The 57,671-nt window shown below is 28.8% G+C and carries 47 protein-coding genes and 1 pseudogene (1 of these 48 running past the window's edge); 43 read left to right on the top strand and 5 right to left on the bottom strand.

Going from position 1 to position 57,671, the window contains the following annotated elements:
* Window positions 1–983 carry the 3' portion of an MATE family efflux transporter gene (locus H8S20_RS11505; protein ID WP_186860200.1) on the top strand. It extends 346 nt beyond the left edge of the window, so only the last 983 of its 1,329 coding nucleotides appear in the window; the start codon falls outside the window, past its left edge; it ends in the stop codon at window positions 981–983.
* An 81-nt stretch (window positions 984–1,064) separates the two neighbouring features.
* Here H8S20_RS11505 and H8S20_RS11500 read toward each other — a convergent pair whose 3' ends face one another.
* Window positions 1,065–2,273, bottom strand: coding sequence for an FAD-dependent oxidoreductase (locus H8S20_RS11500; RefSeq protein WP_186860199.1), 1,209 nt, complete (start codon window positions 2,271–2,273; stop codon window positions 1,065–1,067).
* Window positions 2,274–2,285: 12 nt separating this feature from the next.
* Complete coding sequence (locus H8S20_RS11495) at window positions 2,286–3,275, bottom strand: helix-turn-helix domain-containing protein (protein ID WP_186860198.1); 990 nt, start codon at window positions 3,273–3,275, stop codon at window positions 2,286–2,288.
* A 272-nt stretch (window positions 3,276–3,547) separates the two neighbouring features.
* Here H8S20_RS11495 and hypB point away from each other — a divergent pair, with 272 nt between their 5' ends.
* The 22 genes from hypB (at window position 3,548) to H8S20_RS11385 (ending at window position 27,268) form a co-directional block, all read left to right on the top strand.
* Window positions 3,548–4,213, top strand: a complete 666-nt coding sequence (hypB, locus tag H8S20_RS11490) for a hydrogenase nickel incorporation protein HypB (RefSeq protein ID WP_032118359.1) — start codon at window positions 3,548–3,550, stop codon at window positions 4,211–4,213.
* A gap of 3 nt (window positions 4,214–4,216) precedes the next feature.
* Complete coding sequence (locus tag H8S20_RS11485) at window positions 4,217–6,991, top strand: FAD-dependent oxidoreductase (RefSeq protein WP_186860197.1); 2,775 nt, start codon at window positions 4,217–4,219, stop codon at window positions 6,989–6,991.
* Between the two features lie 31 nt (window positions 6,992–7,022).
* A complete protein-coding gene (locus tag H8S20_RS11480; RefSeq protein WP_032118360.1) occupies window positions 7,023–7,364 on the top strand; it encodes a hydrogenase maturation nickel metallochaperone HypA in 342 nt (113 codons plus the stop codon).
* A 21-nt stretch (window positions 7,365–7,385) separates the two neighbouring features.
* Window positions 7,386–8,327 carry a DUF5692 family protein gene (locus H8S20_RS11475; protein ID WP_186860196.1) on the top strand — a complete coding sequence of 314 codons (942 nt, stop codon included), beginning with the start codon at window positions 7,386–7,388 and terminating at the stop codon, window positions 8,325–8,327.
* Window positions 8,328–8,647: 320 nt separating this feature from the next.
* Complete coding sequence (locus H8S20_RS11470; RefSeq protein ID WP_051986863.1) at window positions 8,648–9,349, top strand: GntR family transcriptional regulator; 702 nt, start codon at window positions 8,648–8,650, stop codon at window positions 9,347–9,349.
* 306 nt (window positions 9,350–9,655) lie between these two features.
* Complete coding sequence (locus H8S20_RS11465) at window positions 9,656–10,432, top strand: acyl-CoA dehydratase activase (protein WP_186860195.1); 777 nt, start codon at window positions 9,656–9,658, stop codon at window positions 10,430–10,432.
* 12 nt (window positions 10,433–10,444) lie between these two features.
* Window positions 10,445–11,680, top strand: coding sequence for a 2-hydroxyacyl-CoA dehydratase subunit D (locus tag H8S20_RS11460; RefSeq protein ID WP_032118364.1), 1,236 nt, complete (start codon window positions 10,445–10,447; stop codon window positions 11,678–11,680).
* A 2-nt stretch (window positions 11,681–11,682) separates the two neighbouring features.
* Window positions 11,683–12,813, top strand: coding sequence for a 2-hydroxyacyl-CoA dehydratase subunit D (locus tag H8S20_RS11455; protein WP_186860194.1), 1,131 nt, complete (start codon window positions 11,683–11,685; stop codon window positions 12,811–12,813).
* 18 nt (window positions 12,814–12,831) lie between these two features.
* Window positions 12,832–13,995: a YkvI family membrane protein gene (locus tag H8S20_RS11450; protein ID WP_032118365.1), complete on the top strand. Its 1,164-nt coding sequence runs from the start codon at window positions 12,832–12,834 to the stop codon at window positions 13,993–13,995.
* A gap of 124 nt (window positions 13,996–14,119) precedes the next feature.
* On the top strand, window positions 14,120–15,754 hold the full coding sequence (locus tag H8S20_RS11445) for an AMP-binding protein (RefSeq protein ID WP_186860193.1): 1,635 nt from the start codon (window positions 14,120–14,122) through the stop codon (window positions 15,752–15,754).
* Entirely contained in the window at window positions 15,727–16,866 is a 1,140-nt protein-coding gene (locus tag H8S20_RS11440; protein ID WP_032118366.1) for an acyl-CoA dehydrogenase family protein, read from the top strand. Before H8S20_RS11445 ends, H8S20_RS11440 begins: the two co-directional genes overlap by 28 nt.
* Before the next feature lie 15 nt (window positions 16,867–16,881).
* The gene (gene etfB / locus H8S20_RS11435) at window positions 16,882–17,667 is read left to right on the top strand and encodes an electron transfer flavoprotein subunit beta (RefSeq protein ID WP_032118367.1); all 786 of its coding nucleotides are present in this window, start codon (window positions 16,882–16,884) and stop codon (window positions 17,665–17,667) included.
* A 22-nt stretch (window positions 17,668–17,689) separates the two neighbouring features.
* Entirely contained in the window at window positions 17,690–18,904 is a 1,215-nt protein-coding gene (locus H8S20_RS11430) for an electron transfer flavoprotein subunit alpha (protein WP_186860192.1), read from the top strand.
* Window positions 18,898–19,611, top strand: coding sequence for a YczE/YyaS/YitT family protein (locus tag H8S20_RS11425; protein WP_366456118.1), 714 nt, complete (start codon window positions 18,898–18,900; stop codon window positions 19,609–19,611). Before H8S20_RS11430 ends, H8S20_RS11425 begins: the two co-directional genes overlap by 7 nt.
* Window positions 19,604–20,845: a CaiB/BaiF CoA transferase family protein gene (locus H8S20_RS11420; protein ID WP_186860190.1), complete on the top strand. Its 1,242-nt coding sequence runs from the start codon at window positions 19,604–19,606 to the stop codon at window positions 20,843–20,845. The genes H8S20_RS11425 and H8S20_RS11420 overlap by 8 nt, the downstream gene beginning before the upstream one ends.
* An 84-nt stretch (window positions 20,846–20,929) precedes the next feature.
* Window positions 20,930–21,118, top strand: a complete 189-nt coding sequence (locus H8S20_RS11415) for a hypothetical protein (protein ID WP_032118370.1) — start codon at window positions 20,930–20,932, stop codon at window positions 21,116–21,118.
* Between the two features lie 100 nt (window positions 21,119–21,218).
* Entirely contained in the window at window positions 21,219–21,833 is a 615-nt protein-coding gene (locus tag H8S20_RS11410; RefSeq protein ID WP_032118371.1) for a sugar O-acetyltransferase, read from the top strand.
* A gap of 107 nt (window positions 21,834–21,940) precedes the next feature.
* Entirely contained in the window at window positions 21,941–22,744 is an 804-nt protein-coding gene (locus tag H8S20_RS11405) for an alpha/beta hydrolase (protein WP_186860189.1), read from the top strand.
* 284 nt (window positions 22,745–23,028) lie between these two features.
* Entirely contained in the window at window positions 23,029–23,571 is a 543-nt protein-coding gene (locus H8S20_RS11400; protein WP_186860188.1) for a DUF2800 domain-containing protein, read from the top strand.
* A gap of 99 nt (window positions 23,572–23,670) precedes the next feature.
* Entirely contained in the window at window positions 23,671–24,675 is a 1,005-nt protein-coding gene (locus tag H8S20_RS11395) for a helix-turn-helix transcriptional regulator (RefSeq protein WP_186860187.1), read from the top strand.
* Window positions 24,676–24,732: 57 nt separating this feature from the next.
* Entirely contained in the window at window positions 24,733–26,058 is a 1,326-nt protein-coding gene (locus tag H8S20_RS11390; RefSeq protein WP_186860186.1) for a replicative DNA helicase, read from the top strand.
* Between the two features lie 178 nt (window positions 26,059–26,236).
* Window positions 26,237–27,268 (top strand): winged helix-turn-helix domain-containing protein, encoded by a 1,032-nt coding sequence (locus H8S20_RS11385; RefSeq protein ID WP_186860185.1) that lies wholly within the window; start codon window positions 26,237–26,239, stop codon window positions 27,266–27,268.
* Between the two features lie 170 nt (window positions 27,269–27,438).
* On the opposite strand, the gene H8S20_RS11380 is transcribed toward H8S20_RS11385, so the two are convergent.
* The 3 genes from H8S20_RS11380 to H8S20_RS11370 form a co-directional block, all read right to left on the bottom strand.
* Complete coding sequence (locus H8S20_RS11380) at window positions 27,439–27,654, bottom strand: DUF2922 domain-containing protein (RefSeq protein ID WP_032118376.1); 216 nt, start codon at window positions 27,652–27,654, stop codon at window positions 27,439–27,441.
* Between the two features lie 189 nt (window positions 27,655–27,843).
* Window positions 27,844–28,068, bottom strand: a complete 225-nt coding sequence (locus tag H8S20_RS11375) for a DUF1659 domain-containing protein (RefSeq protein WP_032118377.1) — start codon at window positions 28,066–28,068, stop codon at window positions 27,844–27,846.
* A gap of 86 nt (window positions 28,069–28,154) precedes the next feature.
* Entirely contained in the window at window positions 28,155–28,346 is a 192-nt protein-coding gene (locus H8S20_RS11370) for a YvrJ family protein (RefSeq protein ID WP_186860184.1), read from the bottom strand.
* A 304-nt stretch (window positions 28,347–28,650) separates the two neighbouring features.
* Between H8S20_RS11370 and H8S20_RS11365 the strand changes: the two genes are divergently transcribed.
* The 20 genes and pseudogenes from H8S20_RS11365 to dptH all read left to right on the top strand — a co-directional run bounded on the left by H8S20_RS11365 (window position 28,651) and on the right by dptH (window position 57,532).
* A complete protein-coding gene (locus H8S20_RS11365) occupies window positions 28,651–32,169 on the top strand; it encodes a GH92 family glycosyl hydrolase (RefSeq protein ID WP_186860183.1) in 3,519 nt (1,172 codons plus the stop codon).
* Window positions 32,170–32,271: 102 nt separating this feature from the next.
* A complete protein-coding gene (locus H8S20_RS11360; protein ID WP_186860182.1) occupies window positions 32,272–32,718 on the top strand; it encodes a hypothetical protein in 447 nt (148 codons plus the stop codon).
* A gap of 99 nt (window positions 32,719–32,817) precedes the next feature.
* The gene (locus H8S20_RS11355) at window positions 32,818–33,021 is read left to right on the top strand and encodes a hypothetical protein (RefSeq protein ID WP_186860181.1); all 204 of its coding nucleotides are present in this window, start codon (window positions 32,818–32,820) and stop codon (window positions 33,019–33,021) included.
* Window positions 33,022–33,394: 373 nt separating this feature from the next.
* Complete coding sequence (locus tag H8S20_RS11350; protein WP_186860180.1) at window positions 33,395–35,083, top strand: hypothetical protein; 1,689 nt, start codon at window positions 33,395–33,397, stop codon at window positions 35,081–35,083.
* A 33-nt stretch (window positions 35,084–35,116) separates the two neighbouring features.
* Window positions 35,117–36,673, top strand: coding sequence for a hypothetical protein (locus H8S20_RS11345; RefSeq protein ID WP_186860179.1), 1,557 nt, complete (start codon window positions 35,117–35,119; stop codon window positions 36,671–36,673).
* Window positions 36,674–36,968: 295 nt separating this feature from the next.
* A pseudogene (locus H8S20_RS20480) lies at window positions 36,969–37,358 on the top strand (nuclease-related domain-containing protein); the annotation flags it as partial.
* A 168-nt stretch (window positions 37,359–37,526) separates the two neighbouring features.
* Complete coding sequence (locus H8S20_RS20335; RefSeq protein ID WP_207725316.1) at window positions 37,527–37,736, top strand: topoisomerase DNA-binding C4 zinc finger domain-containing protein; 210 nt, start codon at window positions 37,527–37,529, stop codon at window positions 37,734–37,736.
* Window positions 37,737–37,941: 205 nt separating this feature from the next.
* Window positions 37,942–39,042, top strand: coding sequence for a DGQHR domain-containing protein (locus tag H8S20_RS11335; RefSeq protein ID WP_186860178.1), 1,101 nt, complete (start codon window positions 37,942–37,944; stop codon window positions 39,040–39,042).
* Window positions 39,043–39,044: 2 nt separating this feature from the next.
* Window positions 39,045–39,575, top strand: coding sequence for an HNH endonuclease (locus H8S20_RS11330; RefSeq protein WP_186860177.1), 531 nt, complete (start codon window positions 39,045–39,047; stop codon window positions 39,573–39,575).
* Window positions 39,576–39,896: 321 nt separating this feature from the next.
* The gene (locus H8S20_RS11325) at window positions 39,897–40,286 is read left to right on the top strand and encodes a hypothetical protein (protein WP_186860176.1); all 390 of its coding nucleotides are present in this window, start codon (window positions 39,897–39,899) and stop codon (window positions 40,284–40,286) included.
* Window positions 40,287–40,310: 24 nt separating this feature from the next.
* A complete protein-coding gene (locus H8S20_RS11320) occupies window positions 40,311–41,042 on the top strand; it encodes a hypothetical protein (protein WP_207725315.1) in 732 nt (243 codons plus the stop codon).
* Between the two features lie 6 nt (window positions 41,043–41,048).
* Entirely contained in the window at window positions 41,049–41,216 is a 168-nt protein-coding gene (locus H8S20_RS20330; RefSeq protein ID WP_207725314.1) for a type I restriction enzyme endonuclease domain-containing protein, read from the top strand.
* 353 nt (window positions 41,217–41,569) lie between these two features.
* A complete protein-coding gene (locus tag H8S20_RS11315) occupies window positions 41,570–41,797 on the top strand; it encodes a hypothetical protein (protein WP_186860175.1) in 228 nt (75 codons plus the stop codon).
* A 148-nt stretch (window positions 41,798–41,945) separates the two neighbouring features.
* The gene (locus H8S20_RS11310) at window positions 41,946–43,310 is read left to right on the top strand and encodes a hypothetical protein (RefSeq protein WP_186860174.1); all 1,365 of its coding nucleotides are present in this window, start codon (window positions 41,946–41,948) and stop codon (window positions 43,308–43,310) included.
* Complete coding sequence (locus H8S20_RS11305; RefSeq protein WP_186860173.1) at window positions 43,310–44,470, top strand: phage lytic cycle repressor MrpR family protein; 1,161 nt, start codon at window positions 43,310–43,312, stop codon at window positions 44,468–44,470. The genes H8S20_RS11310 and H8S20_RS11305 overlap by 1 nt, the downstream gene beginning before the upstream one ends.
* 196 nt (window positions 44,471–44,666) lie before the next feature.
* Complete coding sequence (locus H8S20_RS20870) at window positions 44,667–44,879, top strand: phospholipase D-like domain-containing protein (RefSeq protein ID WP_436231598.1); 213 nt, start codon at window positions 44,667–44,669, stop codon at window positions 44,877–44,879.
* A gap of 271 nt (window positions 44,880–45,150) precedes the next feature.
* Complete coding sequence (locus H8S20_RS11295; protein ID WP_186860172.1) at window positions 45,151–48,381, top strand: sigma factor-like helix-turn-helix DNA-binding protein; 3,231 nt, start codon at window positions 45,151–45,153, stop codon at window positions 48,379–48,381.
* Between the two features lie 215 nt (window positions 48,382–48,596).
* Window positions 48,597–51,020 carry a DNA phosphorothioation-dependent restriction protein DptF gene (gene dptF / locus H8S20_RS11290; RefSeq protein WP_186860171.1) on the top strand — a complete coding sequence of 808 codons (2,424 nt, stop codon included), beginning with the start codon at window positions 48,597–48,599 and terminating at the stop codon, window positions 51,018–51,020.
* 4 nt (window positions 51,021–51,024) lie between these two features.
* Window positions 51,025–52,413 (top strand): DNA phosphorothioation-dependent restriction protein DptG, encoded by a 1,389-nt coding sequence (gene dptG, locus H8S20_RS11285; RefSeq protein ID WP_186860170.1) that lies wholly within the window; start codon window positions 51,025–51,027, stop codon window positions 52,411–52,413.
* Window positions 52,394–57,532: a DNA phosphorothioation-dependent restriction protein DptH gene (gene dptH / locus H8S20_RS11280; RefSeq protein WP_186860169.1), complete on the top strand. Its 5,139-nt coding sequence runs from the start codon at window positions 52,394–52,396 to the stop codon at window positions 57,530–57,532. Before dptG ends, dptH begins: the two co-directional genes overlap by 20 nt.
* Window positions 57,533–57,671: the final 139 nt, after the last annotated feature.

The raw sequence follows: 57,671 nt of genomic DNA, 5'->3' as shown, positions 1-57,671 counted from the left end.
GAAAGGTTGAAAATTCAGTTATGGAATCTTGCATAACATATCTAAGGATATCTGCATATTCTTATCCAGCACTAGCTATATATAATGCGGGAGCAGCTTTGTATAGAAGTATAGGAAAAACAAGTGTTACAATGTATGTTTCTATTATAGCTAATGTTATTAATGCTGTTGGAAATGTTATAGGGGTATTTGTTTTAAAAGCAGGAGTTGCAGGGGTTGCGTATCCTTCATTGATAGCAAGAGCTTTTTCAGCAGTTGCAATTACTATATTGTGCTTTAATAAAAAATATAGTACTCATTTTGAGATGAAATGGATTTTTAACTGGAGCAATAGTATGCTAAAGAAAATTCTAAGAATTGCGATACCAAATGGTGTTGAAAATGGAATTTTCCAATTGGTTAAAGTTGCACTAAGCAGTATTGTAGCATTATTTGGAACATATCAAATTGCGGCAAATGGTATTGCACAAAGTATTTGGTCATTAGCTGCTTTGATAGGGGTAACTATGGGGCCAGTTTATATAACAGTGATAGGACAATGTATGGGGGCCAATGATAAAGAAGCAGCAAGTTATTATTTTAAGAAAATAACGAAATTGACATTAGTTTTATCAATTATATGGAATGTATTTATTTTTGCAATTACGCCGTTTATTATGAACTTTTACTCAATATCGACGCAGACAAGAAACTTAGTTATTATCTTAGTACTAATTCATAATATTTTTAATACGGTAGCATTTCCATTTTCAGGGCCCTTAAGTAATGGGCTGAGAGCTGCTGGAGATATTAAATTTACAATGATAGTTTCTATTGCATCAACAGTACTTGGAAGATTAATATTCTCTATTATATTTGCTGTATACTTGAATATGGGTGTTATAGGAATAGCATTTGCTATGTGTCTAGATTGGAGTATTAGAGGAGTTATTTTCTATATAAGATTTAAATCTGAAAAATGGAAAGAATTTAAGGTTATTTAATATAAGATATATAATTTTAATAAATTCTATCATTTAAGACGTCATGAGAATAAACATGACGTCTTTTTATAATAAACTAGGTTAGGAATTTTTAAGTATACTGTTTACAGCACTTCTAACAGATAAATATAAAGTATCTATTGATGGTTTAGAAACTAGTGATCCAATTAGAGTAATATTACTTAAGCTATTAGGTCTATTTATCTCTTGGTAAAAACTTTGATTTAAATTGTTAGATTTTACGTGAGGGAAAATATCCCATTGCTTTACAGTTAGAAGAGTTTTGATTTTAATTCCTAATTTATTAATATCAGCTGTGATATCATTTACAATATCTTTAGTGATTTTTCCATAGGAGTAAGCTAAAAGGATATTTCTATTGTTTTGCTTATAAATGTAGAAGAATTGTAGTTTGTCTTTTTTACCTAAGTGAGATTTATAATAAGTTGTTATTAAATCTGTATTAAATATTTCGTAAGCACAAAGGATAAATGGATTTGTATTGATGTTTTTCATAAATTCATTATAAACAGTATCTTTAATAATATTTTCAGGTATTTTAGTGCTAATCAATACTTTATCAAAGGATTCTGTATCGTAAAGAGTATCTATCTTAACTTTATTTTGAATAGTTTCAATACTTTTAACTTCAATTGAATATCTAATATTTGAAATATTTTCACAAAGCTTATTTATAAGCTCTTTAGTGCCATTTTTTATAAATAATGATTTTTTACCTATAACAAATGCATATATTGTATTTAAATCAAAGATTTTAAATACATAGTAGGCTTGTACTTTATCCATTGATCCAAAGCCAAAGGATGATAGATAGGGAGAAATTAATTGGCATATAAGATTTAAACCGTTACTTTTAAGAAAATCTTTGAGTGAAACATTTAAATCGTCAGGAATATATCCGTAGTTTATATCATCAAGATAAGAGGCATATTTTGATAAGATCTTACTTAGGTTAGATAATTCATCCATAAGTAATAGAACATCATCTCTTAACATATGTTCAACAGAATTATAATTTTCATCAACAAAGTTTCTGTAAAGAAATCGCTCTACGTAATCAACTTGTAATTGAATTAGTAATTCCTTTATATTGCCTGTAAATGAACAAACAGTACCAATATCAATATTAATGTTTTTACTAACTAAAGTTTTACAATGGCCACCAGCTTGTTCTTCTTTTTCATATACAGTTACATCAATACCTTCTTTCTCCAGTAGATATGCAGCAAGAAGCCCAGAAAAGCCGCCACCGATTACAGCTACTCTCATATGTATACCCCCTTAATATTCCCTTTTAATATATGCCCATATAGGTAAAATAAGTTTAGTGTTACTTAGCTTATTATGATATTCAACAGGTGTATATTCTCCTATATCAAAAATATGCTTATCAGCAATATTATAATTTCTTATATAATCTTGAAACTTAAGTTTAAGTTCTAAAAAAGTTATATCTTTATTAAGCAATGGAACTAAAAATGAGGAAGTTTTTTCTGTAAAGTGTTTTTTTAATATGTTTACTCTATTTAAATCTTCATTTTTATCCATAAAAGTATGTATTTTAAAATCAAATCCATTATCATCTAATATTTTATTTATTCTATAGTTAAAAGTTTTAGTAGATATATTCATTATTTTACAAGATTGAAAAAAGCATAAATAACTTATTTTTAAATTAAGTGTTTTTGCAACTGGCATAGCAGTAGAAGTCAAAATATCTTCAAAATTACTAAAGGTAATATTGTTATATAGCCTAGAACAGGCAATTCTACTTTTATAATCAAATAATGTGTATTCATATATGTGACCAAGGTGATTATAATAACCGTAGTCTGTTATCCAGAAAAGCCAACATTCACCACTAAGGATCTCATTTAAATTAGGTAAAGCTGTAGTTACTTTAGTTTGTTGTTTTCTACTAAACTTTAACCTTTCTTCTTTTTTAGATAGATTATTTCTCTTCATGATGTTGTATATAGCTGATTCACTTATTTTATAACCAAGATCATCAAATAAGTATTTAATAGCTTTAGGGCCATAGGTTGGATATTGTTTTATAAGATTAAGTAATGCAGTCTCAATTTCGTTACTAATTTTATTATTAGGTATAAAATCCTTTTTAGCAGAACTTAGACCATCAATTCCCTTAGCTTTATACCTATTTAACCAACGATAATATAAAGTCCTTGAAATGCCATATTTTTCACAAGTTTTACTTACTCCATTACTAGATGCTTCGGTAATAACTTTAAACTTAAAATCTTTATCCATATTAAATCACACCTTATTAGAAGATAATTACAATAATAGTTTATAATGTAAAGCTAGCCTTTGCAATAAAAAAGTTTACTTTAGGGAAATGTTAACATATTGCTATTAAAAATATTTAGATAAAATGCTAAAGAGCAAATAGAGTATACCTTTTCATAATGTAAACACTTTGCAAAAGTAAATTATAAAAAAACTAAGCTGTAAAAGATTGGTTGTTAAAAAATAAACAAGTTGCTATAATCAAGTTAAATAGTGGGTTAAGGAGGAATAATATGAATCAATTTAAGGTATTCACAATAAAAAAAGGATTACAAGAGGAAAATACAAAAATAGCTGAAACTACAAGAGATGAGCTTAAAAAACAAGGTGTATTTTTAGTTAACATTATGTCATCTCCAGGTAGCGGGAAAACGACTACATTGGTAAGTACAATTAATTCATTAAAAGATGAAATGAAAATAGGAGTGCTAGAAGCGGATATTGATTCTGATGTAGATGCAAAAACTGTAGAAGATGCAGGGGCAAAAGCTATTCAATTACATACAGGTGGATTGTGTCATTTAGATGCAACTATGACAAAGCAAGGAATAGATGAACTTGGCGTTGAAGGTCTAGATTTATTGTTTTTAGAAAATATAGGAAATCTCATTTGTCCAGTAGGATACGATACAGGAGCAATGAAAAATGTTGCTATACTAAGTGTTCCAGAAGGAGATGACAAGCCATTAAAGTACCCTAAAATATTTGGAAAAGTAGATGTATTAATAGTAAATAAAATTGATGTTATGGAACATTTTGATTTTAATATGGATTTACTTGAAGAAAGAGTTAGAAAGCTTAATAAGGATATCATTATAATTCCGATTTCTGCTAAAACCGGTGAAGGAGTAGAACTTTGGGTTAAATGGCTTAGAGAACAAATAAAGGGGGAGAATTAATTTATGTCAAAGAAACAAGAAAAAACAAATTTTAATAAGTCAAAAAGATTTGACTTTGCTTTAACATGGGGAGATGTTGGTAACAGAGAATATAGACAAATAATAGTAGATTTAGCTAACAAGATCGGAAGAACAAAGGCTGGAAGCTCACGTGAAGCAATTCCTTTTGGACCAGAGTATTATGCTTTAGCTCCAGTACTTGATGATTATCAAGCTAAAATAGCTATGCACTTAAAATTTAGAGAAAAGGTTAGTGCAGAAGATGTTGCAAAAGCTAGTGGAGAACCTTATGAAAAGGTAAAGGAAGCGTTAGATTATATTGCTTGGGCTGGTGTTGCCTTTGTTAATACAATAGATGGAGTTGATATGTATTGGCAAGATATATTTGTTCCGGGACACTTAGAAATGATAAATAATAATAAGGAGTTAGTACAAAAATATCCTGAGGTAGCAGAAGCATTTTATTATTTCGGTAGCAAAAAGGGTCCTATGGCTGCAGGTGTAATGCCAATAGGTGGAGGACCAATGCGTGTTATACCAATTGAAAGAGCTATTGATAGTAATTCGAGAAGAGCTTCTTATGAAGAGATTTCAAAATATTTAGAAGAAGCTACAGTATTTTCAGTATCAAACTGTTCATGTAGAACATCTAGAGAAGAAATGGGTGAAGGCTGTGGTCATCTAAAGGAAGATATGTGTATCCAATTAGATCATGCAGCTGAGTACTATATCAAAACAGGGCGTGGGCGTGAGATTACAAGAGAAGAAGCCTTTGACATAATTAAAAGAGCTGAAGATAACGGATTAATGCACTCTATACCAAACCTAGATGGAGTAGGTAATACTCATGCAATATGTAATTGTTGTGGATGTGGATGTTATGCCATGAGACTTGCAAATGAGTTTATAAATAATGATATTGTAAGGTCAAATTATAAATCAGTGGTAGATGAAAGTAAGTGTGTTGCTTGTGGAGAATGTGTAGATGTATGCCCAACAAATGCATTAAGATTAGGACAAAAGTTATGTTCAATTAAACCAATAGATGAACAAATAACTAAAATTATACCAAAAAATACAGAGTGGAATGAAGATAAGTGGAATTCAGATTATAGAACAAATAGAAAAAATGCTTTAGATTCAGGTACAGCACCTTGTATTACAAAATGTCCTGCACATATTCCAGTACAGGGTTATGTCAAGCTTGCATCACAAGGGAGATATACAGAAGCTTTAGAGCTTATAAAGAAGCATAACCCATTACCAGCAGTATGTGGACGTATTTGTCCTAGGTTGTGTGAAGAAGATTGTACTAGAGGAAATATCGATGAAGCGGTAGCAGTTGATGATATAAAGAAGTTTATAGCTGAAAAAGATTTACATCAACACAGCAGATATATACCAAGAAAAAGACATGATTATAGTGATAAAAAGATTGCGATAATAGGAGGAGGGCCTTCTGGTTTAACTTGTGCTTATGATTTAGCTATAGATGGTTATGATATAACTGTTTTTGAAAAGCAAAAGAGATTGGGTGGTATGTTAACTTTAGGTATTCCATCATACAGATTAGAAAAAGATGTAATAGATGCGGAAATAGATGTTTTAAGAGAAATGGGAGTTAAATTTGAAACCGGTGTTGAAATTGGTAAAGATATTACAATAAAGGACCTTAGAGATGAAGGATTTAACGCTTTCTATATAGCAATTGGAGCACAATCAGGAAGAGAGCTAGGTATAGATGGAGAAAATTCAGAGGAAGTAGTAAGTGGAGTAGATTTCTTAAGAGATGTTAACCTTGGAGAGAAAACTGAGGTAAGTGGAAAGGTTGTAGTTATCGGAGGAGGAAATGTTGCTATTGATGTAGCTAGAACTGCAGTAAGATTAGATAAAGTAAATGCTGTAGATATTTTCTGCTTAGAATCAAGAGAAACTATGCCAGCTCATATTGAAGAGGTAGAGGAAGCTTTAGAAGAAGAAATAAACGTTAATAATTCATGGGGGCCAACAAGAGTAGTAAGAGAGAATAACAAGGTTGTAGCTGTAGAGTTTAAACGTTGTTTATCTACAATAGACGAAAATGGAAGATTTAATCCTAAATTTGATGAAAAGGAAACAAAAGTTATTAAATGTGATTATGTGTTATTATCAGTAGGACAAACTTATAACTATGGAAATCTTTTAGAAGGTGAAGATGTAGAATTATCTCCAAGAGGTACTATAAAGGTAGATAATATTACATTACAAACTACTAAGAGTGATATTTTTGCAGGAGGAGACGTAGCTAGTGGACCAAGGTTTGCAATAGATGCTATTGCAGCAGGTAAAGAAGCTGCTGTATCTATCCATAGGTTTGTTCAAAGAGGACAATCACTAGTATTAGGTAGAGATAACCATTATTACAAGGCTTTAGACAAAGAAAATTTAGCTTTAATAAAAGGATATGATGAAACACCAAGACAAAAAATTAAACATGTTGATGGTAAGGAAGCAAAAAGAACATTTAAAGATTTGAGAGGTACATTAACAGAAGAGCAAATTAAAAAGGAAACAGCTAGATGCTTAAGCTGTGGTGCTACTAAAACTGATGAGTATTTATGTGTTGGATGTGGAGCTTGTACTTTAAGATGTAAATTTGATGCAATTAAGTTAGTAAAAGTTCATGATGCTGAAGGTTATGATATTGATGAACTACCAAAGACAGTAATAAAAAATACAATAACTAGAAAGCTTAAGATTACTGCAAATAAAATTAATCCATTTACTAAAACAAGATAATAGATGAAGTAGAAAAATTAGGAGTAGTAATATGCATGAATTAGGAATTGTATATGAGGTAATAAAGGTTGTAGATAATTTTTCAAAGGAAAACAATCTAACAAAGGTACAGAAGATTGTATTAGAAATAGGTGAATTGTCACAATCTATACCAAGATTTATAGAAGAATGTTACCCAGCAGCTGTAAATGAAACACCATACGAAGATACTGAACTAGAAATAATAGTACTACCAGCAAATGCAAAATGTAAAAGATGTAATGAGATATATAACGTTATAAAGTATAAAAGAATATGTCCTAGCTGTAGTGGAGAAGAATATGACTTAATATCAGGTCAAGAGTTTAATATAAAAGAGGTTGTTGCTTACTAAAAAATATTAGGGGGTATCCGTATGGGATTATTTTATGAGAATTATTCATTAGGGTCAATAATTGCACTTATACTGTTTATTGCAGTATGGATAGTAATAAATGAGGTTACAAGAAAATCAAAAATGTTATCTATATTAGCATACTGTATATTACCGGTAGTACTAGCTATATTAGTATTTACAAATGTACTAAGTTCACCAACAGGAAAAACTTGGTTTGCATGGGTTAAGGTTGTATCAGCATTAACAGGTGTATTAGGATTTATGCTAATAAGATTTACAAAGCTTGGTAAATCAAAATTTGCAGTTATATTTCCAGTTTCAATCCTTTCAATAAATATTGCAGAAGCTGTGTATAGAGAACTTGAAATATTCGTTAAATTTAAATCTATGCAAGTAGATCCAGGTGGAATAGTAGTACTTGGAGGTGTTTGGAATATACTAAATGCAATTGCAGGTATCTTATGTATAGTTACATTAACAGGTTTTGCAGGAATTAAAGTATCTAAAGATAAATCAAAGGATATGATATGGGCTGATATGACATGGATATATATTGTAGGTTATACATTATGGAACTTTGCCTATGTATATAACTGTATATCAACAAGATCAATGTATGCAGGATTAGGTATTTTACTAGCTGCAGTGTTAGCTGAATTAATATTTAAAAGAGGAGCATGGCTTCAGCATAGAGCTCAAATATTAGCTTTATATGCAATGTTCTCATTATCATTTGATTATCAGCAAAGTCAATATTTTCAAATAGTTCCTGTATATAAAGAAAGTATGTGGATGATTATTAGCGTAATTTCCTTTGTGTTTAATGTAGGAATGTTCTTATACATGATATACACAATAAAGAAATATAAAAAGAATCCATTAAAAGAGGATATATATACTGAAACTAATTATTATAAAAAAACACTAAAAGATAATAATTTAGAAAAGTGTAAAGTATAAAATAAGGGCCATATCGAGAGTAATTTTCGATATGGCTTTTTAGGTTAACAGTAAGTGAAGATGCTAAGAACATACCTCTAAATAAAACTGTGCTATACATAAAATGGAACTAATTATGTAAATATGATAGAATAGTTTAAAATAATGAAAATCGTATTTTAACTGATATAAGGGCAAAATAATAGAGGTGATAATTGAAATTAAAAGATATAAATTATTTATTAAATATTTGTAGTATATTATAATAGTTAAATATAAATTAAATGACTATAAGAAAAATATAAATAAACAAATTAAGAGTATGGAAGTGGGGAAATAAAGTGGGTTATTTTGCTAATAATAGTAATTTGATGGGAACAGATGAAATTTACGAAAGTATAAAAAATAGAATTTTAACTTTAGAATTAGTACCAGGTCAGAAAATAAGTGAAAATCACATGTGTCAAGAGTATAATATATCAAGATCAGTTATAAGAATAGTCTTCACTAGATTAAATAAAGAAAATCTTATAGATATTCTACCGCAAAGGGGTACATATGTAAGTCTTTTTGATTTGGATCATATTAGAAATCTTGAAATTTTAAGAACAGCAGTAGAAAAGGAAATAATATTTCAGATAATTACTACATTAAAAGATGAAGAGATAGATAATATAGTGAAGAAGTTAAAGGAAAATCTAGAAAAACAATTAGAATATAATGAATGTGATCATTATGATAAAGAGTTTGAAAAGGTCGATTATGAGTTTCATCAAATCTTATATAATAGTTTAGGAAGAGAGTCTTTGTTAAGTTTAGTAAGTGAGTCAATGTTACATTTAGTTAGATGGAGAGCATTTAATGTAGCCTTTGATCATAGAATTAAAGAGCTCATAATAGAACATAGCATTATTATTGAATGGATAGCAGAAAGAAATATTATTGAAGCACAAAATGCTATTGCAAGACATTTAAAGACTGTTGCTAGCATGGATAAAAGAGCAAGGGAGCAATATCCAGAATATTTTAAAGGTGATAAATAAAAAATAAATAAAAAATTAACAGAAGACTATTTACAGAATTTATAAAATTTGGTATATTTAAATTGTAAAACTTGTATACAAGAGAAAATGCATTCTGTAAAGTAAGTAGTTTAATAAAATATTTGTTGCATCATAGATTATATGCAACAAATATATTTTCAAGCAACTTGTATACTAGAATGCAAATAAAATTTTTTTGATCAAAATTGTTAAATTAATATCAATTACAAAGAGGGATTTTTTTTTGAAATTTATTGTTAAAATTATGTCAAGAAAGAGTTGAAAAACTTTAAAATGAGGAGATTTATGTATAGCTTAGGAATTGATATTGGATCAACTACTTCTAAGGTAGTGATATTGAAAGATGGTAAAAGTATTGTTGGAACTGCTATAGTAACTGCTGGAATTGGAACAAATGGGCCAATAAAAGCATTAGAAGTAGCATTTGAAAATGCTGGTATTTCAATGGAAGATATTTGTTACATAGTGGCAACTGGATATGGTAGAAGAAGCTTTACAAAAGCTAATTATGAAATAAGTGAATTAAGTTGTCATGCAAGAGGTGTAAAGTTTATTTTCCCTGAAGCTGGAACAATTATTGATATCGGGGGACAGGATGCAAAAGTATTAACAGTTAACTCTAAGGGCCAAATGAGCAATTTTTTAATGAATGATAAATGTGCTGCTGGTACTGGAAGATTTTTAGATGTAATGGCTAATATTTTACAATTAGATATAAGTGAACTAGAAAGCGAAGCAAAAAAAGCAGACAACCCTGTGAAAATTTCAAATACTTGTACAGTATTTGCAGAATCAGAGGTAATTTCACAATTAGCAATGGGAGCTACTATTCCTAATGTAGTTGCTGGAATTTGTCAATCGGTAGCAGTAAGAGTTGCTGCATTGGTAAAAAGAGTAGGTATAAAAGAAACAGTGTGTATGAGTGGCGGTGTTGCACAGAATGGAGGTGTTCGTAAGGCTTTAGAGGTAGAGCTAGGGGTTCCGATACTTTACTCTGATAAGGCTCAATTAATGGGGGCTTTAGGAGCAGCATTGTACGCATATGATAGATCAAAAAATTAAGGGGGATTTAGAATGGGAGAAGGAAGTCAAAAACAAAAATACAAACCAGATCCAAATTCAGCTAAGTACAAACTTAATGAAATTATAGTAAAGCATTACAAGGAAGTTCAAGAAGCAAAAGACAGAGGTGAAAAGATAGGCTGGTGTGCAAGTAACTTTCCACAAGAAATATTCCAAACACTTGGAATAAAGGTTTGTTATCCAGAAAATCAAGCTGCTGCAATAGCTGCAAGAGGAGCTGGAGAAAGATTGTGTAATGTAGCAGAAGGTGACGGATATTCAAATGATATCTGTGCTTATGCAAGAATTAGCCTTGCATATATGAAGGTAAAGGATGCTCCAGAGCAAAATATGCCTCAACCTGATTTTGTATTATGCTGTAATAATATTTGTAATTGCATGATTAAGTGGTATGAAAATATTGCAAAAGAACTTAATATTCCAATGATTTTAATAGATATACCTTTTAATCCAGATTATGAAGTTACTGACGAGGAAGTTGCTTACGTTAAGGGGCAATTCTTAGCAGCAATAAAACAATTAGAAGAAATTACAGGTAAGAAATGGTCAGATGAAAAGTTTAAAGAAGTAATGGCTATAACCAATCGTACATCAAAAGCTTGGTTAGAAGCTACATCATATACTAAGTATACTCCATCTCCATTAAATGGTTTTGATTTATTAAACCATATGGCAGTTGCAGTATGTGCGAGAGGTACAGTAGAAGCAGCCGAAGCTTTTGAAACATTATTAGAAGAATATAAAAAAGCTGTTAAAGAAGGGACAAGTACCTTTAGAGCAGAAGAAAAGTATAGGATAATGTTTGAAGGTATTGCATGTTGGCCACATCTTAGAGCAACAGCCACTGGACTAAAGTCTAGAGGAATAAACATGGTTGCTACTATTTATGCAGATGCTTTCGGATTTATATATGATGATTTCGATGGATTAATAAAAGCATACTGTAGAGTTCCAAATGCAATGAATCTTGAATTAGCTAGAGACAAGAGAGTTGAAATAGTTAATAAGACAAAAGCTGAAGGATTATTAGTTCACACTAACCGTTCTTGTAAACTTTGGAGTGGATTTATGTATGAAATGAGCCGTCAAATAGGTGAAAGATGTAATGTTCCAGTTACTTCATTTGATGGAGATCAGGCAGATCCACGTAACTTCTCAGAAGCTCAATATGAAACTAGAGTTCAAGGTTTAGCTGAAATTATGGAAGTAAACAAGGGAGGTAGATAATTATGGCAGTAAATGAATTACTAAATAAATTTCATGATATTGCTACGTCTCCAAAGAAGCAATTAGATAGCTTCCTTGCAGAAGGAAAGAAAGTCGTAGCATGTGTTCCAGTTTATACTCCAGAAGAAATTATTCACTCTATGGGACTAGTACCATTTGGTACATGGGGAGCAGATGTAGAAGTTAAAGAAGCAAAGAGATATTTCCCAGCTTTTATATGTAGCATAATGCAATCTGTATTAGAGCTTGGAATGAATGGAGACTATGAAGGGGTTTCTGCAATAGTCATCCCATCTTTATGTGATTCTTTAAAGTGTTTAGGACAAAACTGGAAATATGCAGTTGAAAATATTCCATTTGTTCCAATGACATATCCTCAAAATCGTAATAATGAAGTTGGAAAGACTTTTACAAAGGTTGGTTATGAGAGAGTAATAAAAGATTTAGAAAACATAACAGGTGCTAAGTTCTCAGAGGAGGAGTTAAGCAAGTCTGTAAAGGTTTATAATAAGCATAATAAGGCAATGAGAGAGATAAGTAAAGTTTTAGTGGATTATCCTTCTATAACTGCATCTCAAAGAAGTGATATCTTTAAGAGTGCCTATTTCATGTTAAAAGAAGATCACACTAAGCTAGTTAATGAATTAATAGAAGAATTGGGCAAGATGCCAAAAGAAACAACTAGTAAGATCAAAGTAGTTACATCAGGAATATTAGTTGATAATAAAAATTTATTAGAAATATTCGATGCTAACGATATTCAAATAGTTGCAGATGATGTAGCACATGAATCAAGACAATATAGAGTGGATGCCCTTGAAGAAGGAAATGCTTTAGAGTCATTAGCTGAAAAGTTTGCTAATATGGGCAATTGTTCAGTATTGTATGATGTTGATAAAAAGCGTGCTGATTATGTTGTTGATTTAGTAAAAGAATATAATGCTGAAGGGGTAATCTTTGTAATGACAAAATTCTGTGACCCTGAAGAGTTTGATTACGTAATAATTAAGAAAGCATGTGATTCTGAAGATATAATGACATTACAGATAGAAGTAGATCGCCAAATGGTTAACTATGGACAAGCAAACACTGCTATTCAAACATTTAGAGAAATGTTAGAAGTTAAAATTTAATGAGAGAAGGTAATTACAATGGGAGAAAAGGGTAAAGGTTCAGTAGGTTTAATAGATAAAAGTAAGATGCCAGTTGCAGTAGGTGTTGCATTTGTTTGGTTCACTACTCAATTTGGCGGTGGTTTTGCATCAGGAGCACAATTAATTCAATACTTTGTAGCTTTTGGTATATGGGCGTTAATAACACCAATTCTAGCACAAGCAATTGGTGCTGTCTTCCAATGGTATGCGTTACGTCATGCAAAGAAACATAATACTTATGATTATAGAAGTTTTAACGATAGTTTTTATGGTAAGTTTGCACCAATATTTTCAAATTTATATGAAATAGTTTATATAATTCTTTTATGCTTAGCGCCATCAGTTGCATTCGCTACAGGTGGATCTACAATGGAAGAATTAACTGGGCTTCCATATATGCTATGTACATTAATAATAGGGGCATTTATATTTTTAATAACTATATACGGAACTAATATAGTAAGAAAGGCTGCTTCTACATTATCAGTAATTATAATAGTTGGTTTATTAATAGTATATATTCCTAATATAATAGCTAACTGGGGAAATATATCTTCAAATATAGGTGCAATGGCAGCTAATCCAGCACCAGCAGGACCAGCATTATGGCAATGTTTTATCTATGGAGCATTCCAATTAGCATCAATAGGCTTATTAGTACAACATGCTGAGCCATTCTCATCAACAAAAGAAGCTAAAACTAGTATGATTTATGGATTTTTTGTTAATGCTGGAATTATAATGTTATCTACATTAGGAATGATAGCTATAGTAAATAATCCAGATTTAACAACTTCTAGTGTTCCAATATTACTTTTAGTTAGAGGTGGAGTAGGATCATCATTCATGACACCAATTATATCAATACTTATAATTTTAGGAGCTATATCTACTGCTGTTAATATGATAGCTGGTGTTATTCAACGTGTAACAAATGCTTACGAAAAGCCAGAAGTTAGGGAAAAGGCAAATGGTAAACCAACAAAATTAACAATAATAACTGGTATTGGATTTACTCTTTTAGCATTTGGTATAGCTCAATTTGGATTACTTCCTCTTGTTCAAAAAGGATATGGATATCTAGGATATGTAACTATTGCTGTTATAGTAATTCCTTATATAATTAGAATGATTTTAGAAGCAATGGGAAAAGTAGATTAATTTTAAAAAGCTAAAGTTGGGGTAACCGATAGATGTTTTAATGGCATAAATAATAAGGTTACTCTCAACTATGCTATTTTAACTTGTATACAAGTATACTAAGATATTCAAGGAGTGTATTACCATGGATAAACTTATCTCAAAGACAATTGGATATTGTTTAAAAGAAAGAGCTGAAAAGACTCCGGGTATCATTGGATTAAGTTATCGTGATTATAGTTATAGCTGGAGGGAAATAGATGAAATTTCTGACTTTTTAGCAGTTAAGTATTTAAAGTATGGAATAAAGAAAGGAACTCATGTAGGTATATGGAGTGTTAATACTCCAAATTGGGTATTTGCATATTTTGCTTTAGTTAAGCTAGGGGCTATAGCTATATTAATTAATACCTGTTATAAGGAGACAGAACTTGAAAAAATATTAAAGTATTCAGATGTAGAATACATTTTCTATGGAAATGGGATTAAGGATTTAAATTATAAAGATATTTTAGACAAGATTAATATATCAAACTTGCCTAAGTTAAAAAATACATTTCCCTTAGAAAAAAATGATGATATCAAATGGTATAGGAGATCAGATTATCCAAGTGATATGCCTGTAGATGATTGTAAAAAACTTATACAAGCTATAAACCAAGTAAATGCCAAGGATACTGCAAGCATTATGTTTACATCAGGTACTACTAAGAGTCAAAAAGGAGTTTTGCTTTCTCATTATAATCTGGTAAATAATTCTTTATCAATTTCAAGACAAATGGGATGGAATGAACAAGATAAAATATGTGTTGCTGTAAGATTATTTCATTGCTTTGGAATAACAGCTGGAATTTTATCAGCAGTACATTCAGGATCATGTATTCACTTGATTAAGTATTATAAAACATGTGAAGTATTAAATCAGATTGAAAAGTATAAATGCACTGTACTAAATGGAGTTCCCACTATGTTCATGGCAATTGTACGAAATAGTAAGTTAAAAGATTATGATATTTCTTCTGTTAAAAGTGGGATTATTGCTGGTTCAGCTATACATTCAGAAGAGTATATCAATATATGCAAAATATTAAATTTGAAATATTTACAACCATCATATGGACAAACAGAAACCTCACCTTGTATTACTATATCAGCACTTAATGATTCTATTGAAAAGAAGGCAGTTAGTGTTGGTAAATCTATAGATAATGTTGAAGTTAAGATATGGAATTGCAAAGAAAACAGAGAATCAAAAGAAGGTGAATTAGGAGAAATTCTTACAAGAGGATATCATGTGATGAAAGGTTATTATAAGATGCCATTGGAGACAGACGAGGTAATAGATTCAACTGGATGGTTACATACGGGAGATTTGGGATTTATAGATAAAGAGGGTTACCTTTATGTAAAAGGTAGGATAAAAGAAATAATAATTCGAGGTGGAGAAAATATTTCACCTGTAGAGATTGAATATTATATAAAAAAATTGCCTTCTATAAAAGAAGTTAAAGTGATTGGAGTTGAAGCAGAGGTGCTTCAAGAAGAGATTGTAGCTTGTGTTGTTCCTAAAGAAAATTGTGAAGTATCTAAGGAAGAAGTTCAGGCTATAGTATCTAAATATTTAACAGCGTATAAAGTACCTAAATATGTATTGGTATTTGATAAACTTCCTACTACATCCAGTGGGAAGATAAAATTAGGAAAGCTAAAAAAAATTGTAGAAGAGAGAATTAATAACAAGGAGGAGTATATATGTATTTTACAGAACAACATGACTTAATAAGGAAATTAGCTAGAGATTTTGCAGAAAAAGAATTAACAAATGAAATTCTTGATAAAGTTGAAGAAACAGGTGAATTTCCAGAAGAAATATTAGAAAAGATGGCTAAGGCAGGCTTTTTTGGTATAAAGGCTCCAGTAGAATTAGGTGGTCAAGGAGCTGACGCTAGAGCTTATGTAATTGTTATGGAAGAAATAGCTAGAGTTAGTGGAGTAGCTAGCATTTACGTATCATCTCCAAACTCACTATCAGGAGGACCATTACAATTATCAGGAACTGATGAGCAAAAGGAAAAGTATTTAAGACCTGTTATAACTGGTAAAAAGAAATTAGCTTTTGCTTTAACAGAACCAGGAGCAGGTTCAGATGCTGCAAGCATGACAACTACTGCAGTAAAAGATGGAGACTATTATGTATTAAATGGACGTAAGTGTTTTATAACAATGGCACCACTTGCAGATTACTCAATAGTTTATGCTAAAACAGATGCTACTAAAGGAGCTAAAGGAATAAGTGCTTTCGTAGTTGATATGACACTTCCAGGAGTATCATGTGGTAAACCAGAGCACAAAATGGGTGTAGTAGGATGTGCCACTAGTGATATTATTTTAGAAAATGTAAGAGTTCATAAAAGTGATTTATTAGGAGAAGAAGGAAAAGGATTCATAAATGCAATGAAGACTTTAGATACAGGTCGTATGGGTGTTGCAGCACAATCAATAGGTGTAGCTCAAGGTGCATTAGATGAAGCTATCAAATATGCAAAAGAAAGAAAGCAATTTGGAAGAAGAATTGCAGATTTTCAAGCTATAAGCTTTATGATTGCAGACATGGCAACAAAGTTAGAGGCTGCAAAACAATTAGTATATAAGACAGCATACTTAATGGACAACCATAAAGATGCATCTAAAGCAGCATCAATGGCAAAATATTTCTCATCAGAAGTTTGTAATGAAATTGCTGGTAAAGCAGTACAAATCCATGGTGGTTATGGATTTATAAAAGATTATAAAGTTGAACGTATGTATAGAGATTGTCGTGTATTTACAATTTACGAAGGAACATCTCAAGTTCAACAAATGGTTATAGCAGGAAAACTTTTAAAGAAGTAAGGGGAGGACAATAATATGAAGATTTTAGTTTGTGTAAAACAAGTACCTGATACTAACGAAGTAAAAATAGATCCAGTAAAAGGAACATTAATACGTGATGGAGTTCCAAGTATATTAAATCCAGATGACGCTAACGCTTTAGAAGCTGCATTAACTTATAAAGATGAAAATCCCGATACAAAAGTTGCAGTTATAACAATGGGACCACCACAAGCAACATATATGTTAAGAGAATGTCTAGCTATGGGAGCAGATGAAGCATATCTTCTAAGTGACCGTGCCTTTGGAGGAGCTGATACATGTGCTACTTCCACAACAATAGCAGCAGGTATTAGAAAAGTAGAAAATGTTGATGTGATTTTTGCAGGACGTCAAGCAATAGATGGAGATACAGCTCAAGTAGGTCCACAAGTCGCACAAAGATTAGGTTTGCCAGTTGTAACATATGTTCAAGATATAAAACTAGAAGAAGGTAAAGCTATAGTTCATAGACAAATGGAAGATGGATATGAAGTAATAGAGGTACAAACACCTTGTCTTTTAACTGCTGTTAAGGAGTTAAACGAACCAAGATATATGTCTATAGGTGGAATAGTTAATGCTTATAAGAAAGAAATAACAGTATGGAATCATGAAGATGTAGAGTTAGATCCAAAGGATTGTGGATTAAATGCATCTCCAACTCAAGTATTCCGTTCATTTACACCAGCACCAAAGGGAAAAGGTGAAATGTTAGAAGGAACAGTTAGTGAAATGGCTGTTAATGTTTTAAATAAATTAAGAGAAAAACACTATATTTAAGTAGGAAAGGACTGAGGATAATATGGCTATAAATGTAATTAATGAAAAATGTAAGGGTTGTGCAATTTGCGCTAAAAACTGTCCATTTAATGCTATTACTATGGAAGGAAAATTAGCTGTTATAGGATCAGCTTGTACTGGATGTGGTGTATGTGTAGACAAGTGTCCATTTAAAGCAATAGAAAAAGTTAAAGAAGAAAAATCTGGAGTAGATTTAAGTGAGTACAGTGGAGTATGGGTATTTGCTGAACAAAGAGAAAATAAAATAATGCCAGTTGTTGTTGAATTATTAGGAGAAGGAAAGAAGTTAGCTAAAGAAGTAGGCTGCGAATTATCTGCTGTTCTTTGTGGATATAATGTAGAAGGATTAGCTGATGAATTATTTGAGTATGGTGCAGATAAAGTATATGTTGCTGACTCAAAAGAATTAGAAAATTATACTACAGATGGTTATACTAAAGTAATTTTTGAAGCTATAAGTAAATATAAACCAGAAATAGTTCTACTAGGAGCAACTCATATAGGAAGAGATTTAGGTCCATGTTTAGCAGTAAAAGCAAATACAGGTTTAACTGCTGACTGTACAAAGTTAGAAATAGACCCAGTAGATAAGAAAATAAAACAAACTCGTCCTGCATTTGGTGGAAACTTAATGGCTACAATAGTATGTCCAAATCACAGACCACAAATGTCTACAGTAAGACCAGGGGTAATGGCTAAAGCTGAACATACACCAGGTAGATCAGGAGATGTAATTAATTTAGAAGTTGCATTTAATGAAGGAGATATAAGAACTAAAGTATTAGAAATAGTTAAGAGTGTTAAAGAAACAGTTTCATTAACTGATGCTGAAGTAATAGTAGCAGGTGGAATGGGACTTGGAAAACCAGAAGGCTTTGATTTATTAAAGGAATTAGCTAAAAAATTAAATGGAGTAGTTGCAGCATCTAGAGCAGCTGTTGATGCTGGGTGGATTGATCATGCATACCAAGTAGGCCAAACAGGTACTACTGTAAAACCTAAGATATATATAGCTTGTGGTATATCAGGAGCTATTCAACACGTAGCAGGCATGCAAAATGCAGAACAAATAATAGCTATTAATACTGCTGAAAATGCACCAATATTTGAAGTGGCTGACTATGGAATAGTAGGAGATTTATATAAAGTAGTTCCAGCTATGATTGATGAATTAAATGTAGCTACAGAATTAAGCATGGAAGAACAATTATGCTAAAAACTTATGGCAAGAAAATATTCTCTTATTGTTTAGGGATGTTATTACTAGCTTTTGGGGTGACATTTTCAATTAAATCAAATTTGGGTGTGTCACCCATTAATTCAATACCATATGTTTTAAGCTTAATAACTGAAATAGACCAAGGGTTATTAACAACTATTGTTTTTTCAATATTTATTTTAATGCAAATAGTTATTCTTAGAAAAGATTTTAAGATAATTAATTTGATACAGATAATATTTTCAAGTGCCTTTGGTAGCTTTGTAACATTATCAAATAATATATGGACTTTTCAAGCACCAACAAATTATATTATGAGATTAATAATTCTTTTAGTTAGTATGGTATTAGTTGCATTAGGATTACTTTTTTACCTAGCTGCAGATATAGTACCAATGCCAGCAGAAGGAGTTATGTTAGCAATTCAAAGTAAAACAAATAAAGACTTTGCAAAAATTAAAGTATTATTCGATACTACAGTAGTAATTATTGCAAGCTTATTATCATTACTTTTATTAGGCAAACTAATTGGTATTAGAGAAGGAACTTTAATAGCAGCAATAGGTATAGGTAAAATATTAGGAGTTTTAAAAAGAAAATATAATAGTTATATTGTAGATTTTATAAACAAGGATATAAGAATAGCTGATGATAGTGTTAGCGAAGATGATATAGATTACGGGAGGGAATTAAATTATGAGTAATAGAAAACCATTAAAAGGAGTTAAGGTTGTAGAACTTGCAACTTTTATAGCTGCAGCTAGTGCAGGAAGATTTATGGCAGACTTAGGAGCAGACGTTATAAAAATTGAAACAGCAAAAGGTGATCCTTTAAGATATACAGCTCCATCAGAAGGAAGACCTTTAGATATGTATGAAAATACAACATGGGAATTAGAAAATGCTAATAAACGTTGTATATCATTAAATATGAAAGATCCAGCAGGAAAGGAAGCATTCTTTAAGTTATTAGATACTGCAGATGTACTTATAACTAACTGGAGAGTTCAAGCTTTAGAAAGAGCTGGATTAGATTATGAAACATTAAAAGTTAAATATCCAAAGCTTGTATATGCAATATGTACTGGCTATGGTGAATATGGTCCAGATAAAGATTTACCAGGATTTGATTTTACTGCATATTTTGCAAGAGGTGGATACTTAGAGTCATTAAGACAAAAAGGAACAGTTCCAATGAATGTAGTTCCAGGACTTGGAGATCATAATGTTGGTATGAACCTTGCTGCAGGTATACTTGCTGCTCTTTATCAAGCTAAAGTAACAGGTCAAGGTGAAAAAGTTGAAACAAGTTTATTTGAAAGTGCTATATACAATATGGGTATGATGGTACAAGCTGCAAATTATGATGGTATTGCAAAAGAATATCCAATAAATATAAGAGAAGGTGCAAATCCATTTAACTCAGCATGGAGAACTTCAGACGAAAGATTTATCCAAACTTGTATGCCTGACTTCAATACTTATTATAAGAAATTTATAACAGCTATTGGAAGAGAGGACTTAGTAGATAATGAAAGCTACTTCCCAATCCAACATCTTCAAGCTAATAAATTAGGAACTGAATTATACGATATAGTTATGGATGCTTTCGGTAAGAAAAATGTATCAGAATGGAAAGAAATTTTAACTAAGGCTGATATTCCATTTAGCGTGGCACAATCATGGACAGAAATATTAGAAGATGAACAAGCTTGGGCAAATAACTGCTTCTATAAAATGAAATATGATAACGGTAATGAAAGAACTTTAGTACATCTACCTGTTAAGTTCAAAGAAATGGGGACTCCTGAATATAATAAGGGACCATTAATAGGTGAACATGGGGTTGAAATATTAGAAGAGCTTGGATATTCAGAAGAAGAAGTAAAAGAGTTAATAAATAATAAGACATTATTTGTTTGGGAAGATAATAAATAAGGTTATGTAATAAGAAGAGGGTGCTGTAAAATGAGTTAATTTAATCAATTTGCAACATCTTCTTTTATTATTTTTTATAATGTCATGTTTGATAAAAGAAGATCTAAAGGTAAGTTAGGAAGAAAAATATCTGGAAGAGTAAGTAATAAGATAGGTTTATTTAATGGGATAACTATAACTTTTATGTTAAATATTGATAAAAGCATTACCAATTGTATTAATTCGTATTATAATTTAATGGATATAAAGATAATCAAAAGATTTAATATTTAGAAATATATACACCGGTTAGATAGTTAAGAGTTAAGAGTTAAGAGTTAAGAGTTAACAATTGTAAAATTATTTAGGTGTATAATTGAGGAGGAGAGTTTATATGGAAATACAAGAAATAAAAAAAAGAATGTATAGTGGAAAGCTTTATTATTGTGATAATGAAACATTGGCTAATGAGCAACTTAAGTCTTTGGAAATGTTATATGATTTTAATGCAACACGTCCTTTAGAGCAAGATAAGAGAAAAGAGCTTTTAAAAAATATGTTTGCTGAAATAGGTGAGAATTGTTATATAGAACCACCGCTTCATGCAAATTGGGGTGGTAAAAATGTTCATTTTGGTAATGGAGTTTATGCTAATTTCAATCTTACACTAGTTGATGATTGTGATATATTTGTGGGGGATAACGTTATGTTTGCTCCAAATGTTACTATAACAACTGGAACACATCCAATACATCCAATATTAAGAAGTAAAAAAGCTCAATATAACCTACCTGTTCATATAGGGAATAATGTGTGGATTGGCGCAGGTGTCACTATATTACCAGGGGTTAAGATTGGAGATAATACTGTAATTGGTGCAGGGAGCGTAGTTACTAAAGATATTCCAGCTAATGTTGTAGCCATAGGAAGCCCTTGTAAAGTTTTTAGAGATATAAATGAAAATGATATGAAATATTATAATAAAAATATGGAAATTGATATTGAGTAACAACTATTAATATAATTTGAAGTAAATAGAAAGTGGACAGGTTAATTTAAACTATAAAAAGGCAAACAGGGTATTAAAATTATTTGAATTTAAATGAGGTGTTGAGAATGTATAGAATTGAAAATTTCAGTGTTCACATAGGGGAATTAGGTAGAGATAGAATGGTAAGAGTATATTTACCAGGTGATTATGATGAAAAAGAAGATAAAAGATATGCAGTACTTTATATGCAAGATGGACATAATTTATTTTATGAGGAAACTGCATCATTTGGGGAAGCATGGAGAATTCAAGATGCTGTAAGTGCCATTGAGAAAGAAGGTAGAGATGGAATTATAGTAGTAGGAGTAGATTGTAATTTAGATGGTGGTAGACCAGATGAATATTCTCCTTGGGTAAATGAAAATTTATCAGAGTTCATACCTTCAAGTAGTTTAAAAAGTGGTGGTGGAGAAGGAGATCTATATGTAGATTTTTTAGTTAAAACATTAAAACCACTTATAGATAATAAATATAGAACTCTAAAAGATAGAAGTAATACATTTATTGCTGGATCCTCATTAGGAGCATTTATTTCCTTATATGCAGGATATAAATATAAAGAAATATACTCAGTTGTTGGAGCATTTTCAACAGCAGCTTGGTTTAAAAAAGATAAATTGATGGAATTTATAAGAGAGAACTTTAAAAAAGGAACTAAGGTTTATTTAGATATAGGAACTAATGAAACTTCAGATAGAAAAAATGAAAACTTTAATAGTATTTATTTAGAAGACACAAAAGATATAGCAAATTTGCTTTTAGAATTAGGACAAGATAGTGAAGATTTGAAGCTTGTTATTGATGAAGGGGCAAAGCATTCTGAAGCCGCTTGGAGAAAGAGATTTCCAATATTTTTAGAGTGGATTTAAAGTAGGACTACGAAGGTCTAGAAAATTTCCAGGTACGAGCTACAATGGATAGAAGAATTATATAAATAAGCAACAAATACCTCCTAGGTTAAAATTTGACCTGGGAGGTATTTGTTTTGAAGGGATAACGGAATAATTTTCAATATATTTTATAGTAAAATCTGTCGATAAGTTAGCATAAAACTTCATATTTATGCAACATTCATTTTCTATAATTTAAATATAGGAAATAAAAGAAAATAAATTAGAGCTTAATGCAATATTTAAGTTGAAATGGAGGATTTATGGGTAATAATAATTTAACTTTACAAGAAAATGAGAAAATTATAAAGGATTTAACTATTTTAAAGCTAAAAAAGAATTTTGGGTTTATAAAAAGTGATGAATATGAAGAGGAACTTATTGATCTTACTACTGATTATGAGTTAACTGATTTTTTAGAAGTCTTATCTAAGATTGCCTTTGAAGAGGTTATGAAGCAGGTTGAAGAGATGGAGATGGAAGGTGAAGTTATCAAAGTATTGCTTAATGAAAAGTTAGAATTACATTGTGATGGGGATGTAACCGAAGTTAATGCAGATGTAATTTTAATGAGCAAAGCGAGTATTGAAGTAATTGATATAAAATCCTTCGATTATGATTTTATTAATTCTTCAAAAAATATAGATATTAAGCTCCTTGGATTAGCTACTATAGACAAGTTCTTAAGTAGTATTACAAATGATAATATAAGACTTACAATAATTCAGCCAAACTTAATGACAACATCTATATACGAAACAGATATAGTGAGTCTTCTGCATCAATGTGAATATAACTTAATATAATTCGAAACTAAGAATTGGAACTTAGATATTTTTGTTTCTATGTGATACTTACTTTGCACTGTTTATTAAGTGCTTATGTAAGTTCACATAACATCATTTATGGTTAGTATAATAAAAGCTTTAAATATAATTGAAAGGAAAATATATATGGATATGAAGGATGAGAATTTAATAAGCACTATATTTAATGATAAAAACTTAAATAAAGATGAAAGATACATGATTTTAACTCTTAAATATTATGATAATGATGGAGATAACATAATAAAAGTTACCTTAAGAGAATTATCCAATGTATTTGGTATAACAAGAATCTCAAAGGTTCAGTCAATTTTAAAAGCTTTAGTAGATAAAGGATATATATCTACTGAAAAATCTATAGGAAAAGCAACTAACTATAGTTTTGTAAAAGAAGGCTTAATATTTAAAAATAATGAAGATATAAGTAATGATCAAATAGCACCTAAGGCCGAAAAGGTATGTACAGAAAGTAATACTCAAATAGAACCTATGGTCGAAAAGGTATGTACAAAAAGTAATTGTCAAATAGTACCTAAGGCTGAAAAGGTATATACAAAAAGTAATGACCCAATAGAAGAAAGTAATAAAAAAATACTTAGTGAATCTATAGAGACGTGTAATTGTAATGAGAGTAGAATTGGGACAAAATCAAGTGAAATAGACAGTTTGACAGGGGTATACAATGCTAAAAATAGTCTGTCAGATAGAGATAAAGATGATAATATAAATAGTTATATAAATAATAATATAAATAATAAATTATATATAAATATATTTAATACCTGGAATAAAATTAATATAAATAGGGAGGCACATATAAATCCTAAAATCACAGATTCAATAAATTCAGCATCTAAAAATTATTTAGAGGAGCAGATTATACAAGCTATAGAAAACTACAGTAAGGTTTATCATAGCAATCATTATTATAATCATCCTTGGAATCTTGTTAATTTTCTTAGTAGACCAAATGGAATCAAGAGGTTTATTGATACTGGGGATATATGGCTAAGTTATAAAAATAAATATGAAAATGAGGAGCTTTATGGAGCAGATTTTGATATAGAAAAATATATTGATTAGTGGACTAGATCGAGGTGAGAGGTAACTTTTGGTGAGATAAAAAGAGGGGGAGAGTTTATGTTAGACAATAATCAAGTAGTTTTAGAGCAGGAAGTTTTGTGCTCTATGTTTAGGAATAATGAGCTTATTATAAAGGCTAGAGACAGTATAAAGCCTGAGATGTTTTTGTATGATAAGCATATGAAAATTTATTTAGGGATATTGGATATGGTAAACAATAAGATGGAAGTAGATTTAGTTACTTTTCTTCAATATCATAGCACTGAAATTAAAAATATGGATGGAGCATCTTATATTTCTGATATTTATACATGTAATGGTAGTGATAGTGGCTTCAATACAAAGCTAGAGTTACTTATTAAAAATTATAAAAAGCACCTTTATGTTGAAATGATGAATAAGTTAAATGGTGATATGGCACTTGAGGATATTGAAGGTGAACTTGAAAATGTAAAGGTTAAAGTTCATAAGTGTGAGATTAAAAAGGAGTTAGATATTGTAAGTCAGTTTGATGACTATATAAATTGGTTATATAACTCAGATAGAAATAATGGTATAAAAAGTGACTTCATACATCTTGATAAATATTTAGGTAACTTCCAGAAAGGTAGACTTATTACTGTATTTGCTAGAAGTGGAGTTGGTAAAACAACATTTTCACTTCAGCTTGCTGCAAATATGATTGAAAATAAAGCTAAAGTATTTTATGGTAGTGCAGAGATGACAAGAAACCAAGTCTTTAACAGAATGGCAGCTAGTCATTTGTCTATATCTAGTAAATCTATAGATGATGATTCAATTAATAATCAAGATAAGGATAACATAACAAAATATATGGCAAAACTTCTTAATAGCAGCTTTTATGTATCAACAGAAACAGATTTTAATAAGTTTATAAATGAAGTTAAAGTGTACAAGCTTCAAAATTCTTTAGATGTAGTTTTTGTTGATTATATAAATAAGTATATAGACTTTAGCGATAAAGATATTATGACAAACAAGCTTGGAAAAATAAGTGGAATGCTTAAAACTCTAGCTATGGAAGAAGATATATGTATAGTACTAATGGCTCAAGCTAATAGAGTTGTTGATAAAAAAGGTGGAGATATGGCTATAGAAAAGATTGATTCTAGTGATATTCAAGATAGTGCTAGAATTGAGCAAGATAGCGATCAGGTTATAGCTCTTTATAGAAATATAAAGCTTGATGATAAGATGTATAGAGAAGCTTTATTTAAAAAGGGAAAATTAAAATATTCATCAAAAAATGCAGATGAAAACCCAGAATGTATAAATGCAATATTAATAAAAAATAGACATGGAGACAGAGGAACCTGTGCTTTAAGATGGAACGGCAGATATTCAAGAGTAACAAATTTTTAAAATTTATAATCTAAAATAAAATACTCGTAAATGAGTATAATGCTTAAATAAAAAACATACAGAGTGATAATTCGAACATATTTTCTAAAAAAGTATTTAAATATTATTGGAAATTATGTATAATATTTATATCGAATGTACGTTTGGTTAGAAGGGTGTTGAATTGGGGGAATAAAAATTGTTATCTGGGAGAGAGTTTAAAAGAATTAGAGGCGAAATAACTAAAATACTTAAAGAAATTACAGAACATGAATTATTTAATAATTTTATATTTTATGATGAGGTTCCTACAGAAGAATTACAATATTGGAAGTATGATATTTCAATAATAGAAGAGGATTTTAATGCTTCAATACAAAGTGTATGTGGTTACTTTGTTGCTTCTCAAAAGGTTATGCAAAATAGAGAGTGTAATATTAATGGCTTTTTTAGAATCAATGATATTATAGCTGAGGAATTTTATTATATTGATAATGTGAATGGGCCACTAAATAAGTTAGCAAATAGCTTGAAAGAAATTAAAAGCTTTGCAGAAACAGATCTTGAAATTTCAATAGGAATAAATGCAGGAATCAATAATGAATGCCAATGGCTTAGAGAAGTTTGTGAAGAAAATATGCTTATAATACATTCAGCTGAAAATGAAGACTTTGTAGATGTAAGCTGTATGATGAGTGAAAGATATGACCTTAGATGTACAAAGGAGAAAGATAATAATAAAGTAGAATTATTAAGAATTCCTTTTGATAAAGTAAAATATTTTGATAACTTTGAAAGGATTAATAATAGAAACAATTATTATGAAGAAGAAAAATACAATTATATAAACAGCAATACTGAGAAAGAATATAAAAGTGAAATAAACAATACTACAGAAAATGATGAAGATAATGGTACTACATATGAAAAGTTATGTGAATTAATAAGTGGTGTATGGACATATGATGAGCTTATAGTAGATTTCACTCAAAAAAGAATAACAAAAGAAGGAGAAAAAATAAGATTAGGTAAAAAGCAAATGGAAATACTGAAGATACTTGTATACAATAAAGGCAATATTATAAGCAGGGAGCAGCTAATACAATATGTTTGGTATACTGATGAAGTTAACGATAGAACAGTTGATGCACATATAAGTAAAATAAGAAGAGAGCTAGGATTAACATGCATAAAATCAGTTCCAGGATATGGGTATAGATTAGAGTGCTAATTAATAATACAAACTTTTAGTATTAAAAGGGACAGTATATAGATTTTTTTACACAAATCTATATACTGTCCTTTTTAAGAGAGAATAGAAAAAGATCCAGCTACTCATAATGATTAGCTGGATCTTTTTAGAAAGGTGAAAATACCGATTTCTGATTTGGTAATTTATAATTAAATTTCAAATTTAGTGATTTGTCTTTCAGTTACCTTAGCTGCATACTTGGCAACTATAGCTCCCTTTTTGCTTACAAAAATATCATTTTCTAAAATGATATCCATTAAGTCGGATACTTCCTCAGTACTAAGGTTTTGTTTAACACCTGAAATTGATAATGAATATTTTTCGTCAGTTTCAGTTAAAAAAGTCATTGATAAAGTATATTCCATAGTTTGTTCCCCCTTAAACGATATTTAAAATTTTACCATAATGGCACAGGTAATTTTGTTTAGTAGAAGTTAAGTGAAAGTTCAAATCTCTGATTTGGTAACTTGAACTTACACTGTAAGTGTATACCTATGAACGTATCTGAATAGGTGTTTCCTTTATAAGCCCTTCTAGGTTCAGTCAGTTAGAAATTAGTTGTTTTGTAGTAGTGATGTTTCGTTTACGTAGTAAGCGACAGTAGTGTTCTTTAAAACTGTCTTAATACCTTCGGCTACAGCGAAGATTGAGTCAGCAGAAGCATTTCCTTTAACATTAGCAAAGGATTTTGTTTTGTAAACTGTGTTTCCTTCGTCGTCAGTTCCATTTTCAAGCTTAAAAGCTAATGATACTTTTTGTAATTCTTTATTGGCTGCCATTTAGCATACCCCCTTTTTATTTCTTCACTTAATAAATATGATGTAATATAAAAGTTTTATTGTTTTTACTGAACTTTTATATATTTTTAAGAAATTCTTTTAGTTATTTCATCATTATCTATTACAATGCCAAGCTTAGTTGAGACTATAGTATTTAGCTTGTTAATAGAGTAGGTTAAGTTCATTATTTGCTTTTCTAGTCTTACTAACAGATAAGCACTAATGGCAACAGGAAAGCCAACATTAGCGATTAAGTTTAATAAATCATTAATTTCCATAAATAAACCTCCTTTAGATTTAAAGTTTAAAAGTATGTCTACTTATTAAATATGAAAGTGGTAGGGGATTTTTATACTTATTAGTAATAATAAGTTATACTTTAAAATAAGATACTCGTAAATGAGTATAAGCATGATAAAAAATACACTTAACTTATAGTTTTTCAAAGATAAGAATTGATGAATTAGAGCTAGAATTTGAGGAAGTATAATAGTAATAATATTTTTGTATTAAATATATAAAATGACATTATTTATGTTATAAGATTCAAATGAAAAAACTAATATATTTGTGGAGGATAAAATGCTAATTAGAAATAAGAAAATTATTGCTATATTATTGGCAATTGCTATATCAGTTACAAGTGTAGGGTATAAAGCTGTATTTGCTTTTGATAAAATTAGTAGATTGAAAGAAGGTGAAAGAGAAATATTATTTGAGACATCATTCGAACTAGATGAAATAGATAAAAATTTTTTAACGTCAACTGTTGATAAAACTAAAGGAAGCAAAAATATCTATGGCTTAGATATGGAATCATCTATAGATGGAAACATTAACGATATAGGAATTAATAATGACGAAGAAATAAAAACAAAAATGAGTACAAAGATTACAAAAGGTCCTACAGGTACATGGAATCAGGCATCGGGAAAAGGCTGGACAGGTGACAGAGCTATGGAGATTGCAGGAATTCATAAAGGTAATGGAGAGGCGTATTCATATAATGTAATTTATGAGGATTTAAATATTAAGGTGGATAAGGATACTAGATTGAGCTATACAATTTTTCCAAGTATGCTAGATGCAAGTAATTATGATTATGATTATACTCAAATGCATATTTCAATAGATCTAGAGTTTACTGATGGAACTTATTTAAGTGACTTAGGAGCGATAGATCAGTATGGTACTAGGTTGAATCCACAATCTCAAGGGGATAGTAAAGTTTTAACTACTAACCAATGGAATTATATTTCAAGTAAAATAGGCGATGTTGCCAAAGGGAAAATAATTAAAAATATATTATTTGTTTATTATAATAAAGAAAATCCAAAAGAAGTAGATGCTAAATTTAAAACCTATATAGATGACCTAAAAATCTATAATGAAATAGATAAAAAATATAAGCATAAATCTGATTATGTTAACATTTTGAGGGGAACTAATGATTCACCAAATTTTTCTCGTGGATTAACAGTTCCAGCAGTGGTAGTACCTCATGGTTTTAATTTTTTTGCACCTGCAACAACAGATGCAGATAATAAAATATATAATTATCAAGATAGAAAATTAAAACATATAACTATATCCCATGAGCCATCATATTGGGTTGGAGATAGGGGTACTTGGCAATATATGATTAATACATCTATAAATATTGATGATGTAACTAGTGGAAGTGATATTGGAAATAAATCAAGAGAAGCTGAATTTTCACATGAAAATGAAGTTGCAAAAGCTCATTATTACAGCGTAACCTTTGATGAAGGTTCTAATGCTAGTAATTCGAAGATAGAGATTGCTCCAACAGAGCATGGAGCTGTAAGTAGATTTACCTTTGACAAGAATTCAAAAAATAGAAATATAATCTTTGATAGTACAAGAGCTGATGGTACCTTAGTATACAATGAAGATGGTTCATTTGAAGCTACAAGCAATGACATAAGCAATGGTATGCAAAAGATGTATATTTATGGTGAGTTTTCTGAAAAACCAATAGCAACAAAGGTTGAAGGTGATAAACAAGGTATTGCAAGTTTTAAAAGTGATGTTGTAGAACTTAAATTAGCAACTTCATTTATAAGTATGGAGCAGGCAAAAAAGAATCTTGAATTAGAGATAAAATGCAGTGATAATTTTGATTCAATCTTTCAACAAGTTCAAAATCTTTGGGATGAAACATTAGATTTTGTAGATGTAAAAGGTGCTACAGAGGATCAACTAGTAAGTTTATATTCAAATATATATAGATTAAACGCTTATCCAAACTTATTATCAGAAAATACTGGTACTAATGAAAATCCACAGTGGAAATATAAATCACCTTATAATGAGCATCAGGTTGTAGATGGAATTTTATATTATAATAATGGATTCTGGGATACATATCGTACAGTATGGGCTGCTTATGATTTATTTACAAGTAAAAAAGTAACTAAATTACTAAATGGATTAGTTCAGCATTACTATGATAATGGTCATGTACCAAGATGGATTGCACCAGGTGGTACTAATTCAATGGTTGGAACAAGTTCAGATATTATATTTGGAGATGCAGCAGCTAAAGGTATAGAATTTGATCTACAAGGAGCTTACGAATCAGCAATTAAAAATGCTGCAGCAGCTGTTGATCCAAAGAACTTAACAAATGGTGGTCGTGCTTTGTTAAATAAGTCTATCTTTGAAGGATATACTGCACATGACGAGCAACACGAAGGATTTTCTTGGTCAATAGAAGGATATTTAAATGATTATGGAGTACATCAACTTGCAAAAAAATTAGGTAAGGAAGATGAAGCTGAATACTATTTAAATAGAGCTTTAAATTATTCTAAGCTATTTAAATCAACAGGTGATGATGTATCTAAAAAATGGCTAAGAGGAAGAAATGCTAATGGTGATTGGTCATATTCTGATGAAGACTTTAATCCATTCTTCTGGGGAGATGATTACACTGAAACTAATGCTTTCAATATGGCTGTATCAGTAACTCAAGATGGGCAAGGTTTAGCAAATTTATATGGTGGAAGAGAAGCATTAGGGGAAAAGATTGATACTATTTTTAATACAAATGGTGATTACTGGGGATATGGTGCTAATAAAAGCATTGGTGGAATTCATGAACAAAAAGAGGCTAGAGAAATAAAATTAGGACAATATGGACATTCAAATCAACCATCACATCACATTGCATATATGTATAATTATGCTGGGCAGCCTTGGAAAACACAAAAATATGTAAGAGATATATTAAAGCGTATATATGTTGGAAGTGATTTTGGTCAAGGATATATAGGGGATGAAGATAATGGAGAAATGAGTGCCTGGTATCTTTTTTCAGCACTTGGATTCTATCCTGTATCAATGGGGAATGATGAGTATGCTATAGGAGCACCTTTATTTGATGAAATAACAGTTAAACTAGATAATGGCAAAAAGATTAAAGTAAAAGCTCATAATAATAGCGATGAAAATATATACATCCAATCTATGAAGCTAAATGGTGTAGAATATAATAAAAACTATATAAAACACTCTGCTTTAAAAGATGGAGCAGTAATAGAATTTGTAATGGGTAATACACCTAATTATAAATGGGGAACAGGTGAAGATGATCTACCTACATCAATTACAAAAGGTGATGAAATACCAAACCCTTTAGAAGATATAACAATTACAAATGTTAAAGTATCAGATAAATTAGAGAAAGAAGTATACGCTGATACTGTTTATTCAAATATTAAAGATGTTAAAGCTTTATTTGATAATGACTCTAATACAGCTGCGATTTTAAATAATTCTGAGAATAATGAAATAATATATAGCTTTACAACTCCAAGTGAAGTAAGGATGTTAACTTTAACATCAGCACGTGAAGGAGATGCACCAACTGGATATATTTTAAGTGGTAGTTGTGACGGTGAAAATTGGGAGGTTATAGACGAAAGATGTGATCTAAGATTCCAATGGCAAAGATACACAAGGCCATTTAAATTAAATGATGAAAAGATAAAAGGATATAATCATTATAAGTTAGAATTAATTGGTGGAAATACCTTATCAGAGATAGAGCTTATAGGGAAACACTTAAGGACATAAGGATATTATTAGTTTGTATCTTTTTATAAGCTCAAAGTACCTTTCATAAAAATATAATACTATTAATATAATTAATTTATGAAAGAGAAATGAGGGGATAACATGGATAACGTATTAAATATTGAGAAATGTAAAATTTGTGGAGGTTTAGTTAGTATAGAAAATTCATCTGATGGATTAACTAAGATTTGTACTTGTTGTGGTTATTTTTACAAAAAAGAAAATCAGAAGAGTGAAGTAGGAGGTCACTGTGGAGATTGTAATAAAGAAGAAATTGATTCTGTAGATATAAAAGAAATCGAATATCTAAATCCATGCGGAGCTTATAAGCTAGTGACTTTTAGTGGAATTGGGCAAGTAGGAACTTTGGGAGAAAATGTCAGTGAAGAAGAAGTATTAAAGAGATTTAATTTTACTGATACTTCTAGATTAGATTTAAATAAAACCTATATTAATTATAGAAATACAGAGACAAATGAATTTAAAGTAATCTTTGGAAATGGTAATCCAGAGAGTTATGATGAGTTTGTTGGAAAGGTAAAACACTAGTTGAGATTAAATTCTAAGAAGGAATAAACTATTATGCTCCATCTATGGATAGTATGAATAAACTGTATTGTAATAGAAAAGAAGCAGATAGATTTATCAGTGAAATTTAGAAATCAACTTTTCGTTGCTTTAACTAGAGCTAAGTGTTGGGTTAAGGTTAGGGGAGTTGGAGATTATAAATTCTATGAAGAATTTAATAAAGCTATAAATGCTAATGAAAAATTTGAGTTTAAGTTTATTAGGCCAAAAAATAATGCTGATGATCTAGAGGCTAAAGATGTTGATAGTGAAGAAAGTAATTAATAAGAAGATATATCAATAAACATAATAGAAGAAACAAAAAAATATTAAATATAATGGAATGATTGAAGTGGTTTTCAATTTAAGCTTAGGAGTTAAGGCTCTTAAGCTTTTCTTTTTACCAATGATTTTATAGATGCTTAAAATTAAGTAAGACAATTGTTTAATAGGAAGAGAGCAATTATCATATAATTTATACTTTAAAATATAATATTTATAGACAAGGAGAAATACAGCAAAAATATACAAAAGTTCACTTTAAAGTATAAAATAAAACAAATAATTTCATTTAAATTGAATATATGTAATAAAATATATATAATTTATTTGTATGTAAAAATATACTAAATATGCATTGTAATTGTGAGGAGAGTTTATGTCAGTAGAAAATTATATTAAGAGTAATATTAAAAATGCAGGAGATAAAGTTTATGTTGTACCTGAAATTCCAGAAAAGAAATTAAATAATGCTATTTCTGCCATTGCACCAAGCATAAATCCAGAATACGTTTTAGCTATAATAGATTCAACATTATTTGGAAGTGCAAAAGAGGGATTAATCTTTACTGGAGAAGGAATGTATAAAAAATATTCTTTTGAAGAAAGAGAAGAATATAGATTTGAAAATATAAAAAAGGCTGAATATGAAGTTACAAAGAAGATAAAAGATAATGGGAAAGTAGAAGAGAAGGAGCATATTTATCTGCAAATGGATGATGATAATAAAATTGAATTATCTTCATCATATTTGATGAATGTAAAGTATAAGGAATTAGTTAAAGTAATTAATGGAATAATTAACGAAGCTGGTGAAGATAAACAGTATATAGCTACATCACAAATGCTTCCTTTAGCATCTATGGATAATGATATAAAGGACGCATATGTAAAAATAATCTGTAATTTTGCGTACTCAGATGATAATGAAATAGATTCTAAGGAGTATGCTGAAATAATTTCATTAATAGTTAGAATAGACTATAATAGTGAAAATCGTTTAAAGATAAGAAGCTATATGTGTGATAAGTCAGAGTGTGAGAATACCGATGATTTAATTCAGTATATTAATAATAATGTTCCAGAAGGTAGTTTAGAGGTAATAAGAAAATCTCTTATAAAAGATATAATTTATATATATAAGATTAACAATGATATAAATAATTGGAAAGAAAATAGGTTTATTGTTGATTTACAAGAAAAATTTAATATTGAAGATGAGCATGTTAGATTAATTTTAGAAGCAATCAAGAATGATGAAGAAATTTTATCAATGAGAAAAAATGATAGTGAAATAAAGAAATCTATGAAGGATTTAGCAGCAAAAGCTGGTGCTGTAGGAGTTCCTTTAGCTGCTATTTATTTTTCAGGGTCAGTAGTTGGTATGAGTGCTGCTGGAATAACATCTGGATTAGCAACTTTAGGAATGGGTGGATTATTAGGTTTTTCAGGTATGGTTACAGGAGTAGGAGTAGTAGTTTTACTTGGAGTTGGAGCATATAAAGGAATAAAAAAAGTTACAGGTATAGGTGAATTAGAGAATAACAAACAAAGAGAAATGATGTTACAAGCTATAATAAAAAATTCTCAAAAATCACTAGATTATCTTATAGATGATGTTAATGAAATTTCTAGATTACTCATGGATGAGATGAGAAACGGATTAGAATCTTCAAAGAAAATTGAAAAGCTGTCTGCGTTATTATCTATGATGAGCAAGGGAGCTAAGGCAACTTCGGAGAAAATTAATTATGCAGAAAGTGAATCTGTTATATCTCATTTGCCAAAAAAATTAGATATGCTTAGATTAGAGGAATTAACAAGTGAACCGACAAAACAAAAATTCCGTGAATATATACTAGCTTGTTATGAAGAACAAGAGGTAAATAGGGAAGATGGAGATGAAAGTTCTATTGAGTTTATTTTAAATGATAAGCTTTCTTTAAATCAATTTGAACAATTATATGCTGTTTTTGAAGCAATTGGTTATACAAATGTAACTGATGCAGCTTTTGCATCTGCAAAGGGAGCAGCTAAAAATTTAGTTAAGAGTGTTTTAGGTAAGTAAGAAATTAAAGAACTTTACAAGGGGGCTGTAAATATGCCAGAAAAACATATAGGTGATGAGGTTTTACAACAAGCTGGGAAATCAATGTTAGTACAAAAACATCAGGGACAAACTATAGAAAAACAGTTAGGTAAAATTCAGTCATCTCTAAATGAGTTAGCAGAAATAAATAGTAAAAATATAGATGAGCTTGATTTGTTACTTATGCAAGCAGAATTGTTATGTCAAGAACAAGGGTTAGATACTAATAATTATAAAGATTATATTAATGATATAGATTTGTTGTCAGAAGATGAGAAGTCAGAAATTAAGGTTGATAACCTTGAAATGCTTAGTGTTGTTGGAGTTAATGATAATATTAGTTGGGAAGAATATATGAATAATATTAACTCCTATGCAGAAAAAAACAAAATTAATTTTTCTAAAGATCCATTTGAAAATCTAATGACTGAAGCAGAAAAATCAGAGCTTGGAAAAAGAATACGTGAAGATTATACAATGAAAAAAGCAAATTGTGACAAGTATGATTATCTTATTGCAGGTTTTTGTGGCGTTGCTACTGGATTAATTGATGTGTTTTTTGTTGGTATGCCTGGTGAAAGTAAATTAGGAAATTGGACTGATAAAAAGGTTTATAATATAGTAGAAAAATTCTCTCAAATTGTATGGAATTCTGATAAGAAAAACGGACTTACTAATTCAAAATCAGCTCCGGAAGGAATAGCAGGTGCAATTGGATATCTAGAGAGAAGATTCAAAGTTAACTATGATGCTAGATATGCAGCTGATTTGAATTTAGGTGATAACATTTTAAATATGAGTGCAAAAAATCATCACTTAAAATCATTAGGACATGCTCCTGATTTAATAGGATTATTTTTTTCAGTTTTAGATCAGTTTACAGGAAAAAATAGCTTTATAAGCGATGGTAGAATCATTAGAGTTGAACCTATAGGAAATCATTTTGAGTTAAAAGGTGGAAATTTCTTTGCTAAGTTATTTTCAGGTTTTTATAATTGGATAGGACATATTATGTCTGATATTGCTGGATCAAGTGGTACAAGAGGTCATTTGAAAAATGGAAGAGGTGCAGGTGTTGCTATACCATTTTTTGAAATGTTTCAATTATGTAATTTTGGTTCATTTAATGTTAATGGTGAAGAGAAAAATTTAGCAGAGTTATCAGTTAAGATATTTGAATCAGGTTACGATGCAAGACATGGTGCAACTATGGCTATACCGGTTATGATTAATGAAATTATGATTAGATTGCTATGGTCAATAAAAAGTCGTTTTTATCATGGGAATACGTGGAAGGATTCTATACCTTTAGGAGATAAACCAGAGCTTAGACGTATGTTATTAGTTGGACATGGTTCATTATGTATTGTAGATGGAATTGATGCTGGATTGCGCTCTGGTGGCAATATATTAAACTTTGCACTTCATTTAAATTTAATAGGATGGTCCAGGTTTGCTTTTGCAGGATTACAGGAAGTTAGGTTAATTTATAATAAAAATGCTTTGAATATAGAGTCTATAGATACTGATTTACAACAGGAATGGGAGATGTTATACGGAGCATTGTAAGTTATAAGTGATATTTAAAATAGAAAAAGGTCCAGTCAATCATTATGATTAACTGGATCTTTTTTACTTATAAAGATGTTATTGTTTAAAATAATATCCATGGTAATTAATTATTTGTTTAATTTGTCGCTGAATGTATAGATTTGAACTGACTGAGGTTGCTAAAAGTACCAAATCTAAAATGAATATTTAAAACTAAGTAATAATGAGTTAAAATCATATTACAAAAATTATAGGGGATATATGGTATAATATAAATATAGGTTGTTAAGGGATTTTTATAGGTGGTGGAGATATGGATTTTGTATTATTAACAATACTTTTTGTTGTTGCAGCAGTTCTTTCAAGTCCTAAATATAAAGGGCGAAAAGGAGAACAGAAAGTTGCAGGATATTTAGATAATTTAGATGTTAATGAGTATAGAGTTATTAATAACTTACTTTTAAAAACTGAATATGGAAGTAGTCAAATAGATCATGTAATTGTATCGGTGTATGGGATATTTGTTATATAAACAAAAAACTATAGGGGCTGGATAGTTGGAAGTGAATATGCCGATAACTGGAAACAAGTTATATATAAAAGAAAAGAAACTTTAAGAAATCCAATAAAACAGAATTATGGACATATAAAAGCATTAAAGAAAAAACTAAGATTACATAATAATATAAAATATATATCTATAATAGCTTTTACAAATAGAGCTACATTAAAGGTTAATACACAAACACCAGTAATTTATACAAGGGATCTTTTAAATGAAATTAGAAGATATAATGAGAGAACTCTATCTATACAAGAGGTAAATGATATACATAATTCTTTAGCAAGTAATAACGTAGATTCAAAAGAGATGAGAAAGGAACATGTCAATAATATAAAAAGAAATATAAGAAATGGTAGATCATCGCAGAATATGGATATTTGTCCTCGGTGTGGAGGAAGTCTACTACAAAGAAATGGGAGGAATGGATTTTTTATAGGTTGTAGTAATTTTCCTAAATGTAGGTTTACTAAAAATATATGGATGAATATGTATGTGATAAAAAGCAAATTGAGATAGCGTTTTGGAGAGAAACTAAGAATTAAAGAATTATAATGAAGCATTTGTTAGTGGCAGGTGCTTCTTTTTTTGATTAAATAATTAGCATATAAAATTAAAGGTAATAAATAAATATAAGTTAGATCTAAAATTCGAAAAAATTAATCATTTTTTCTTTGTGCTAGCATATCATTAAAATATAAGCAATAAATTTTAGGAGTTAAAAATGAATAAAGTAGATCTTACACCAATTATACAAAAAGGCGAAATTTTTTGGTTTTTCAAATCTGATCCAAGGATTGTTGTAAAGTTGTTAGCAGATATAAAAGATGGGGAAGAGCAAGAAGCACAAAGGCCTTGGATAAAGAAGAAGGTTAAGGAAATTAGTGATTATGTCGGAGGGAAAATTAAATTTGAAGGATCAGTATTGAAGTGTGCAGGAATATTACCTTCAGCCCCGGTGCTAGATATAATAGATCCGCTAAAAATACAGAAAGATGATAAAGGTAACTACTATATTGAATTTCCAACAACTGAGGAGGAGATTAAAAATTTCTTAGGATGTATTGAAACTGTCGATGGGCAGCATAGGCTTCGTGCCTTCATGGATGACTTTATCAACATGAATTTATCAGATGATATAGTATATGAAATGGGATTTTTCGTGTTTGAAAACCTGGGCTTACAGGAAAAGAGAGAATTATTTTTGATAACTAATGAAAAGCAGGATACAATGTCTAAGAATTTATTAAAGTTAATGAAAAAATATCTTGGACTACTTGATGATAACGATGAGAGAATATACGAAATTGTAGAAGGCTTAAATAAAGAAAATTACTCTCCTATTAAGGGGAAAATTGTTATTGGAGAGCAAAAGGTTAGTGGTGGTTGGAAAGAAACACAGGTATCAAAAGTAATAAAGAATAGTGATTCTTTTAATAAGTTAAAGGATTTAGAGGATAATAAGATTAAAAAGATTATTTCTAATTATCTTAAGGCGTGGGAAGAAGTATATAATAAGAAGATAAAAACTAATAAACATATAATAACTAAGATTAGTGGATTTAGATTTATGATGTATATATTCCCTAAGATTTATGATACATTAATAAATTTAGAACTAGCAGCAACAGTTGATAATTTTAAAACCTATGTAAAAATTGTGAAAGATGCTTCAGCAGTAGATGATGTCTTTGATGATAAAACTCATAAGCTTGCGTTTAGAGGTGAAGGTGGTACAATAAAGCTTGCCAATGATATTGCTGGTGAATATGAAAAAATTCTAAAGAAGCGTTCTAAAAAATTTGATCCAAGTGATGGAATATAACAATGGTAAGTGAATTAAATGATCTTCTAACAAGAAATAATATAAAAATTGAAAATTTCGAAGTTGTAGTATATCAATATTTTATTTTATCTGTATTTGAAGATTTAACTTTATATCTTCGTAAAGGTAACAATAAGAAGGCGTTTAGAAAAATTCTTAGAAATTCAACAGATAAAGATCTAGAAGTGAGAAAAATAGTTGGAAGAATAACTGGGCTAGATTTAAATGATAAAGAAATAGCTAGGATCTTAGAATTGATCCTAGCCTTTTATAATAAAAGGGATACAAGAGAAGGAGTATCTAAGGAGACGAAGGTATTACTTTTAGAAAGTCAACGATATAAGTGTAAGATATGTGGAGAACATATTAATTTAAAGAACTCACATTATGATCATATAGTTCCTTGGTCATTAGTAGGTGATGAACTTAAGGATAATTATCAGATGCTTTGCGAAGGATGTAACCTACGAAAGAAAAATAGTATTATTTTTGGTGTTAAAGAATTTTTTAAAAATAGAAATAAAGTAATGTAACTAAAATAAATATATAATTATTTGATTACTATGCTATAGAAATATTTAATAAAAGTATAGTAATTATTTAGAAAAGGTAGTTAGAATGAACTACCTTTTTTGTGGTATATAATTAAGATATATTAATGAGGTTACTAGATAAAGATAATAAAATACTTTAGGATAGTTAACAACATAATTTATGATCAGTACTTTTAAGATGATTTTGAAAATTCATGATGATATAATAAAGTAGACAAATTTTTTATGAAAATATTATGTGATGTGTTTAAATGATGTAATAGTAGAAAGTTTGAATTTGTATGTAGAATATTAAACTTATTGGAGAGTGGGACAATTATACTAGATGGGGAATTTTTCAGTGTAAAAAGTGAAGATTACAATGAAAAAACATATAATTGTGTAGTAAAAGCTGTTGAAAAGCTTGACGAGATTGGAGATAAGCCTTTAATGATGCTTGGAAAAATACAAAGTGGTAAAACAAGATCATTTATAGGGGTAATATCATTAGCTTTTGATAATGGATATGATTTAGCAGTAGTTTTAACAAAAAACTCAAATGCACTTGCAAAGCAAACTACAGCAAGAATGAAAGATGAATTTAAAGAATTTAAGGATGAAGACATTATAGAAATATTTGACATAATGTGTATGGCACTAAGCATGTCACAATTTGAGCTTGATAAGAAGATGATCATCGTTGTAAAATAGGAAAAGAACAATATTCCTAAATTAATGAAGTTTATAGAAGAATATGGACTACATGAGAATAAAAGATGTTTAATTATTGATGATGAGGCTGATTTCTGTAGTGTAGGATACGATAAAAATAAGGATTCAGAAGAATTTGATTTAAGAAGAATCGCTTCTCAAATTAATGAATTAAGACTTCAATTAACATGTAAATTTGTTCAAGTTACAGCAACTCCATATTCTCTATATCTTCAACCTGAAACTATTGATTTAGGAAATGATAAGGATATAAGAGCTATTAAGCCAGATGATACTGTATTAGTACCACATGGTGATGGATATATAGGGGGAGAATACTACTTTGATAGAGAGAAGCATCCGTTAGGGGAGCACTTATTTTGCGCTATATATGATAAAGAACTTCAGATAATAAAAAGTAGTGATAGAAGAAAGTTTAAAGATGAAGAGATTTTGACAAGTGATAAGGTTGAAGGCTTAAGGACTTCTATTATCAATTTTATAGTTGGTGGATGTCTAAGAATTATTCAAAATGGAGGAAATCCAAGAGGGAAGAGGAATAAATTTAGCTTTATAATACATACTGAAATTTCAAAGGCATCTCATACAAGGCAAGAGAATTTATTCTGGGTTCCAAAGGAAGCAATATGGGACTTTATAAGAGATAATGCAAAGGATAGCAAAATAGGACATGAGTTAACTTTTGCCATAAGAAGAAATATCTCTATAGACTTGAGCAGAAGAAAAAGTGCCTAAGCTGGAATGAGAAGAATAATCAAAAGATTTCTAAAGAAATACGACTATCCGCCAGATAAAGCAAAGAAAGCTCTAGAAACAGTTTTAAGACAGACAGAGCTTATGTGTGGAAGTGTAGATTTTAATGATGTGGAATGGAAAATAGCCCCTGAAACAGATGGTCAATATAAGTAACTTAATAGATAGCGAATTTATTTATCTATCTATTAAATTGTAATTATGAGCATGATTTGATAGTTGAAGATTATAGAGCGTAAGATAAATAGAAAAATAATTATTACTGTAGAAACGGTTGAATTACAAAATTAGTTATATATAAATATATTAAATAAGAAAAATGTAAGAACCGTCATTAGAGAGTTAATAATGACGGTTCTACTTCTTATATTTATGTTTATCCTTAGAGATCATAGATTTGAGATAAACTACTTTTTTCAATAGATATAATACAAAAATTAATAAAATACAGATAGTAGTAATTATATGATGAAATAATCAATAAAGGCAAAGAAATTGCAATACCATATATGTATTGGAGCGAAGCAAATTATGATGTTATTGATACCTTATCAGGAGATTTAGCCGCAAATGAAGCTTTTGAAGAGTGTGAAGATGATGAAGATATTTTCAATGAAGAACTGTTTGGAAATTGTAGAATGTTGCCAGGATATAGTTTATCTTACTTAATATCAGTTACTTGTGACATTATTAATATAAGAGTTATAAATTATAAGGGTGCTAATCAAGGGTGCTAATCAAGGGTGTGAAATGTTGTATGAAGTTGTTGATAATGGCTGAGAAATAATTGATAAAATGCAACGATATTTAAATAATTATCTTAATAAATAACAAATAAAAAAATTCATCAATTTATTTTATAAAATAGTATTTGGAGGGAAAAGGTTGAGTAAACATAAGATAAAAAAGGATGTACAAGAGTTAAATATTTTATTAAGTAAAATAATAGATAATGAAGTAGATAATTTTAAACTTCAGAAGGAAATAAATAAATCATTTTGCGAAAAGGGATTGAATCCTAAATTTGTAAAATATCTTTTTAGTGGCACAAAAGTAGTTTCTGATATGAGAGATATTGAGAAAATGACGTTTGCAGATGCTTGTTATAAAAGTTTGAATGATGATAAATTTAATATATATCGTTATTATTCTGATAATAAAATTACAGAGTGGGCGAATTATGTAAATCCATCAGAAAAAATTAATGAGATATATTGCGAAGATTTTAGAAGAATTAATTTACATGAATATCATGGAGATTTTACTTATGAGCAAGTTTATAAATATATGAAAAATAAATTGTGGTTATATCCCCATTCTACACAAAGGTCTGCTGAGTGCAGTGAAATAGCTGATAATAGCATTATTAGAGAGATTAATATAAATAATAAAGCAGTGAATGAAATTTCCGAGATTATATTAAATGGAAAATTCGAACCAACAGAGATAATAATAAATTGTATGCTTTTTAAGGGGAAAACACCTCAGGTTACGTTTGAAAAAAGGTATAAAGAAATAGGAGATTTAATAATAAAACCTAATTATGATCTGAATAGTGAAAATTATACAATTTGTACAATACTAGATGGATATCACCGTATATTAGGAATAGGTAAAGCAGTAGAGTTGCATTATGAAAAAACTGGAGAATGGCTAAGTGGAAAAATAGCTTGCAAGTTAGTTTTAGCAGATATAGTTAGAGCTAAAAGAATAGTTGAATTAGTTTTTAAAAGAACAGATGATGATAAGACTTGGTTGAAGATTTTGGAACAAAGTGATTATACAGAATTTGTAGATATGATTGTGTCTAATAGTTATATTTTAAAAGGAAACGTTGCAGATACATATGAACAATGTAAGTATAATAAGAAAATAACTTATAAGGTAATACTTACAGATACTATTAAAAAACTAAAAATAGATGTTGCAAATAAATCATCAACATTATTTACTACTATAGATATGACTAAAATAATCGACACTTTATTTAATTTAATAGAAGAGACTAATAAGAAGAATACATTATTTGATGAGGTTTATAAACTTCCTAATATGTTTATCGGATATTTTACAATAGCTTATATACTGAAAGATAAAGATCTACAATTAAATGACTATTTAAAAATATTAAGTAATATGAGAAAGAAAATTGATATGAGTACAATAATGGACTTGAAATTATCTGTAAAACAATGTCCTATAAATAAAGTAATAGCATATTTTGAAAACATTGTTAGTGAGGTGATTTAATGTCTAAGAATAGTAGGCAAAAGTTTTTATTTGGTAGAGTTTATACTATAGTTGATAATGTATATGATAAGATAGATGATGATTGTATCACAGAAATCGAGATGAATAAAATCTTAAAAAGCAAAAGTAAGTTTGAGATAAATAAAAATGACTTTTTAAATGATTTTTATAAAAATTCATCAACAAAGCAAGTAGAATACTACTTATATAATTCTTCGATATTTTACGTTGAAAAAATAAAAGGAATAGATTTATCAGAATTTACAACAGATGAAATAAAAGATATTATAGAAGCAGTTCCAACAAGTAGTAAAGGTCAACAAAATAGAGTGTTTAAATTTATAAATCAATATTGTAAATGGAGGGTTGATAAAGGTTTTATAACTTTAAATCCATGTGATAATATAGATAGAAATGATTTTACCACAAATGTGAAAGCATTGAAAACCAAGGTGATTGGACTTGATAAGTTTTGGAGTATGATAAACTTAATGATGGCTAAAGGGTGCCATATTCAATTGGTTTTACCTCTAGTTCTAAGTAGGTATGGGATATATGGAAAACATGCTTATGATTTATTAAATTTAAGATATGGTCAAATAAGTATAAAAGAAAAAACAGTTACTTTATACTACGAAGATGGAGCGGTTAAAACAATTTTATTGGTTGATGATAGATTTATAGATATAATAGAAAAAAGTAAGCATGAGAATATTGTTGATAGTAGTTATAAAGGGATTTATTTAGATACTGGATACGTAATTAGGAGATCTTCTTTGGCTGGTGAATATGCTGGCAATATAGAAACAGTGCCGGGATTAGTTAGAAGAGTTAATTTAGCCTATGATTATGTAAAAGGTTATCCGAAGATTAAATTTAATAATCTTGTGAAAAGTAGAAAGCTAGATTTTATATTTAACATAAGAAATTCAAGAAAAATAAATACGGAAGATGTTTTAAATGTTATAAGAATATTTGATCCAAAAGCATCTGTAGGAAGCTATCATTCACTTGTTGCTGATATTGAATATTTAACAAATGATAAAGTTTTATATAAATATGAAAAAGGCGCAAAACTTATTGATAATAATGCTAGTATGTTTGTAGAAAATATTATAGAAGATTTAGATTTCAAAGGATATAAACTTGCAATTATATAATTAAATGTGTAAATGTAGGATAATAGCCCTCTATTTTTTGTGAAAATAAGTTTAAATAATAGTAAACATAATTATTTTTATACATTATAATCATAAATCAAAGTAAGATTTACATTTTTTAAAGTCTGAGCTTAAGGATAAAGTTGATTTAAGGTTTTATAATAATCCTAATAAGTATTTTCATCCAAAGTCGTATATGTTTCATAATCCAATAGACAGTGAGATTTACATAGGTTCTTCTAATATTTCAAGAGGTGCATTAACTTCATATATAGAGTGGAATTATAGATTTTTAAAGTCTAACGCTCCAAATGAGAAATTTTATGAATTTCAGGATAAGCTAGAGGCGTTAATAATGAAATCAATTAATTGGTTGTTCAAGGTACTTCTAAATGAAGGATTCAGTTGATAAAAGTAGTAATAATCAAACGTTTCTAAGTTTTTTAGGAATGCTTAGAAATAAATATCTTCTAAGAAATGAAGATGAGGATATACAATTACATAGTTAATAATTAGGAGCCGATGCATTAAAATTGATGCAGGTTCCTTTTTGCTTATTAAATAAAGTATAGAATAGAACTTTTGGATTTTAGATTAGTAAGCGTATAAGGTTTGATGTGAATTATCTATTATCTGATATAATAAGATAGTATTTAAAAAGAACAAGTGGAGGAAAGGTAATGAACAATGATAAATTATTAATAGATAGAGTTAACGAAATTTTGAATATTAATAACAATAATATTGAGGAGAACATTAAGAGTATACAAGATATTATAGATAACTCCTTAAGTAACATTAAAATAGATGAGGAGTATAAAGAAGTTGTTAGAGAACTTATTAGAGGAAATTTTAATGGTGGATTAGTATGCAGTGATGAAATTAGAATTTTAGCGAAAAAACATAACGAGGAAAAATATACATACTTAATAGTAGAAAAGCAAATAGAAGTAAAGGGGTTATTTAGAAAGCTAATAAGTTTATTTAAAAATAGCAAGCCAACTAGTATAGATACAAGTGCTTATGATAAAAATGAAATTGAATTATCCGATAAATTTAATAAGTTTAATATACATATAAATAGTTATGTAAAATCAGTAAAAAAATTAGAAGCGATTTTAGCAGAATCTCAATATAAACAAGTAAAAGAAAAAGTTCTTAATTCAGAAGATATAATAGAGGATCTACATAAAATAATTGATTTAATTAATGAATATAACGAATTTAAAGTTGAGCAAGAAAGCTTAGTTAATATAGTAGAAAATGAAGAAGAGGTTGTTGATGATGTTATTACTAATTCTAAAGAGTTGATAGGAGAAGAGTTAGAAGAAATAGAGCAAGTAATTATTAAAGAAGAAATAAGTGAAAAGCCAGTACAATTAGAAGAGGTACTTTGTAACAAAAGTGATGAGGAAAGCAGAGAAAATCTAAATTCTACTAAAGCTTTATTAATAGCAGATGTTTTTAATGATAATATATTTAAAATATTTTTAAATTTCTGTGAAGAATATGAATACATAACTATAGAAGATCTTAGAGGTTTTGACTTCAATAGAGTGGACAAGCTTAGAGGGTTTGGGGCTGGTAAAAAGCAAAAGCTTATAGAAAAATATGAAGAGGTAATAGGAGGTAAATATATAACAGATAATGATGAAAGTGCATTAGTGCAATGTAGTGAAAAAGTTGAAATAATTACAGGAATTCAAGAATGTTATATAAACTTAGATATTTCAATATTAGAATGCTTTAACAAAATAAATGGTAAACTAATAGAACAGATTAGAACTATTGAGATATCAACTATAGATGAACTGGTTAAAATAATAAATGATGGAAAATTTAATATTCCTAAGTTAGGTGCAACAAAAATAAAGTATGTTATTGAAGCATTAGAAAAACTGAAAATGGAGCCAAATAATCTATTTAGCTATTTAATAACTATGGTTAAAGAGAATCCTGATTATGATATATTGATAGGGAGAGCTGTAAATAATAATACCCTTCAACAAATTGGAGAATCTTACGGAATTACAAGAGAGAGAGTAAGACAAAAAGAGAAGAAGATAGTCAATACAGTAGAAGCTATATCAGATATATTTATTAGTATTCAAAATTATTCAGATTTTGCGCTATTAAATATTAAACAGTTATTAGGGTTAAGAGATATAGATCAGTATGAAAAAGTATGGTTAGAATATGTATTAAGAAATGCAGAATCTACCAAGTATCAATATTTTGAGGAAGTAAATAAGTTCTTGGTTAATGGAAATACTTTAGAATTAAGAAAAAGCATAAATATGATGGTGGAAGGTCTACCTGATATTGTGAATATAGACTCTGAACTTAAGTATGAATTGTATGAATATGATAGTTTAAATATATTTAATATTGAGGAACTAGTAAATATAATTTTACCTTTAGGATATAAGAGAGTTAACAATTATTTATTTAGAGGAAATGTATCTAAGGAAAAAATATATAGTTTTATAGTTAAGGAATTCTTTAAAGAAGGTATTTCTTTTAATAATGAAGATGATATTGGTAAGATATCAAGTATGGCAAAAGAAAAATTTGATTTACAAGAGGACTCAATTAGGAATATTAAAGCTAAAATAGAACGTTCATGTGTTTTATGTGATAGAGGAAGTTATATCCATCCAGACTGGGTAGAAGTTGATGAAAGGTTATTAGATGATATTAAAGAATTTATAGATAATTCTAATTTAGAAACTATATATATTAATCAGATATTTTCGCAGTTTGAGAATGAATTAAAGCAAATTGGTATTAATAATAGATATTACTTGCATGGAATATTAAAACTGTATTTTAATGATAAATATAACTTTACTAAAGATACAATTTATAGAGGAAATGTAAAACATGATAGAAATTATATTTTCGATAAGTATATTAAAGATAAAGGTAGAGTTGTAACAAAAGAGGAAATGGAACGTGATTTAAAAGGATGGACATACATCATGTTTGCTATGGCTGGAGACGAATGTAAAAATGTACTAAAGTGGGATAATGGCAGTATGATTCATGCTAGCTTAATTAATTTATCTTTAGAAGATTTAAATGAAATAGATTTAGAAATACAAAGAATTTTTGAAAGTGAAATTGATTCTATAATCGATACTGAACTTTTTGAAAAATTAAGGGGAAAATTTATTGATGTATTTACTGAAAATAATATAGATTGTGGATTCAAGCTATTTTCATTAGTAGAGTGTATGTTATCGAGAAAGTACTATTTTAGAAGACCATATATATTAAAGAATAAACCTAAAGATGGTATTTCTGCTGTAAAGCTAATGAAGAGATTATTTAAAAATAATAATAAGGTCACTTTAAATGAGTTAAAAGATTTCTGTAATGATATAAAGATGAATGATAGTACAAGAATGCAATCTATTAATAAGTTATTAAATGAAACGATAGAGATAGAAAAAGAGACGTATATATTATTAGAAAACTTTGAAATAGATGAAAGTGATATAGATGGAATAAAAAATGTTATTATTAATCTTGTTAAAGATAAAGGATATTTAGCTCTAAATGGTATTTTAGATTATTCAAAATTTCCTGATATTAAGTATGAGTGGAACTCATTAATTTTAAAAAACATATGTAAGCATTATATTCCAGAGATTAAAGAACTTAAAAGACAGTTTAATGATAAGAGATATCCTGTGCCAATTATAGTTGAGGAAAAGTCTGAAATGAATGAGTTATTAGACCTAATAATTTATATACTAAAAACAGAATTAAAAGGACAAGATACTATATCAATATCAGAATTAACAGACTACCTTAAAAATAGCAATATAATATACGATAAGATGCCATTCGAGGTGTATAATTGTGATGAGTTATTAATAGAAGATAATAATATTGCTTTAATATAATTAAATGAAGTTTTAAGGAAATAATTTAATGAATAGAGGTCCCTTTAATAAGGGACCTTTAATTATGGAGAAATTTGTTTAAAATCAAGGGTTAAGAGGATAATTCTAAGAGAATAAATATGTAAAATAAATAACAATTGTGTTATAATATTCATTAATATGCCAATAAAATGAAATTATATTGTTTTATATAAATATAGAGAGGATGTACACATTTGGAAAGAGATATTTTTAAATATTTTGATAAGGACTATAAAGAGTTATATAGTCTAGGTGAAGATATTAATAGATTAGTTTTTACAGCACCACATAGTGTAATTTTAAAATCTAGAGTTTTTATAGAAATATTAAGTAAGGAAATAGCTAAATTAGAAGATATGGACGAGCTTAATTCTTTAAATTTAGCAGAAAGATTAAGTAGATTAAAATTTGAGGATATATTTAATAAAGAAATAAATGAGTATCTATTCCAAATTAGAATTACAGCTAACAAAGCTGCTCATGAGGAAATAGAAGAAGAACTAGAAATAGCTTTAAGTATACATAGATATATATTTAAGATAACTTGTTGGTTTATTGAAACCTATATAGATTTTAATTTCAAAGCTCCAATATATAAGAACCCATTGCCAAATAAAGAAAAGGAAGAAGATAAACTTGAGACCAATTTCTTACAAAAATTAATGGGAAAAGTTGATGATTTAATAAAATCTACAAATCATACTAAAGAAGTAGTAACTGAAGTTGCCATTTCGAGAAATGATGATACTATAGATATTTCTAAAGAGACAATTAATGAAATTATTGATAAAAAATTAGAAGTTAAATCAATAAATAATATAGGAGATTCTAAGGTGAAAATAGTAGATGGTCCAATGATTGAGCAGGTGAGTAAGAACTGCCTTATACAAGAATTATCAAGACTTAAAGAATCATCTAAAGAGGCAGTAGAAGGTTTAAATACATTTAGTGGCTTCAAGAGATATATGCATATAGAAAGAGATGTGCAAAGAGAGTTAGAAAAGCTTATTAAAAAATCGGCTGAAAGTGGAAAAGGTAAGCTAATTTTAGTATGTGGTAGCGTTGGTGATGGTAAGTCACATATTATATCATATTTTAAGAATACTATGCCTGAGATTATGAAGAACTTTGATTTACATAATGATGCCACCGAAAGCTTAGAACCAGATAAGACTTCTATGGATACTTTAAATGAAGTTTTAGATCAGTTTAGTGATGAAAAGATTGAAAATACAACACAAAAATTTATTTTGGCAATTAACTTAGGAACTCTTAATAATTTTATCGATTCTAAATATGGTGATAGATTTACAAAGTTAAGAGAGTTTGTTTATGATAAAAAAATATTAGAGCCAGGAATAGAAGAAAATGAGTATAACGATGACAGCAACTTTCAATTTGTAGATTTTACTGATTATCATTTGTATACATTAAAAGACGGAAAAGTTAAATCGGATTATATAAAAGAGTTATTAGAAAAAATAACAAATAAAAGTGAATACAACGTATTCTATAAATCTTATAAGGCTAATTGCATAGATTGTAAAAACTGTAGCTGTTGTCCTATAAAAGCTAATTACGAATTTATAAGTGAAGATGAAGTCCAAGAAGAAATTATTCAATTATTAGTTAAAGCTATAGTTAAGAATAAGATACTTATCTCCACGAGGGCATTATTAAACTTTATTTATGAAGCCATAATTTCAAGAACTTACTTAGATGTTAATTCACCTTCATTTAAAAATAAGATTAATTCTATGAATAAACTTGATTATGTTAGATCATTAACTCCAAACATACTATTTAATCATAAGGAATTATCATTTATTTTTGAATCTTTAAGTGGACTTGATCCTTTAAATGTAAGAAATAGCAAGCTTGATGATTTTATAATTAAATTTAATAACTCAACAGAGGTTAAGGGGTTTTTTAATGAGTATTTAGATTTACCGAAAGGATATTTAGATAACTTATATGATATTGATTTTTCAGATACTAAATATAACAATGTAAAATATGAATTATTAAAAACTTTTATAAGAAGTTATGAGTTGTGTGGTAAAGGAGATATATTCTCATTATGTGATAATATTTATGATAATTATATTGAAAACTTGTATTATTGGAATAAAGGTGAAAAATCTAAACTTAAAGGTTTATATACAACAATAAAAGATGGAATAGTTAAGTGGAACGGTGCTGCAGATAAAAACTATATCAATATATTTATAGGGAAAAATCAAGTTAAATATAAAGTAAGTGAAGAGTTGGAAATTAAAGCTGATGTATCAGGACTACCTAGTAATAATAATGTTGAGTTAGTAAAATTCTTAAAGAATATAAAGTTAAGATATAAAACAGAAAAAAGCGATAAATTTTATGAAATAGAAATAGATTATCAACTTTATGAATTATTATATAAAGTAGTAAATGGATATAGACCTAATAAAAATGATAAGAATCACTTTATTAATTTTATAGAATTTATTAATAAGCTTGAATCTATAGGTTCTCAAGATGAAAAGTTAGTATTCACTGAAAAAAATAGAGAAGATAATAAAAAATACAAACTTGAGTATAATGATGAATTTGAAGAGTATAGATTTGTGGAGATGTAGATATATGAATGATATAAAGGAAATTATAATAGATATAGATGGAATAAAAAAAGCGTTTTCTTTTAAGACTAATGGGGGGTTAACACACTCACATTGTGATAAATTTAGAATGCTTCCATATGTGGCTAATGATAAAAATCTAGATATAGACTATCAAGGTGTAGCAGGAGCTTTTTCAAGATCTATATGTGGTAAAAAATTAAGTGAAGATTTTAATGAAGATGTATTTATAAAAAATGTATCAGAAAAAATTGGAGAATATGAAGGAAAAAACTCTAAAGAAACTTTTAAAGATATTATTAAAACAATGTTTTTAGATAATGGTAATCTTATTAACTTTGATATTAAAACTTTAAATTATATACAAGCTTCAAGTAAAGAAGAAAAGATTGCTACATTTTTATCTTCTGTTTTAACTAATAAAGAATTAAAAGAGGTAGTTGCTCAGCATTATAATGTAGAAGTTAAAAATATAATGTATAAATTAGTTTTAGATTCATTACCAAAGCTTAAAGAGATCGATATTAAAGATGAAGAGTTTAAGTGTTATTTACCATTTGTTAGAGATAGATTTTTAGAAGACTTTAAGTTTTTAATTAGTAATGAAGAATTATACAAGGAATCATTAGAGAGAGTATTAGAATTTTATTATATGTTCTATGTTTCACAATTAGCCTTAAAGTTATCCAAATTTGAAAAAGCAGATTTGAGTAAGCCTGATAGCTTATACTACTCTTTATCATGGGAAAGTTTATCAAAGAATAGAACTGCTTATAAGTTTGGGTGGGATTTATTAAAGAATAATGTAACAACATTATTTTCACATGCTATAACTTTAGAACTTTTAAACCATAGCAACACATATGAACAATTAAATTATGTAGAATTATACGAATTATTTAATAATACTGATGAAACTATGGCTATGGTAGAAATTCAATCTTTAATAGACTTATATAAAAATCAAATAATAGATATTACTTGGAGATCTATGAAAATAAAAGAAATTAATTCTGGAAATTTAGCTTTTGATAAAGTATTGGAGTTGTTTGAAACTGTTGAATATCAGTTTAATAATTCAAGTAGATCAAGAGCTTATGAAGCATATAGAAATTGGTATATTAAATTTGTATATGAAAAGTTCTCTAAAAAGCGAGGACCATTAGGGTACAATCTGAATTTAACAGAGGATGATATTATTTTATTAACTAAAATTTGTATAAAAGATAAAGGAAAACTTAAGCTAAGCTTCTTATTTGAGGAATTTGAAAAAAGGGGAATATGCTTTGATAGAGATTCAAAATTGAAGGTTATACAATTATATGAAAAGTTAAACCTTCTAGAAAAGAAATCGGATAGTGGGGATGCACAATATGTTAGATCAGTTTTATAGTTATTTATCAGAAAAAATTATAGAATTCTTTAAGGATAATCCTTTAGAAGTTGGTGCTAAATATAATATACAATTTGAAACAGATGAACAAGTAGAAGAACTTATTAAAGCTTTAAAGGAAAATAACTTAGCTGAAGAATTTCATTATACAGATAAAGGTGAAGTAAAATATACTTCATATATGCTTAATTTTGGAAAGGTAAAACTTATAGTTGCTTCTACTAAGGATAATGTACAGCCTGACTTTTTAACTAGATTAAGAAATATGGTTGGTATGGAAGTAGGATATGAAGATAAAGCTATTCTATTTATTCATAATACAACATTAGATAGTATTATGGGAGGAACAGAGTCTTTTAGTAAAGAGGGGATGCCATTTCATATAGAGTCCATACAAAAAGACATTAAAAAGAAGTTAGCAGTATCTGAATTTAAAGAGGTTGATAAGAAGATAATTGAGTTAGATTTAGAGAGAAAAAAGACAGAATTATTCCAAGATAATGGTTCAGTTTTTGAATATAAAGAGATTCTTGAAACTATTAATAGCACTTGTATAGATAGAGAACATTATAAAAACTTTGGACTATTTTATGACAGTGATTTAGGAGAATTAACAGGAGCTAAGTTAAAAAAGAGATTAGAGACTAATGCTTTATACTTCTCAAGAGTTGATGAAATACATAACTATGGTAATCCAGAGACCCAGCTTGAAAGATATTTTGATGAAAAAGGGATAGATAAGCTAAAGAAATCTGATTGGAAATCAGTAGATTATAAAGAGGTGAATGCTTCAATAGAGGGCGTAAAGGGATCAAAAGTATTGGAGTATATTTCGAGTTCGGCTAAGTGGGATAAAGAAGAAGGTAAATCAAAGGTAAAACAAAGAATAAGAAATATATTAGTGTTTAATGAAGACAATTTAGATAAAGTAGATTTAGAGTTTTCATTTGATGATTATGTAAGAAAAGATGGATTATCAACAGATGGAGAGGTAGAGGCTGTAACAAGTGGTAAGAAGATAAAAGCTACAATATTTAATACTGAAGGAAAATCTAATTTTTATAAAATAACTTATAAAAATGATAAAGGTATTAAATTTGACTTTAAAATTGTTATGTTACATTGTAATGAAAAAGTATTTGATTCAGTATTTACTAAATTTTCTATTGTATATAAGGGGAAGAAAGTTAGATACATTTCAATAAATACAAATGAACCTGAAGTTATATTTAATGGATATTTTGAGAATAAAAGTGAATATAATCTTTCAGTTAATAATGAAAAAGTCGAATTGCTTGATGGTGAGAAGTTAGTAGTAAAAATAGGAGATAACTATCAATATGAAGGGGATAGTGATATAGCTTTCTTTGATCTAAAGATAAAAGATAGATTTATACCAATTGGAATAGTAGGCACAAATGAAAAGATAGCACCTATAGAAGGGCTTAAAGTTTGGAATTTGAAAAGAGAGAAAGAATCAAATTTTAAACTTGTTGGGGATAATAAATTATATTTTGGTACAAGAGAATATTTTGCAAGAGATGAATTCAGAAAGAATTTAGAACTTGAAAAAGAACTTATCAATTTAGAAGGTTTATGTTTTACGGATACAGTAAATGGACTTGAAATAAAGTCATTAGAGCTAGATAAAGCTGTAAATATAGCTTATAACAATATATTAGATTTTTATAAAAAGTCAGGTAATATACCAAGTTTAATGTATCTAAATGATGATCTAAAGATGTTATACAATGATTTTATAAAGGAATATGTAAGAGCTTTAAATAGTATAGAAGAAGGTTCTTATTTAAATAATCAACAAAGGAACTTATTTAAAATAGGTGTGATATATAGGGAAGTAGAGGATAGAGAAATTCTTTTAACGCCATTACATCCTTTAAATATAGCATATCAGCTACATTTAAGTAATGAAGTAGGTGTTGACTCAATATCAGACGAAGTAATAAAAAAATTAACTTCAACATATTTACTGCCTTATGTACAAAATAGTGATGATAGGTTATATGTACCTATGGAACAACATCATTCTCCAGAATGGAAATATTATGTTGATGAAGCGTTGCCAAGATATAAAGGTTCAAGAGACTTTGTTGCTAAACTAGTACATGAAAAGATAGAAGAGTTTGTTGGACATTTTAAATATATGTTTGATATGGCAACTAATGCTCCTATTAAGCTTAATCTAATAAATACAGGAGATAGTAAAGAAATACTTCAAGGGGTTTTAAAATACTATGTTAAATTGCTAAAAGGCAATAAGAAAGTTGAACCATTACCAATGGAGATATTTATCTATGCAGATAAAAATATCACTTCAGCTTTTGAAGAAGCTGCATTTAACGATGATATAGAAGATTTAAAAAGCACTTATGGATTAGATTTAACTGTAGATAGTTTATCTGAAGAAGATGTTTTGAAGATATATAGAGAAAAAGTTCATTTTTATACCAAGAAGGTAGAAGATGGAATTGAATATGCTCATATAACATTCTTAGAAATGAGTAATGATATAAAAGCTATAACATCTAAATCTGATGATATTCCTTCAGGAGTGATTCTAAATGGACTTATTTCTGGAGTGCCGTCAACATTTTTAGGAGACACGTATAGAACTGGATTTGGAACAAAGTATGCCAATAATGATACTAGTATAATGAATGTTGCTACAAGATTAAACGCATTAAATTCTGCAGCTTCTGGTGAGCCATTTGGAAGAAATCAATGTAAGGCTATTGCAGTTTCTAATAATGCAAAATTAGGTTTAGAAGCGATTTATGATGCAAGTCACTGGATAACATTTATAAATCCAAAAGTGGACTTGAATTTCTTTAAAAATGATCCAGATGCTAAAGATTTATTGATTATCCATTACAGTGATCAATATACTACTGCTGGAGGGTACGATGCAATTACAGTTACAAGAAAGTCTGGACCTTATCAAAGGGTAATAGAAGAGTTTTTAGAAAAGAAAGATATAGAAAATGCATCAGATTATTCTCCTAAAGTAATAAATATGTTTAATGCTATTAACGGTGATTGGTTACTAAGATTATTATCAAGTAAGTCACATTTCCCTAAAGAAAAAATAAGTATACTTTCTGCTATTAAGTTAGGTTTAGCTGAATTTAAAAAAGAAGGTGTTATTTGGATTCCTATTTCATTAGAAGAAATTTTAAGAGTTTCTGGTGGAGCTGGACTTAAACAATCTGATGGATTCCTATCAGCTAAGAATCTTGGATTTGATAATAGTGGAGCAACAAGTGATGATATATTATTTGTAGGTGTTGAAGTTGTTGATGGAAAAGTATATGTACATTATTATCCTGTAGAGGTTAAGATTGGTGAAAATACAAACCAATATATTCAAAAGGGGATAGAACAAGCTAAACAAACAAAGAAGATATTTGATACAATCTTCTCTAAAGATGAAGAAGGAAATATTACAACTACACAAAGAATATATAGAAACTTCTTAATGCAATTAGTGATTACAAGTGCGGAAAAATTAAAGCTATATAATGTTTGTGAGGAAGAAAATTGGGGATTAATAACTGATTCTGATATAAGAAGAAGACTTTTAAATGAAGATTATGAAGTTTCACCGGTTGATGTAACTTCAATGGGAGAGGCAGCAGTTATATCATTTAAAAGAGGTTTAACATTTAATGATAAGAAAATAGAAGATGGTGTAATGGTTATTGAAATGTCAGAAGATGACGGAGTAAACTTTATTACTAAATCAATTTCTGAGATAAGAGAAGTCTTAGGAGAAAATGTTATTGATAGTTCAATTGATATTGAAGGATTAGAAGATAATAATCCTGTGATAGTTGATGATGGTATTGAAGCAGTTGAACCAGCGATTAAAGATACTGAACCTGATGAAATTGATCAAGGATACGTAGATACATTACCTATAGAGCAAGAGGTACTGATTGTAAATGATACTAATAGAAATATGGAAGTTTTATTTGGTCATAATGTCAATAATAATAAAGAAATTATATGGGAGCCAAATAATACTGATAAGGTATTCCATACTAATACAGGTATTATAGGTACAATGGGAACCGGTAAAACTCAGTTTACTAAATCGTTAGTTACACAGCTTCATAGAGAGTCTTACAATAATGTTGAAGGTAAAAATGTTGGAATATTAATCTTCGACTATAAGGGTGACTATAATAAGTCAAAAACAGATTTTATAGAAGCTACTAATGCAAAGGTATATGAACTTTATCATTTACCATTTAACCCATTATCAGTAGTTAAAGCTGTTAATTCTAAACCAATGTTACCATTGCATATAGCAAATGGACTAAAGGTTACTTTAGCTAAAGCATTTGGGCTAGGAATTAAGCAGGAAACATTCTTGAGAGACTTAATTATGGAAGCTTATGAAAAGAGAGGTATAATTAAGCATAAGCCAGATACATGGGATAATCCAGCCCCTACATTAAAAGATGTATATGATATTTATATTAATAGAGATGATTTGAAAGAAGACAGTTTATATGCAGCATTTAGTAACTTAATAGATTTTGAAATATTTGAACCAAATCCTCACGAAACAAAGAGCTTATTTGATTTAATCGATGGAGTTACAGTAATAGATCTATCAGGATATGATCCAGATATACAAAACCTTGTTGTAGCTATAACATTAGATTTATTCTATTCACAAATGCAAGCATATGGACATAGTGGAGTAAAAGGAAATCTAAGACAGTTGAATAAAATGATCTTAGTTGATGAAGCTGATAACTTCTTAAGTAAAGATTTTGAAACATTAAAGAAAATACTTAAAGAAGGAAGAGAGTTTGGTGTAGGTACAATACTTTCAACTCAATTATTAAGTCATTTCTCAACAGGAAATAATGATTACTCCAACTATATTTTAACGTGGGTAGTTCATAATGTTGCTGATTTAAGCAATAAAGATGTTAAATATATATTTAATACACAAAGCAAGCAAGAAGAGGAAACTCTATTTACAAAGATTAAGAGTTTAACTAAACATCATAGCTTAGTTAAGATGGGGGATAGTAGTATTCCTATTCATATGAAAGATAAGGCATTTTGGGAGTTAGAAAAATAGATAGATATAATCTCATTTTTTTATATAGAAAGAAATGAATTAATTATTGAGGTATTCAATTTTTAGAATGTGAAAATTTATATAAGATTATTAATAATTTTTAGTTTGTTTTTAAAAATTATAACCCAATTATTAAAAA

It is taken from the genome of Clostridium hominis (assembly GCF_014287825.1).
GTDB lineage: Bacteria > Bacillota > Clostridia > Clostridiales > Clostridiaceae > Clostridium > Clostridium hominis.
The sequence above is the reverse complement of the archived record's forward strand: the minus strand, read 5'-3'. Positions and strand labels throughout refer to the sequence as shown.

Bases quoted from the DNA above. Each gene is read 5' to 3' on its own strand.
- etfB (WP_032118367.1), top strand. From the start codon at position 16,882: ATGAAGATTTTAGTTTGTGTAAAACAAGTACCTGATACTAACGAAGTA.
- dptH (WP_186860169.1), top strand. From the start codon at position 52,394: ATGTTAGATCAGTTTTATAGTTATTTATCAGAAAAAATTATAGAATTC.
- H8S20_RS11295 (WP_186860172.1), top strand. From the start codon at position 45,151: ATGAACAATGATAAATTATTAATAGATAGAGTTAACGAAATTTTGAAT.
- H8S20_RS11420 (WP_186860190.1), top strand. From the start codon at position 19,604: ATGAGTAATAGAAAACCATTAAAAGGAGTTAAGGTTGTAGAACTTGCA.
- H8S20_RS11495 (WP_186860198.1), bottom strand. From the start codon at position 3,275: ATGGATAAAGATTTTAAGTTTAAAGTTATTACCGAAGCATCTAGTAAT.
- H8S20_RS11350 (WP_186860180.1), top strand. From the start codon at position 33,395: ATGTCAGTAGAAAATTATATTAAGAGTAATATTAAAAATGCAGGAGAT.
- H8S20_RS11390 (WP_186860186.1), top strand. From the start codon at position 24,733: ATGTTAGACAATAATCAAGTAGTTTTAGAGCAGGAAGTTTTGTGCTCT.
- H8S20_RS11500 (WP_186860199.1), bottom strand. From the start codon at position 2,273: ATGAGAGTAGCTGTAATCGGTGGCGGCTTTTCTGGGCTTCTTGCTGCA.
- H8S20_RS11395 (WP_186860187.1), top strand. From the start codon at position 23,671: ATGGTTAGTATAATAAAAGCTTTAAATATAATTGAAAGGAAAATATAT.
- H8S20_RS11455 (WP_186860194.1), top strand. From the start codon at position 11,683: ATGGCAGTAAATGAATTACTAAATAAATTTCATGATATTGCTACGTCT.
- H8S20_RS11320 (WP_207725315.1), top strand. From the start codon at position 40,311: ATGAAGTTTATAGAAGAATATGGACTACATGAGAATAAAAGATGTTTA.
- dptG (WP_186860170.1), top strand. From the start codon at position 51,025: ATGAATGATATAAAGGAAATTATAATAGATATAGATGGAATAAAAAAA.
- H8S20_RS11450 (WP_032118365.1), top strand. From the start codon at position 12,832: ATGGGAGAAAAGGGTAAAGGTTCAGTAGGTTTAATAGATAAAAGTAAG.
- H8S20_RS20335 (WP_207725316.1), top strand. From the start codon at position 37,527: ATGAGAAAGGAACATGTCAATAATATAAAAAGAAATATAAGAAATGGT.
- H8S20_RS11415 (WP_032118370.1), top strand. From the start codon at position 20,930: ATGTTTGATAAAAGAAGATCTAAAGGTAAGTTAGGAAGAAAAATATCT.
- H8S20_RS11365 (WP_186860183.1), top strand. From the start codon at position 28,651: ATGCTAATTAGAAATAAGAAAATTATTGCTATATTATTGGCAATTGCT.
- H8S20_RS20330 (WP_207725314.1), top strand. From the start codon at position 41,049: ATGAGAAGAATAATCAAAAGATTTCTAAAGAAATACGACTATCCGCCA.
- H8S20_RS11330 (WP_186860177.1), top strand. From the start codon at position 39,045: ATGGTAAGTGAATTAAATGATCTTCTAACAAGAAATAATATAAAAATT.
- H8S20_RS11345 (WP_186860179.1), top strand. From the start codon at position 35,117: ATGCCAGAAAAACATATAGGTGATGAGGTTTTACAACAAGCTGGGAAA.
- H8S20_RS11480 (WP_032118360.1), top strand. From the start codon at position 7,023: ATGCATGAATTAGGAATTGTATATGAGGTAATAAAGGTTGTAGATAAT.
- H8S20_RS11425 (WP_366456118.1), top strand. From the start codon at position 18,898: ATGCTAAAAACTTATGGCAAGAAAATATTCTCTTATTGTTTAGGGATG.
- hypB (WP_032118359.1), top strand. From the start codon at position 3,548: ATGAATCAATTTAAGGTATTCACAATAAAAAAAGGATTACAAGAGGAA.
- H8S20_RS11410 (WP_032118371.1), top strand. From the start codon at position 21,219: ATGGAAATACAAGAAATAAAAAAAAGAATGTATAGTGGAAAGCTTTAT.
- H8S20_RS11485 (WP_186860197.1), top strand. From the start codon at position 4,217: ATGTCAAAGAAACAAGAAAAAACAAATTTTAATAAGTCAAAAAGATTT.
- H8S20_RS11335 (WP_186860178.1), top strand. From the start codon at position 37,942: ATGAATAAAGTAGATCTTACACCAATTATACAAAAAGGCGAAATTTTT.
- H8S20_RS11465 (WP_186860195.1), top strand. From the start codon at position 9,656: ATGTATAGCTTAGGAATTGATATTGGATCAACTACTTCTAAGGTAGTG.
- H8S20_RS11475 (WP_186860196.1), top strand. From the start codon at position 7,386: ATGGGATTATTTTATGAGAATTATTCATTAGGGTCAATAATTGCACTT.
- H8S20_RS11460 (WP_032118364.1), top strand. From the start codon at position 10,445: ATGGGAGAAGGAAGTCAAAAACAAAAATACAAACCAGATCCAAATTCA.
- H8S20_RS11380 (WP_032118376.1), bottom strand. From the start codon at position 27,654: ATGGAATATACTTTATCAATGACTTTTTTAACTGAAACTGACGAAAAA.
- H8S20_RS11400 (WP_186860188.1), top strand. From the start codon at position 23,029: ATGGGTAATAATAATTTAACTTTACAAGAAAATGAGAAAATTATAAAG.
- H8S20_RS11315 (WP_186860175.1), top strand. From the start codon at position 41,570: ATGTATTGGAGCGAAGCAAATTATGATGTTATTGATACCTTATCAGGA.
- H8S20_RS11370 (WP_186860184.1), bottom strand. From the start codon at position 28,346: ATGGAAATTAATGATTTATTAAACTTAATCGCTAATGTTGGCTTTCCT.
- H8S20_RS11360 (WP_186860182.1), top strand. From the start codon at position 32,272: ATGGATAACGTATTAAATATTGAGAAATGTAAAATTTGTGGAGGTTTA.
- H8S20_RS11440 (WP_032118366.1), top strand. From the start codon at position 15,727: ATGTATTTTACAGAACAACATGACTTAATAAGGAAATTAGCTAGAGAT.
- H8S20_RS11445 (WP_186860193.1), top strand. From the start codon at position 14,120: ATGGATAAACTTATCTCAAAGACAATTGGATATTGTTTAAAAGAAAGA.
- H8S20_RS11305 (WP_186860173.1), top strand. From the start codon at position 43,310: ATGTCTAAGAATAGTAGGCAAAAGTTTTTATTTGGTAGAGTTTATACT.
- H8S20_RS11405 (WP_186860189.1), top strand. From the start codon at position 21,941: ATGTATAGAATTGAAAATTTCAGTGTTCACATAGGGGAATTAGGTAGA.
- H8S20_RS11375 (WP_032118377.1), bottom strand. From the start codon at position 28,068: ATGGCAGCCAATAAAGAATTACAAAAAGTATCATTAGCTTTTAAGCTT.
- H8S20_RS20870 (WP_436231598.1), top strand. From the start codon at position 44,667: ATGTTTCATAATCCAATAGACAGTGAGATTTACATAGGTTCTTCTAAT.
- H8S20_RS11430 (WP_186860192.1), top strand. From the start codon at position 17,690: ATGGCTATAAATGTAATTAATGAAAAATGTAAGGGTTGTGCAATTTGC.